Below are 54,557 nucleotides of genomic sequence, written 5' to 3'. Positions count from 1 at the left end.
CGACCTCGACCAGGCGATGTACCTGTCCCGGCAGGGCACGGGCTACCGCGTCCGGTACGCGATCGCGGACGTGGCCGCCTTCGTCGTACCCGGCTCGGCGCTCGACATCGAAGCGCACCGCCGGGTCCTGACCCTCTACTTCCCCGACACCCGCATCCCCCTCCACCCGCAGTTGCTGAGCGAGGGCGCGGCGAGCCTGTTGCCAGGCCAGACGCGCCCGGCGGTCCTGTGGACGATCGACCTGGACGCCGACGGCCGCCCCCTCGCCGTGGACGTCCGCCGGGCCTTGGTCCGCAGCAGGGCGCAGCTGCACTACACGGAAGTGCAGAAGGAGATCGACGGAGGGGCGGCGGAGGAACCGATCGCGCTGCTGGCGGAGATCGGCCGGCTGAGGGAGGCCCTGGAGGTGGACAGGGGCGGGATCTCCTTGAACGTCCCCGAGCAGGAGATCGTGGAGAGTGCCGGTTCGTACGAGCTGACGTACCGCGCTCCGCTCCCCGCCGAAGGCTGGAACGCCCAGATCTCCCTCCTGACCGGGATGGCGGCGGCGGACCTGATGCTCGGCTACGGCACGGGCGTGCTGCGCACGCTCCCGGCGGCCCCCGACGGAGCGGTGGGCCGCCTGCGCCGTACCGCGACGGCCCTGCACATCGACTGGCCGCACCACGTCTCGTACGCGGCGCTGGTGCGCTCGCTGGACCCCCGTGACCCGCACCACGCGGCGTTTTTGTTGGAGTGCACGATGCTGCTGAGGGGCGCGGGCTACACGGTGTTCCGCGACGGACAACTGCCGGAGATCACCACGCACTCCGCTGTGGCGGCCCCGTACGCCCACTGCACGGCTCCCCTACGCCGCCTGGCCGACCGTTTCGCGGCGGAACTGTGCGTGGCAGCGGCAGCGGGAGGGGCTCCGCCCGACTGGGTGGCCGCCGCTTTGGAGGCACTGCCCAGGGAGATGGCGGACGGCTCACGTCGAGCCGGCACGGTCGAGCGCTCCTGCGTGGACATCGTCGAGGCGGCGCTGCTGAAGGACCGGGTGGGGGAGGTGTTCGACGGCAGTGTGGTGGAGGTGAAGGAGCTGGAACCGACGGTCGGCACGGTGCAGTTGGAGAACCCGGCGGTGATCGGCAGGATCGAGTCCGAGGCCGCGCTGCCACTGGGCGAACGCCTGCGCGTACGCCTCATGCAGGCGGATCCTGGGTCGGCTCGGGTGAGTTTCGCCCCCGCGTGACGATGTGGATGGTCCGCCGGATGGCCTCGGCCTGGGCGGGGGCGAAGTCGGCGTATAGGGCGCGCAGAAAGCTGCTGTCATGGTCGACAGTGGCGCTGGGCAGCAGCTCATCGGGGAGACAGTCGACGAGCGCACGGGCGGCCTCGTCCACGCGGGGATCGCTGGGCTCGGCGTCGACGAGGTCGTCGAGCAGGGCATAGGCGGCCCGGGCCCGCTCAAGGCCCTCGGCCGTGCCGAGAGAGTCACCGAGCAAGGAGGTCAGCCGCCCCCGCTCCTCCGCCCCAGCGGTGGTTTCAATGAGCGCGAGAATCTCCCGATCCTTGGCGGCCATGGGGGAGTCGGAGAGATGGGCGGTACGCCGAAACAGCGAGGCGAGCTCATCGGAGACAGGCCCCTCGACGGTGACCCCGTCCTCCATCAACGCCCGCAGCCGGGCCCTCCGCTCCCGAATAGCGACTTCCTGCCTCGCCAGATCCTCATCAAGCTCGGCGAGCACCTCGGAGATGTCCTTCCCGACATCATCGGCAAGCACATCCCGAACCTCCCCGAGCCCCAGCCCCAACTCGGTCAACCGCCGGATCCGCGCAAGCACGACGCCATGCCGCAGCGTGTAGTCCCGATACCCATTACTGAGCCGCTCCGGCTCCGGCAACAGCCCGAGGTGGTGGTAGTGCCGCACGGTTCGGGTGGTGACGCCGACCGCGTCGGCCAGCTCTCCGATACGCATACGACCAGTAGAAACCTTGACGTGGCGGCGGGGTCAAGCAGGCCGTGTCCTGACGGTGACCGTGATCGTGTGCCACGATCGAGGGAACGGTTCCCGAACTCACGGACAGGTGATCAGCCGATGTCCCAGTCTGGCGAGCGACCGAAGGAGGGGCGTGACATGACTGCCATGGCCCATGAGCCGCTCACGCAGGCAGACGTCCTGCTGGAGGGCTTTCTCGCCTTGGACACACCGGAGGGTTTCCGGGCGGAGCTGATCGAGGGGGAGATCGTTGTGACGCCGCCGCCGGACGGGGATCACGAGGACTACATCGAGCTGATCGTGGAACAGGTGTACGGCCGATCTCGGACGCGCATGCAGTTTTCTGGGAACAAAGGGCTGAAGTTGCATAGCGGTGGTGACCTCGGTCTGAAGGACCGAGTGATCCCTGACGGTACATTCGCCCCAAGGGAGCTCAGGCTCTACCGCGGAGCCGAATCCTGGATGCCCTGTGACGGCGTTGCCATGGTCCTTGAGGTGACGTCCACCAAACCCAAGGCCGACCGCGAGGCCAAGCGCCGCTGCTACGCCAGGGGCGGCATCCCGCTCTACCTGCTCGTTGACCGTGCAGCCTCCTCGATCACGCTGTTCAGTGACCCGGACAAGGACGACTACCGGGAGCACTGCACCCGCCCGCTCGGCAAACCCCTCACCCTGCCGGAGCCGTTCGCATTCGACCTGGACACGGCGGACTTCCTCTGAGCTCCTAGTATCATGGTCGACACGGCAGACGAGCCGGGCGGGCGGCCGCGTGGAGGTTTTCGGATCTCCCCGAGGAACGTCCGGGCTCCACAGGGCAGGGTGATGGCTAACGGCCACCCGGGGTGACCCGCGGGACAGTGCCACAGAAAGCAGACCGCCGGGGACCGCAAGGCCCTCGGTAAGGGTGAAACGGTGGTGTAAGAGACCACCAGTGCCCAGGGCGACCTGGGCAGCTAGGTAAACCCCACCCGGAGCAAGGTCAAGAGGAGCGCCGTAAAAAGCGCTCTGCGCGGACGTTCGAGGGCTGCCCGCCCGAGTCCGCGGGTAGACCGCACGAGGCCGGTGGCAACACCGGCCCTAGATGGATGGCCGTCGCCGGGGGCTCCGCGAGGAACCCCCGGAACAGAACCCGGCGTACAGCCCGACTCGTCTGCCGCTTCTCCGTGTCCCGGGTTTCCTCCGGGTTCCGCTTATGCCGCCCGCCCTCGCCGCCCACCCAGTGTGTACTGCAAGTGAACTGAGAACCAGCAGCTCAAGTGACCCTTCCGTGATGCTGTAACAAGATCTGTCTATATAGATGGCTGGCTATAGTTCACATTTGGGTGGCGACCCGTACGCGGAGAGTTCATACAGCCGAGATTCGATCCAGCACACGCGGCCGGGCAAACCGGCGGACACGAGGATCGAGAGTCACGTGAACATTCATATGTTGCGCCGGGCCAAGGCGCCCTTGGCTCTGATGGCGGCTGTGATGCTGGCGGTGAGCGCGTGCGGGGGTGACGACGACGGCGATGACGGCAACGGCGGCGGCTCCGGGGGGAGTGAGCTGTCGGGGTCGGTCAAGGTCGACGGGTCCAGTACCGTCGCCCCGCTGACCACCGCCGCCGCCGAGCTGTTCGCCGAGGAGCAGCCCAAGGTCCAGGTCACCGTGGGTACTTCGGGTACCGGCGGTGGGTTCGAGAAGTTCTGCAACGGTGAGACCGACATCTCCGACGCCTCCCGCCCGATCAAGGACGAGGAGATCGCGGCCTGTAAGGAAAAGGGCGTCACCTACGAGGAGTTCCAGATCGCCAACGACGCCCTCACCGTCGTCGTGCCCAAGGAGAACGACTGGGTCGAGTGCCTGACCACGGAGCAGCTCAAGAAGATCTGGGAGCCCGACTCCAAGGTGAACAACTGGAACCAGGTCGACCCGAAGTTCCCGGACGAGGAGCTGAAGCTGTTCGGGCCCGGCACCGACTCCGGCACCTTCGACTACTTCACCGATGAGATCAACGGGGAAGAAGGGGCCTCCAGGACTGATTACAGTCCGAGCGAGGACGACAACGTCATTGTGCAGGGGGTTGCCGGGTCCAAGGGCGGGCTCGGGTACTTCGGGTTCTCCTACTTCGAGGAGAACTCCGACAAGCTCAAGGCCCTTCAGATCGACGGCGGCGAAGGGTGCGTCGGGCCCAGCGTGGAGAGTGCTCAGGACGGGTCCTACACGCCTCTCGCCCGGCCGCTCTTCATCTACCCCTCCGCCAAGGCCCTTGAGCGCGAAGAGGTGCTCGGGTTCGTCGAGTACTACGTCGAGGACCACAAGGCCATCGCCGAGGACGCGCAGTTCATCCCGCTCAACGCCGAGCAGGAGACCGAGCTCAAGGCTGACCTGGACAAGCTGAAGGCAGCGGCGGGGTGACCTCGCCGACGCTCAAGGCCCCCGCAGGGACCGGGTCCCGGTCCCTGCGGCGGGCCAAGCCGCGTTATGGCGAACGGGTCATCCAGGGGCTGTTGTTGGTAGCGGCGCTCGTGTCGGTCGCCACGACCGTCGGCATCGTTGTCTCGCTCATCCCGCCCACCGTCGACTTCTTCGAGCGCGTCAGCTTTGCCGACTTCCTCGGCGGGACCGAGTGGACCGCGCTGTTCAGCACCCCCGAGTACGGAGTGCTGCCCCTCCTCGGCGCCACCATGCTCATCACCGTCATTGCCCTCGCGGTCGCCGTCCCGGTGGGGCTCGGCGCCGCCATCTACCTCAGCGAGTACGCCGATCGGCGGGTGCGGGCGACTCTCAAGCCCGCGCTTGAGGTGCTGGCCGGTGTGCCGACCGTGGTCTACGGGTTCTTCGCGCTCAGCTTCGTCACGCCCCGGCTGCGCGAGTGGTGGCCCGGCGGTACCGGGCCCGACTTCCAGAACGCCCTCTCCGCGGGGCTGGTCATGGGCGTCATGATCATCCCCACCATCGCCTCGCTCTCCGAGGACGCCATGGCCGCCGTACCGGCCTCGCTGCGGGACGGGGCCTACGCGCTCGGCTCCGGCAAGCGGGTGGTGTCCGTGCGGGTCGTGGTGCCCGCCGCGCTCTCCGGCATCGTCGCGGCGTGCGTGCTCGGGATCTCCCGGGCCATCGGCGAGACGATGATCGTCGCCATCGCCTCCGGGCTCACCGCCAACCTCACCTGGAACCCGCTGGAGGCGATGCAGACCATGACCGGGTTCATCGCCCAGGCCGGCTCCGGTGACGTGCCCGTGCAGTCCTTCGAGTACAAGACCATCTTCGCCGTCGGCGCCCTGCTGTTCGTCATCACCTTCGTGATGAACGTGATCAGCATCCGGCTCGTGCGCAAGTACCGGGAGGTGTACGAATGACCACCGGGACCGGTATCCGGGTCACCGAACCGCCCGCCCAGCCGGCGCCGCGCAAGCTCGCCGGACCCCGCTTCCGGCCCGGCGAGACCGCCTTCCGGCTGCTCCTGCTGTGCTGCCTCGCCGTCGGCATCATCTTCCTCGGCGTCCTCATCACCTATGTGCTGGTGGAGGCCTGGCCCCGGCTCGACTCCCGGCTGTGGGAGAACTTCCCCTCCATCCGCCGCCCCGAGAACGCCGGCGCCCAGTCCGCGATCTTCGGCACGATCTGGGTGATCGCCTTCACCGCCCTGTTCTGCCTGCCCACCGGCATCATGGCGGCGATCTACCTGGAGGAGTACGCCGACCAGAACCGCTGGTACAACCGCATGATCGAGCTGAACATCCAGAACCTGGCCGCCGTGCCCTCGATCATCTACGGCATCCTCGGACTCGGTCTGCTGGCCCGCGAACTCTCCCTCGGCACCACGGTGTTGACGGCCTCGCTCACCCTTTCCCTGCTGGTCCTGCCCGTCGTCATCATCGCCTCGCGCGAGGCCATCAGGGCCGTGCCGCAGTCCATCCGGCAGGCATCCCTGGCCCTCGGCGCCACCCAGTGGCAGACCATCTGGCGCCAGGTGCTGCCCGCCGCCGTGCCCGGCATCGCGACCGGCTCGATCCTCGCCCTGTCCCGGGCGATCGGCGAGGCCGCGCCGCTGCTGCTGCTCGGCGCGGTGACCTACGTGGCGTTCAACCCGGAGGGCCTGGAGAGCGCGTACACCGTGCTGCCCATCCAGATCTTCGGCTGGATCAGCCAGTCCCGCGAGGAGTTCCACCACCTCGCCGCGGCCGGGATCGTCATCCTCCTGGCCATCCTCCTGCTCATGAATGCGGCCGCGATCTGGCTGCGCAACCGCTTCAGCAAGCGCTGGTGATCCCATGACCGACGACGCCCTTCCCACCGAGAGCGCCGAGGACGCCCAGGGCCTCGCCCTGTCCGTCGGCGGCCGCCGACCCAACCGTCCCGAACCCTCCCTCGACGACCCGGTGTTCGAGATCTCCGACCTGGACATCTGGTACGGCGACCACCAGGCCGTACGCGATGTGTCCCTGCTCATCGGACGCCGCCAGATCACCGCGATGATCGGCCCCTCCGGCTGCGGCAAGTCCACCGTCATCCGCTGCCTCAACCGCATGAACGACCTGATCCCCGGCGCCCGCGTGACCGGCAAGGTCGCCTACCACGGGGAGAACCTCTACGACGCCGACGTCGACCCCATCGAGGTACGGCGGCGCATCGGCATGGTGTTCCAGAAGCCGAATCCTTTCCCCAAGTCGATCTACGACAACATCGCCTACGGGCCGCGCGTCAACGGCATGAAGGGCACCATGGACGACCTCGTCGAGGAGGCCCTCACCGGGGCTGCGCTCTGGGACGAGGTCAAGGACAAGCTCAAGTCCAGCGCGCTGGCCCTGTCCGGCGGACAGCAGCAACGGCTGTGCATCGCGCGGGCCATCGCGGTCCGGCCCGAGGTGATCCTGATGGACGAGCCCTGCTCCGCGCTCGACCCGATCGCCACCGCCCGGATCGAGGACCTGATGGCGGAACTCGCGGCCGACTTCACCATCGTGATCGTCACCCACAACATGCAGCAGGCCGCCCGGATCTCCGACTACACCGCCTTCTTCACGGCCGACGTCGACGACAAGGGCGTACGGCACGGGCGGCTCGTCGAGTACGACACCACCGTGAAGATCTTCGAGAACCCCGCCGACCAGCGCACCGAGGACTACATCACCGGCCGCTTCGGCTGAGCCGGTGTCCCGTCCGAGGTCCCTCCGCTCCGCGCCCCTTTGCGCGTCCACGTGAAGGAGTACGACGGGTGACACCCCACGAGGTACACGGACCCCCCGAGGAACCTGGCCCCCTCGCCCCACAAGGAGAGCCCCCGGACCTGCTGCTCGCCGAACCCGACCCCGACCTCGCCCGGGACGTCGCCGCCCGCTTCCTCGCCGCGGGTGTGCGCACCCTCGTCTGCCACGACGGCGCCGAAGCCCTGCTCCAGGTCGGCGCCCACCGTCCCCGGGCGGTACTGCTCGCCGCGCCGCTGCCGTTGGTCGGTGCCGCCGCGGTCACCGAACTGATCGCCCGGCTCCACCCGGTGCCGGTCATCGTCGGCGCCGGGGCAGAGGGCGCCGCGGAGGCCACCGCCGCGCTCTCGGCGGGCGCGGTGGCCTTCGTCGCCCGCCCCTACCGGGCCGAGGAGATCCTGCCGCTGCTCAGGGCCGGCGCGGCCACGGACAACGGCCGGCGGATGCTGGTCGCCGGGGACATCGAGCTGGATGTCGAGGGCTTTCACGTGTATGTGCGCGGGCGCTCGCTCACCCTGCCGGTGCGGGAGTTCCTGCTGCTGCGCTATCTGGTGGAGCGGCCCAACAAGGTCGTCAGCCGAGGGGAGTTGACCAAGGCGCTGTGGGGCGCGGAGAAGCTCGACAGCAACACGCTCACCGTGCATGTGCGCCGGGTCCGCAACAAGCTGCGGGACGAGGCGGGCAGCCGGTGCACCATCGACGCGATCCGGGGCATGGGGTACCGGCTGGAGTGCGGGCGGGAGGACACGGCCGCAAGCGACCGCGCCGGAGCGAAGGTGAACCGTGGGTGAACAGGCGGTGGGCGTGATGACGGGGTTCCGACACCGCGGCGGAACCGCCCTATGGTGGACGGATGAACGTCTCTCCTGGGGAAACGGAGATCGCGGCCGACGAACCGGAAGGGCGCACATCGTCCCTGGCCCGTCTGCTGATCGACCGTGACGAGGCCGAGCGGCTGGCCGCCGTGCTCAAGGCCATCGCCGACCCGACCCGGCTGCAACTGCTCCGGCTCATCGAGCGGGCCCCCGCCGGTGAGGCGTGCGTGGCCGACCTCACCGACTGTCTGGGCCTGCGCCAGCCGACCGTCAGCCACCATCTGAAGGTCATGACCGAGGCGGGACTGCTCACCCGGGAGCGGCGCGGGACGTGGGTCTGGTACGCCGTCGACCGCGGCGGGCTGCACCGGGTGCGGGACATCCTGGGCCGGGCCGCCTAGGTCGTGGGGGAGTGCGGTCCCAGGGACCGCTCACGTACCCGGGCCAGATGGTCGCTGAACACCTGCCGGGTGTCGGGGGTCAGGGTCCGCAGGGCGACCAGGGCCGTGATCACGACATCGCACAGCTCCGCCTGGACGTCGTCCCAGGTGTGGGTGACGCCCTTGCGCGGGTTCTGACCGGTCGCCCCGATCACCGCCTCGGCGACCTCGCCGACCTCCTCGGACAGCTTCAGCATGCGCAGCAGCAGGCCTTCGCGGCCGTCGAGCGGACGGTTGGCGTCCAGCCAGGCCCACAGGTCGTCGATACCCGCCCAGAGATCGGCGGCGGGGGTCTCGGCAGGGGTGGCCTGGTCCGTCGTACGCGAAGTCATGCACCGAGCCTGCCATGCCCCACTGACAACGCCCCTGACAACGCCCCTGACAATGCCTCTGGCAGCGCCCCTGACAGTGCTTCCTACGGTGAGAACTCCTCCTCGAACAGGGCCACTTGCTCGCCCTCCCGCTCCTCCCGCAGCCGCTTCGTGCGCATCCCCACGACCACCGCCGTGCCCGCCGCCGTCGCCGCGAGGGCCGCCGGGACCATCCAGCCGCGGTCGAAGACATGGCTGAGCGCGTGGTCCATGGAGAGCCGCCCCGGGCCGGCGATGGCGAGGCCGGTCGCCGCCAGGCCCAGAGTCGCCGCGTACTCGTAGCCACCACCGGCGTTGAAGAAGCCGTTCGGGGTGTGCACCGCGGCCGCGCCCGCCATCGCGCCGGCCGCCGCGGCGCCCGCCGCCGGGGTCGCGAGACCCAGCGCCAGCAGGGTGCCGCCGCCCGCCTCGGCGAGCCCGGCCATGGTCGCGTTGGTGCGGCCGGGCCGGTAGCCGACGGACTCCATGAACTGCCCGGTGCCCTCGATGCCTCCTCCGCCGAACCAGCCCAGCAGCTTCTGCGCGCCATGCGCGGCGAGCACTCCGCCGGCACCCAGCCGGAGCAGCAGCAGGCCCAGATCACGTCGGTCGTAAGCGCTCACGATGTCTCCAGTGACAGACAGCAGGATCGGTCCCCTCCGGTCCGTCCACCGTCCCACCGCCCGTGCCCGGCGGGCCTGTCCGGGCCGCCGTTCGGGTGGCGGGACGGTGGGAGCGGTGTGAGTCTGTCGGGCATGACGATCCAACCGAAGAACCTCAGCGACCCGGTCGTCCGGGACTTCGTGACCGCCGTCAACCAGCACGACCGGGACGCCTTCATGGCCCTGCTCACCCCGGACGCGACGATGGCGGACGACGGCACCGACCGTGACCTCGACGACTGGATCGACCGGGAGATCTTCTCCTCCAACGGTCATATGGAGGTCGACAGGGAGTCCGACGGCGGCCACGCCCTCCTCGCCCGCTACCGCAACGACACCTGGGGCGAGATGCGTACCCGCTGGCGCTTCGACGTCGACGACAACGGCCGGATCCGCCGCTTCGAGACCGGCCAGGCGTAGGACTGAGCAGCGCCGGTCAGTACGCCACCTGCTGTTCCGTCAGCGTGATCCGGCCCGACCTGATGGTGGCCAGGCGTGGGGCGCGGCGGGCGATCGAGGAGTCGTGGGTGACCATGACGAAGGTCAGCCCGTGCTCGCGCCACAGCCCCTCCAGCAGGGCCATGATGTCGTCCCGGGTGCCCTCGTCGAGGTTGCCGGTGGGCTCGTCGGCGAGCAGCACCTTCGGGCGCTTGACCAGCGCGCGGGCGATGGCGACGCGCTGCTGCTGGCCGCCGGACAGCTCCGAGGGGACATGGGTGAGGCGTTCGCCGAGGCCGACCGAGCGCAGCGCCTCGGCCGCCCGCTCGCGCCGCTCGGCGGGCTTGACGCCGAGCGGGACGAGGGCGGTCTCGACGTTCTCCTGCGCGGTCAGCGTGGGGATCAGGTTGAACGCCTGGAAGATGATGCCGATCTTCTCGGCGCGCACCCGGGTCAGCCGGGCCTCGCCGAGGGTCGCGAGGTCCACGCCGTCGAGTTCCACGCTGCCCTCGGACGGGCGGTCCAGGCCGCCGATCATCTGAAGGAGCGTCGACTTGCCGCCGCCGGTGGGTCCTTGGATGACGAGCTGGTCGCCGTCGGCGATGGTGAGGTCGACGCCGCGCAGCGCCTCCACCGTCTCCTTGCCGCGCGTGTAGCGCTTGGTGACGCCGGTGAGCTGGTACATGGGGGTTCTCCGAAGGGTTGGTAGGGGGTTCAGGAGACGCTGCGCAGGGCGTCCGCCGGGCGCATCCGGGAGGCACGCCAGCCGCCCATGGCACCGGCGACGAGACCGCCGGCGACCGCGAGGCCGACCGCGAGGGCGATGGTGGTCACCGAGACCGGCGCGGACAGGGCGATCTCCATGGTGTTCTGGGCGGACTGCCCGCCGGGGCCACCTGTACCGCCCCCGCCGGGACCGCCGCCCATACCGCCGCCACCGCCGGTCGAGCCGAGCTGCGCGGTCAGCTTGGGGCTGATCGCGGTGACGGTGTACGCCGCCGCGAGGCCCAGCGCGATGCCGAGGCCGCCGCCGAGCAGTCCGTTGACCATCGACTCGCCGACCACCTGCCGGGTCACCCGGCGGCTCGGCCAGCCGAGCGCCTTCAGCGTGCCGAACTCGCGCACCCGGCGCGAGACCGCCGAGGAGGTCAGCAGCGCGGCCACCAGGAAGGCGGCGGCGAGCACCGCGACCGACAGCCACTTGCCGACGCTGGTGGCGAGGTTGGAGGCGGTCGACAGCGAGCCCGACACCGTGTCCGCCAGGTCCGCCGAGGTCGTCACCGTCGTACCCGAGATGTTCTTCTGGATTGCCGCCTTCACCGCGTCGATCCGCTGGGAGTCGGTCGCCTTGACGTAGATCGTGGTGACCTTGTTCTTGGCGTCGCCCAGCGTCTGGGCCTGCTTCAGCGGCAGGTAGACGTCGGTGGTGGACTCGCTGCTCTCGGGCGTGGCGATGCCGATGACCGTGTACTTGGTGCCGGAGATCTTGAAGGTCTCGCCGACCTTGTACTTGTTCTCCTTGGCGTACGACTTGCTGAGCACCGCCGCCTTGGCGTTGGTCTGCGTGGCCGTGAAGGTCTTGCCTGAGGTGATCGTCGAGCCGGCCAGCGGGCCGAGGTCCTGGTCGGTGACGTCGACGCCGGCGACCGAGTAGGAGTTGACGTCGAAGGCGGCGCCGCCGCCCTGGACCTGGGGCTGGCCGGTGCCGGTGTCGCCACCGCCGGGACTTCCCTGCCCCTGATCCTGCGACTGGGCCTGGCCCTGCGTGAAGGTGCCGTCGACCTTGGTGACGTTCAGGGTGAGGGCGCCGACCGCGTTCGCGACGCCGCTCTGCCCGGCGACCTTCTCCACCAGGGAGGCCTTGAGGGCCTCACCGCCCTGGGTCATCACCCGGTCCGAGCTCTGCTCCTCGTCGTCGTCGGACCCGGCGTCGAACTCGAACCGCGGGCCGCCCGAGGCGTTGTCGGTGGGTGCCGAGCGGGCCTTGGTGACCGTCATGTCGGTGCCCAGGCCGTAGAGCGACTGAAGGACCTTGTCCTGCGCCTGCTGCATGCCCGCCGACACCGAGTTGACGGTGATGACGAGGGCGATTCCGAGCGCCAGACCCAGTGCGACGACCAGAGCCGCCTTCTTGCGCCGGCTCAGCTCGCGCTTGAGATAGATGCCAAACATCCCGTTCCTCGAAGGTTCTCGGCGCCCGCGGTGGGCGCGGCCTCAAGGTAGGGACGAAACGTTGCGCGGCCGTGAGTAAGCGATATGTGCGACCTGAGAAGGGATGTGTGCGAGCTGAGAGTTCCGAGGTGTACGGCAGCCGTCCACGGCGCGGTGCGCACCCCGCGGTCCCACGCGAGGTCCACCCCCAACCCGCGCCGTGAACGGCTGCCGTCTCCCCCCTCGGTTTGGTCAGCGGAAGCTCTTCACTCCAACTGTGAAGCTCTTGTGGAGGAGAGTTGAGCATAAGCCGCCGACCGGCCGCAATGGAGCGGACGGTCAAATTCCGGTTGTGCAAGTTATGAAGGCCGGCAGCTAGCCGCGGCCCACGTACGGCATCGCGGTCGCCAGGACCGTCGCGAACTGCACATTCGCCGCCAGCGGCAGCTCCGCCATGTGCCGGACGGTGCGCGCGACATCGGTCGCGTCCATCACGGGCTCGGGTGCCACCTCGCCGTTGGCCTGGAGGGCGCCGGTCTGCATCCGGGCCGTCATCTCGGTGGCCGCGTTGCCGATGTCGATCTGCCCCACCGCGATGTCGTACGGCCGCCCGTCCAGCGACAGCGACTTGGTCAGTCCGGTCAGCGCGTGCTTGGTCGCCGTGTAGGCGACGGAGTGCGGACGGGGCGCGTGCGCGGAGATCGAGCCGTTGTTGATGATCCGCCCGCCCCGCGGATCCTGCTCCTTCATCTGCCGGAACGCCGCCTGCGCGCACAGGAACGCCCCGTTGAGGTTGGTGTCCACCACATGCCGCCAGGCCTCGTACGGCAGCTCCTCCACCGGAACCCCGCCCGGACCGAACGTCCCCGCGTTGTTGAACAGCAGGTCCACCCGCCCGAACCGGTCCACCGCGGCGGCGAACAGCGCGGCCACGTCGTCGGGTCGCGAGACGTCCGCGCGTACGGCGACGGCGGCGCCCTCGGGCACCAGTGCCGCCGTCTCCTCCAGGGTCTCGACCCGGCGGCCCGCCAGCGCCACCGACCAGCCCGCGCGCAGCAGTTCCACGGTGACGGCGCGTCCGATGCCGGAGCCCGCCCCGGTCACCACGGCGATTGACGGCTTGCCTGTTTCCTTCGCGTTCATGGGCCCGCAGCGTACGGGAGGGTCCGCCATTCGGAACTCATCCATCCGCCATCCGGGTGTTGTGTACGCGCCAATCGAGAGTCGTCCCCGGGCACTCCAATGCCTGATGCATTCATTTCGTCAGGGGAGGACCGGATGACACTCGACGCACACCCGTCCCAGCACGCTGCCGAACTGCGCGCGGCGGCCCGACACTTGGGCCGCCGCCGCTTCCTCACCGTGACCGGCGCGGCCGCCGCGCTCGCCTTCGCGGTCAACCTGCCCACGGCCGGAGTCGCGGGCGCCGCGGAGCTGGACGCCGCGAAGATCACCGACGACCCGTTCACCCTCGGCGTCGCCTCCGGCGACCCGCTGCCCGGCTCGGTCCTGCTGTGGACCCGGCTGGCCCCCGCGCCCTTCCAGCCCGACGGCGGACTGCCCGCCGAACGCGTCACCGTGCACTGGGAACTGGCCCGCGACGAGAACTTCCGCCGCACCGTCAGACGCGGCACCGCCACCGCACACCCCGAGTTCCAGCACACGGTCCACGTCGAGGTCGGCCACCTCGACACCGACCGGGTCCTGTACTACCGCTTCCGGGTGGGCTCCTGGATCTCCGAGACCGGCCGCACCCGCACCGCCCCCGCCCCCGGCGACCACGCCTCCGGGCTCAAACTCGCCGCAGTCTCCTGCCAGGCGTACCACGACGGCTACTTCACCCCGTACGGCCATCTCGCCGCCGACGACGTCGATGTCGTCCTCCATCTCGGCGATTACCTCTACGAGTACGCCGTCAGCGCGGTCGGCGGCTCCCGCAACTACACCGACCGCACCCTGCCCGCCCTGTTCAACCGGGAGACGCTGACCCTGGAGGACTACCGGCTGCGGTACGCCCTCTACAAGTCCGACCCCGATCTGCGCGCCGCGCACGCCGCGCACCCCTTCGTCGTCACCTGGGACGACCACGAGACCGAGAACAACTACGCCGACGACACCCCCGAGAACAGCGTGCCGCCGGAGGAGTTCCTGCTGCGCCGCGCCTCCGCCTACCGCGCCTACTGGGAGCACCAGCCGCTGCGCCGCCCCCAGCTCCCCGAGGGCCCGGACATGCAGCTCTACCGGCGGCTGCACTGGGGCCGGCTCGCCCAGTTCGACGTGCTCGACACCCGGCAGTACCGCTCCAACCAGGCACAGGGCGACGGCGCCAAGGTCCCCGGTCCCGAGGTCGACGACCCGGCGCGCACCATGACCGGCGAGACGCAGGAGCGGTGGCTGCTGGACGGCTGGCAGGACTCGCGGGCCCTGTGGAACGTCGTCCCGCAGCAGGTCGTCTTCTCGCAGCGCAAGTTCGACCTGACCGAGCCGTCCCGGGTCTCGATGGACGCCTGGGACGGCTACCGCGCCTCCCGCCGCCGGATCCTGGACGGCGCCGAGGCGGCCGGGGTCGCGAACCTGATGGTGCTCACCGGCGATGTGCACGTCGGGTACGCCTTCGACATCAAGGACGACTTCGACGACCCGGCTTCCCGGATCCGGGGCACGGAGATCGTGGCGACCTCGGTCGCCAGCGGCCGGGACGGCGCCGACAAGCCCGCGAACTGGGACACCTACATGACAGCCAACCCGCACCTGAAGTTCTACAACGGCCGGCGCGGCTATGTGACCGTCGAGCTCGGCGAGGAGCTGGCGCGGGCGGACTTCAAAACGGTGCCGTACGTCACCACGCCGGGGGCGCCGGTCACGACGGCCGCGTCCTTCGTCACGGAGGCGGGGGAGCCGGGGCTGAAGCCCGCGTGAGGGGGAGCCGGGACTCCTGAGGCTCAGGCCCGGGCGAGTTCGGGCTCCGCCTCGCCCGGGTAGCGGACGCCGACGCGGTCCCGTATCGCGTCGAGCGTCCGCATCACGGCGAGCGTGCCGTCGAGCGGGACCAGCGGGGACTCGGTCTCACCGGCGCGCAGGGCGCGCATCACCTCGACGGCCTCGTGGCGCATGGTGTTGCGGGGGCCGTCGGCCGGGTCGGCGGTGAACTTCTCGGGCTCGCGGCCGTCCCGGTGCAGGACGAAGTGGTCCGGGAAGAAGAAGCCGTGCGGGATGTCGATCCGGCCCTGTGAGCCGGTGACCGAGGCCCCGGTCGCCGTACCGCCGACGATGGAGCAGTGCACCGAAGCGAGAGCGCCGCTCTCCCAGGAGAGCATCGCTCCCGTCTGGAGATCGACGCCCTCATCCGAGAGCACCGCTCTGGCGGCGATGTCCGAGGGCTCCCCGAGCAGCAGCTGGGCGAACGACACCGGGTAGACGCCGAGATCGAGCAGCGCGCCGCCGCCCTGGGCGGGGTCGCGCAGCCGGTGCGAGGGCGGGAAGGGCCCGGCCAGCCCGAAGTCCGCCTGGACGGTGCGCACCTCGCCGATCGCCCCGTCGTCGACCATCGCCTTGAGCCTGCGGACCAGCGGATTGCAGTACATCCACATCGCCTCCATCAGGAAGCTCCCGCGGTCCTCGGCCAGCGCGACCAGCTCCTCCGCCTCGCGCGAGTTCAGCGTGAACGCCTTCTCGCACAGCACGTTCCGCCCGGCCTCCAGACACAGACCGGCGGCCTCCCGGTGCGCCGAGTGCGGGGTCGCGACGTAGACCACATCGACGTCCGCGTCCGCCGCGAGCGAGGCCCAGTCGCCGTACGCCCGCCCGATCCCGAACCGCTCGGCGAAGGCGTCCGCCGAGCCCTGCGACCGCGAGGCCACGGCAACGACCTCGGCATCCGGCAGATCGACGAGATCACCCGCGAACGAGGCCGCGATGCCCCCGGTCGCCAGAATCCCCCAGCGCACCTTTTGCTGCTGCTCGCCCATCCGTCGAACCCCACCCTTGCTGTAGCGACCCTCGGCACTGTGTTCGAGCTGAGAGCATAGGTGGCCTGTCGCGAGGAGAGGGAGGGCACATGCCCGAGAGCGGGGCGTCCGGGGCATCCATATCGAATGAGGCGCAGGCGGCCGTACCGAAGACGGAACCGGCCGCCCGCGCCGTGCGGCGCACCTCGCTGCTCGTCACCCTGGTCCTCGGCGGACTGACCGCCACGCCCCCGCTGGCGATGGACATGTACCTCCCCGCCCTCCCACAGGTCACCGAGGCGCTGACCGCGCCCGCCGCGACCGTCCAGCTCACCCTCACCGCCTGTCTTGCCGGCATGGCCCTCGGCCAGCTGGTGGTCGGCCCGATGAGCGACCGGTGGGGCCGCAGACGCCCGCTGCTCATCGGCCTCGCGGTCTACGTCCTCGCCACCGCCCTGTGCGCGCTTGCGCCGACCGTGGAGTTCCTGGTCGCCTTCCGCCTCGCGCAGGGCCTCGCGGGCGCCGCAGGCATCGTCATCGCACGCGCCGTCGTCCGCGACCTCTACGACGGTGTGGCGATGGCCCGCTTCTTCTCCACCCTCATGCTGGTCTCCGGCGTCGCGCCGATCGTGGCGCCGCTCATCGGCGGGCAGATCCTGCGGGTCACGGACTGGCGGGGTGTGTTTGTCGTGCTGACCGTCGTCGGGGTGCTGCTGGCGGTGCTGGTGTGGGCGCGGCTGCCCGAGACGCTCGCCCCGGCCGACCGGCACGCGGGCGGGGTCGGACAGGCGCTGCGCTCGATGCGCGCACTGCTCGCCGACCGCGCCTTCGCGGGCTACATGCTGACCGGCGGCTTCGCCTTCGCCGCGCTGTTCGCGTACATCGCGGCGTCGCCGTTCGTGATCCAGGAGATCTACGGCGCCTCTCCGCAGACGTTCAGCCTGCTGTTCGGCCTGAACTCCGTCGGTCTGGTGGCCGTGGGCCAGATCAACGGCAAGGTGCTGGTCGGACGGGTGAGCCTGGACGCGGTCCTGGCGGCCGGGCTCGGCGTGGTGGTGCTGGCGGCGGGCGCGCTGCTGCTGATGGCGACGGGCGTGTTCGGCGAGGTCGGCCTCGTGCCGGTGGCCGCCGCCCTCTTCGTCCTGATGTCCGCCATGGGCGTGACCCTGCCCAACACCCAGACCCTCGCACTGCTGCGGACGAAGCAGGCGGCGGGTTCGGCGTCCGCGCTGCTGGGTACCTCCTCCTTCCTGATCGGCGCGGTCGTGTCGCCGTTGGTCGGGGTGGCGGGGGAGGACACCGCCGTCCCGATGGCCGTCGTCCAACTGGCCGCCGCACTGGTGGCCTCGGCCTGCTTCATGGGACTGTGCCGTCCCTGGAGCAGGCGTGCCGGCGTGGAGGGAGCGGAGAGCTGAGCGCACCGAGACTGCGCGGCGACACACCCGAGCGGGCCGGCCTCGACCCCGAGGAGCTGGGGCGGCTGGTCAGCGAGGTCCACGACCTGACGACGGGCGAACGGCCCTGGGCGGCGGGCGCGGTGGTGCTCGCCGGACGTGGCCCCTGTGTGGCCGTGGAGGAGGCGGCGGGCTGGGCGGTCCGTTATGCCTCGTACGACCCGGAGACGGACACGGGCGTGGAGCTGCCGCCGGCGTCCCGCGTCCCGATGACGGTCGGCACGGCCTTCGATCTCGCCTCCCTGACGAAGCTGTTCACCGCGGTCGCCGCCGTGCAGCAGATCGAGCGGGGGACGCTGGGCATAGACGCGGAGGTCGGGGCGTATCTGCCGGAGTTCCGCGGGGCGGCCCGCCACGGCGTGACGGTACGGCAGCTGCTGACGCACACCTCGGGGCTGCGCCCCGAACTCCCGCTGTACGACTGCGCGGACGAGGAGGCGATGCTGGCCCGCCTGCGGGCGGAGGTCCCGATCGGGGTCCCGGGCACGTACTGCTACTCGGACCTCAACATGCTCCTGCTCCAGCACGTTCTGGAACGCATCACGGGCCGCGGCCTGGACGTCCTGATCCACGACGGCATCACCCGTCCCCTCGGCATGGCCGCGACCCGGTTCGGCCCGTTCCCCGGCGCGGCGGCGACCGAGGACCAGCGGCGGCCGTGGGCGAAGGCGGACCGGGGGATGCTGCGGGGGGTGGTGCACGACGAGAACGCCTGGGCGCTGGGCGGGGTGGCGGGCCACGCGGGCCTGTTCTCCACGGCACGCGACCTCGCCGTCTTCTGCCGCACCCTGCTCGCCGGCGGCTCCTACGGCCCGGCCCGGATCCTCGGCCCGGACTTCGTGGAGCTCCTCCTCGACCCGCCCGGTCTCGGCTTCGCTCTGGACCAGGAGTGGTTCATGGGGGAACTCGCGGGCCGCGGCGCGGCGGGCCACACCGGCTTCACCGGCACGATGCTCGTCCTGGACCGGGCGACGGACACGTTCCTGGTCCTGCTGGCGAACACGGTGCATCCGCGCAGGAGGCCACCGGACAGCCGGCCACGGGCCGCGGCGGGGTCACGGGTGGCCCGGGCGGTACGGGAGCGGTGAGTCACTCAGAACGGGCTCGGCACCTGAGCCCAGACGATCACCATGAGGATCAGCTGGAGCAGGCACACGGCGCGTGCGGCCCGCCATCTGAAAGAGACCGCCGCGGTGGCGGCGAGGAACAGCGCGGACAGCACCAGGCAGAAGAACGCCCCCGCCGCCGTGTCGGGGTCACTCGTCGGCGTCGTTTCGACACCCACCGCCGGAAGGCTCAACGCCAGCATCGCGACCGTGACGGTGTACAGACCTGCCGCGAGGACTCCCCGGGCCCACAGGCCCGCCTTCCGGTGCGTGACTGTCACTCTCGCTCCGCCCTGGATGATGCCGACGTGGCCCGGATTAGAATCTGGGGGTGAACGACCCCGTGGCCTCGGCCGAGACTCTGCGTGCCGCCCTCGACGGCCTCCTCGACGGACTTCCGCCCCGGCAGGCCGCCACCGCGGTGGAGCGGCTGATCGCCAACTATCGCGGGGCCACTCCCACCGACGCCCCCATTCTCCGGGACCGCGCCGACGTGGCCGCCTACGCCGCATACCGGATGCCCGCCACCTTCGAGGCCGTGCACGCCGCGCTGGAAGCGTTCGCCGAGGCCGCTCCCGAGTGGGCGCCGGGGAGCCATGTCGATGTCGGCGGCGGCACCGGCGCCGCCACCTGGGCGGTCAGTGCCACCTGGCCCGGCCGGCGTCCCGTCACCGTGCTCGACTGGGCCGAGCCCGCGCTCGCCCTCGGCCGCGAGATCGCCGCCGCCAACCCGGCCCTACGGGACGTGCGTTGGCAGCGCTCTCGTATCGGAGCGGCGCTCTCCATCGAGAGCACTGATCTCGTCACGATCTCCTACGTCCTCAATGAGCTCGCGGAAGCCGACCGCGCGACGCTGGTCGACACCGTCGCCTCCGCCGCCCAGGCCGTCGTCATCGTCGAGCCCGGCACCCCGGACGGATACGCCCGGATCATCGAGGCCCGGCAGCGGCTCGTCGAGGCCGGATTCCGGATCGCCGCCCCCTGCCCCCACAGCGCCGCCTGCCCCATCGTCCCGGGCACCGACTGGTGCCACTTCTCCGCGCGGGTCAGCCGCTCCTCCCTGCACCGGCAGGTCAAGGGCGGCTCCCTCGCGTACGAGGACGAGAAGTTCGCCTACGTCGCCGCCGCCCGGTTCCCGGTCGTCCCGGCCCCCGCCCGAGTCGTCCGCAAGCCTCAGATCCGCAAGGGGCAGGTGCTGCTGGATCTCTGCGAGGCCGAGCCCGCCCTCGCCAGGACGACCGTCACCAAACGCCACGGCGACCTCTACAAGGCCGCCCGTGACGCGGACTGGGGCGACGCCTGGCCCCCGGCGGAGTAGCGGGCCGCCGGCTCAGCGGCCGGAACCACCGGATCCACCGGGGGCACGGCTCAGGCGTCCGCCTGCCCCTCCGCCCCTCGGCCCTCCCCGCGACTTTCTCCTCGCCTCTCCTGGAGCTTGCGCAGCAGCTCCCGCTTCTGGGCCTGCGGGTCCTGGGCGCCACCGCCCCGGCCGCCCCGGGCGCCGCCGCGCAGGGCGTCCCGTCCGAGGTTCTTTCGGGTGCCGCCCACTCCGAGCATGTTTCCGCCTCGCGTCATCGCCGGGCTCCTTCCTCATGACGAACAGCTCAGACGATACGTATCGTCTCGCTTATGGCCTTCTCACTCTCCGGCGAGACGGTCCGTCTTGTCAACCTGATAAATTTGCCCCATGGCCAAGAACCTCGCCCCCGACTCCACCCGCCGCAGCGAGAAGTCCCGCCGCGCCATCTACGACGCCGCCCTCGCCCTCGTCGGAGAGGTCGGCTACCCCAGGACGACCATCGAGGGGATCGCCGCCCGCGCCGGTGTCGGCAAGCAGACGATCTACCGGTGGTGGTCCTCCAAGGCCGAAGTGCTCATGGAGGCGTTCCTCGACCTGGGCGAGCAGGCCAGCCGGGACGCCGGGCACGAGCCGTACGCCATCCCCGACACCGGCGACCTCGCCGCCGACCTCAAGACGGTGCTGCGCGCCACGGTCGACGAGCTGAAGAACCCCCGTTTCGAGGTGCCCTCCCGTGCGCTCGCCGCCGAGGGGGTCGTCAACGAGGAGCTGGGCCGGAAGTTCGTCGCCAAGATGCTCGAACCCTCGCTCCAGCTCTACGTCACCCGGCTGCGCGCCGCCCAGGAGACCGGCGAGGTGCGCCCGGACCTCGATCCGCGCATCGCCCTCGAACTGTTCGTCTCCCCGCTCGCGCAGCGCTGGCTCCAGTACTCCGGGCCCATCTCCCACGAGTACACCGACACTCTCGTCGACTACGCCCTCTACGGCCTCGCGCCCCGCTGAGCTGCCCGCTGAGTCGCCCGCTGCCCCACCCGGGCCAGCCGCCCCGGCGCGTCCGTGATCACTCCGTCGCAGCCCAGCGCCAGCACCCGGTCCCGCTGGGCCGGGGTCACCACGGTGTGCGCCCACACCCGGGGGATCCCGGACCGCACCGCCCGCCGCAGATCCGCGTCCCGGGCCCGGTGGTCCACGTCCAGGACGTGCACGTAGGAGCGCCAGCGCTCCGGCCGGTCGGTGCGCAGCTGACGGGCCGAGCGCCACAGCTGGGTCAGCAGGCCCAGCCGGTCGGCGCGGCGGGCCAGCGCCGGGTCGTTGGTGTTCACCAGCACCGAGCGGGTCAGGCCCCGGGCCCGGATCAGCGCCGCCAGCGGGCCGAGCCCCCTCGGGTCCTTCACCTCCAGCATCAGCACGATCCGCCCGCCGAACCGGTCCAGCACCTCGGCCACCGTCGGCGGCCGCTCCGCACGCCAGTGGCCCGGCAGCGACGGCGCCGGACGCAGCCGTACCGTCCGCCAGTCGCGGGCGTCCAGGGCGCGCACCTCGCCGGAGCGGTTCGTGGTGCGGCGCAGGGTCGGGTCGTGGAGGACCACCGGGGTGCCGTCGCGCAGGACGCGGGTGTCGAAGTCCAGGACCTGGGCGGTCCCGCGCGCGTACGCCGCCGCCAGGCCCGCCATGCTGTTCTCGGGGACCTCGCGGGCGCCGCCGCGATGGGCGACGTAGGTGATGCGGGGGAGCGCGTCGACGGTCAGGGGCGCCGTGCCCCACTCCAGCGGGGCCGGGGAGATCAGGGCGGCCGCGCACGCCGCGGAGGCGGTCAGTCCGGTCCAGGTGACCATGGCGACACCGTAGGGTCGTAAATCATGTCAAAGCGTGCAATGACACTCGATCCCGGGCTCGTCCCACCCGCCCCTGTCGTCGGCTGCGACCCCCCGAAGCGCATGAAGGTGGGACGATAAGGCATGCTGTTCGGCACGACAGCGAGGCGAGGGGATAGATGAGCGACCGAGGCATTCAGGGCAAACTCTCCCGGTGGCTGCGCGGCCGCCGCCCCCAGCAGACCGCCGATGACGGCGGTCGCGAGGCCCTGCTGCTCGCCGCCGCCGAGGCGGGACTGCCGCTCGCCCCCGCCGCCCACCCGGCCCCCGGCTACCGCTGCTCCTGCGACCGCGTCGGCTGTCCGACCCCCGCCCAGCACCCGGTGTCCTTCGCCTGGCAGACGCAGTCCACCACCGACCGCGCCCAGATCGAGCGCTGGGCCCGCCACCAGCCACAGGCCAACTTCATCACCGCCACCGGTATGGTCCACGACGTCCTGGACGTCCCCCTGGACGCCGGCCGCGAGGCCCTTGACCGCCTCCTCGGCGCCGGGGTCGAGGTCGGCCCGGTCGCCGAGCGCGACGACGGCCGCCTGCTCTTCTTCACCCTCACCCGCGGCACCCCCGAGGACGAGGACGAGTGGTGGCCCTGCGAGCTGGACTGCCACCCCGAGACGATGGACGAGCATCCGGGCCTACGGTGGCACTGCCGCGGTTCGTACGTCCTCGTACCGCCCGCCCGGCTCCCCGGTGACGACCAGAACGTGCGCTGGGTCCGCGGCCCCGAGCATCCGCTGCCGGATCCGCTCAGCCTGCTGGAGGTCCTCACCGACTCCTGCGCCCGGCACGCGGGGCAGGAGTCCGATCACGCGCACACCGCCTGGCCCTCGCGGCGCTGAACGGGCCGCTGCAATAGGGGCGCGCTACTCGCCCTTCGCCCCCGTCAGCCCCTCGATCCGGCCCAGCACCGACACCGCGCCCGAGCCGTTCGCCGGGTCCAGGGCCACCTCGTTCGAGACGAACTCCATCGTCAGCGACTGCTTGATCTCACCCTTCGTCAGGGCCAGTACGTCCTTGTTCGGGGTGGGCACCGAAGTCCCCGGGGCGGCCGTCTGCTTCTGGTAGTGGTGCGTGGCGAAGAACACCAGCGCCCCGCCGTCCGCCGTGCGCAGCGCCAGCGGCGCGTAGTCGCCCTCGGTCAGCGGCTCGTCGATGTACTGCGTGACCAGACCGGGCCGTTCGGCGTTCTTCGTGCGCTTCTCCCGCCAGCCCGAGGTGTGGCTGCCGTCCGCGAAGGTCTCCCCGCCGTCCTTCAGGAAGGCCGTGTAGTCCTTGCTCAAGTCGGCCGGGGCGATGGCCAGTTCGGCGGAGTTCGCGTCGACCGCCTCGGCCCAGCCGTCCTTGTCCTTCTTGAACTCCGGCAGTTGGTCCGGCGCCACCAGCGTCAGATAGGCGGCCTCCCACGGCGCGTCCAGCGCGTCCCGGGTGAACACCAGCAGCCAGCGGGAGTCACCGCCGCGGTTGCCCTGGGCGTCCGCCAGGAACCAGCGCGGCCAGCCCGGCTTCTTCGGGATGGTGAACTCGGCGTCCGTGAACTCCAGCGGAGTGTGGGCGGAGTTGCCGTCCGGATTGTTGGCGCGCCCCGCCTCCAGCCGCGCCTCGTCGATGTCACCGAGGGCGCCGGTGACATGGTCGGCGTCCAGGGAGCTGTCGTACGCCTCGTCAGCCGCGTTGTAGGCGGCCGTGAAGTCCTTGAGGGCCTTGGCGGCCTCGGCCTGGGTGGCCGCGGGGATCATCTCCCGCTCCCCGTGCACCACCACGCACCCGCTCGCCGTAAGCGACAAAGCGGTCAGGGAGGCCGCTATCAGCACCCTCCGGTCAAGACTGCGAAGCCTTCGAGGGCCGCGATCCGTGCTCATCGGGTACCTTCACCTTCCCCTTCCCGGAGGCGAACCCTACCGGGGCGAGGAACAGCGCGAGTGTCGGGACCAGGTACAGCAGCCACACCGTGACCTGGAGCACGGTCGGATCGGGCTGGAAGTTGAAGACACCCTTGAGCAGCGTGCCGTACCAACTGTCCGGCGGGATCGTCCCGGTGATGTCGAACGCCTTGTTGGTCAGGCCCGGCAGCCAGTCCGCCTCCTGGAGGTCATGGAAGCCGTACGCCAGCACCCCCGCCGCGACCACGACCAGCATGCCGCCGGTCCAGGTGAAGAACTTCGCCAGGTTGATCCTGAGGGCGCCGCGGTAGAACAGCCAGCCGAGGACGACCGCGGTGGCCAGGCCGAGCCCCGCTCCGATCGCCGGGTCCGCCGAGCCGTCGCCGGCCGCGCGCACCGACGTCCACACGAACAGCGCCGTCTCCAGGCCCTCCCGGCCCACCGCCAGGAACGCCGTGGCGACCAGCGCGCCCGTGCCCATCTGCAGCGCCGCGTCCAGCTTGCCGTGCAGCTCCGCCTTCAGGTGCCGGGCGGTGCGCCGCATCCAGAACACCATCCACGTCACCAGGGCGACCGCGAGGACCGACAGCGTGCCGCCGAGCGCCTCCTGCGCCTCGAACGTCAGCTCCTGGGAACCGAATTCGAGGGCGCAGCCGAAGCCCAGGGCGAGCGCCACCGCGACCCCGATGCCGATCCAGACGGGCTTCAGGGCGTCCCTGCGGTCCGTCTTCACCAGATAGGCGACGAGGATGCAGACGACCAGGCTGGCCTCAAGTCCCTCGCGCAGACCGATCAGATAGTTCGCGAACACGGTCCTACGCCTCCCCTGCGAACAGCGCCCGGCCCCACCAGTCGTCCTTGTCGCGGACGCCGGGCGGGATCGCGTAGACCGCCGAACCCACGTGCTGGATGTACTCGTTGAGCGTGTCGGTGGCCAGGTTGCGCTGGACCGGGATGAAGCCCCGGCGCACGTCCTTCTGGTACGCCAGGAAGAACAGGCCCGCGTCCAGGCGGCCCAGGCCGTCCGTGCCGTCGGTGAAGGAGTAGCCGCGGCGCAGCAGCGTCGCCCCGTCGTTGGAGTCGGGATGCGCGAGCCGTACGTGCGCGGTCGGGAGCATCGCCTTCAGGAACGGCTCGTCGCGCTCCTTGGCCTTGCCGACCGGGGCGCCCTCGCCCTTGTCGCGGCCGAAGATGTCCTCCTGCTCCTGGAGCGAGGTGCGGTCCCAGGTCTCGATGTGCATCCGGATCCGCCGGGCGACGAGATAGGACCCGCCCGCCATCCAGTCGGGCCCGTCCTTCCCGTCGACCCACACGAACTTCTTCAGCCGGTCGGTCTCCGTCCCCGCGATGTTGCGGGTGCCGTCCTTGAACCCCATGAGGTTGCGCGGGGTCTGCGCCTCCGGGGTGGTGGACGAGGTCTTCCCGAAGCCAAGCTGCGACCACCGGATGACGACCTTGCCGAAGCCGATCCGGGCGAGGTTGCGGATGGCGTGCACCGCGACCTGCGGATCGTCCGCGCAGGCCTGGACACACAGGTCACCGCCGCTGCGGTTCCTGTCCAGGTTGTCGCCCGCGAACTTCGGCAGGTCGACCAGGGCCTCGGGACGGGCGTCGGCCAGCCCGAACTTCTCGAACAGGGACGGCCCGAAGCCGATGGTGAGGGTCAGCCGCGAGGGCTGGAGCCCCAGCGCCTCACCGGTGTCGTCCGGCGGCGCCTCGGGCAGCCCGCCGAACCCGCCCTCGCCGACCGGGTGCCCGGCGGTCATCCGGCGCGCGGCGGCCGTCCAGTCCTTCAGCATCCGCACGAACTCGGCCCGGTCCTCGGTCTGCACGTCGAACGAGGCGAAGTGCAGCCGGTCCTGGACGGGCGTGGCGATGCCGGCCTGATGGGCGCCGTGGAAGGGGATGGCGGTGGTCGGCGCGGGTGTGTCGTCACCGGTACGAGCCATCGCCACCGCACCACCGGCCGCGGCGGCGCCGAGCGCGAGCCCGGCGCCGCCCCAGCCGATGAGGGCGCGGCGGGACGGGGATTCCGAAGTCATGTTGGTTGCCCCCTACTTGGCGACGACGGCTGCGGCGAGCTTGGACAGCGGTTCCGCCAGCGCGTTCACCGCGTCCGAGAGGTCCTTGCGGTCGGCGTCGCCGACCTTGTCGTACGAGGTGAACTCGTAGGAGTCCTTCTCCGCGCGGTACTTGTCGAGCAGCGTGTCGAGGGCGGCGAACTGCTTGTCAAGTTCGGTCGTCAGGGCCGGGTCGTTCTCCTTCGCGACCGGCTTCAGCAGCTCGTACGACTTCTCCGCGCCCTCGACATTGGCCTTGAAGTCGACGAGGTCGGTGTGCGAGTAGCGCTCCTCCTCGCCGGTGACCTTGCCGGTGGCGACCTCGTCGAGGAGTTCCTTGGCGCCGTTGGCCATGGAGGTCGGGGTGATCTCGGCCTTGCCGACGCGGTTCTGCCAGTCCTTCAGGTCCGTGATGAGCTGGTCCGCGAGCTCCTTGTCGGCGTCGGTGATCTTCTTGTCGTCCCAGAGGGACTTCTCCAGCCGGTGCCAGCCGGTCCACTTCTGGCCGTCGTCCAGGCCGTCCTCGCGGACGTCCACCTTCGGGTCGATGTCGCCGAAGGACTCGGCGACCGGCTCGGTGCGCTCCCAGCCGATCCGGGACGGCGCGTACGCCTTCTTCGCGGCCGCGAGGTCGCCGTCCTTGACGGCCTCGGCGAAGGTCTCGGCGAGCGGGAGGGTCTCGTCGGCCTGCTCCTGGACGTACTGGCGATAGGCGGCGACGGCCTTGTCGAGCCGAGGATCGCGCTTGGTGGTGGTTCCCCCACCGGTGGCCTTCACGGCCTGTCGGATGCCGTCGCCCTTCATGCCCGGCTTACAGGCGATCTGGTAGTCACCGGCCTTCACTTCGGCGGTGACGCGCTGCTTGGTGCCGGGGCCGATGTTCTCGCGCTCGGTGACGACCCGGTCGTCGGGGAAGAGGATGTAGACCTCGGTGACCTTGGATCCCTTGTTCTCTATCGCGAGTTCGACGTGTCCGGCCGGGAACTCCTTGGTGGAGACCTCGCACTTGTCGTCCGTGGCGGTGACCTGGACGACCCCGTCCCCGCCGTCACTGCCCTTCTCGGTGCACCCCGTCACGGCGGTCAGGGCCGCGACGACGGTGGCGGCTAGGGCGGAGAGTCTGGCGGCGCGCATGAAGGCTCCTGGGAGTGACCGGGGGAACACCACACGTAGGTGAGGCTCACCTAACGTACTTACGGTGGCTCAAAAGTGGTGTCATGATTTGGTCAAGCGCGGCCACAGGTAGGTCAAAGGGGAGTCAAAGATTCCGGCGAGGGGTGACGAGGAGGGCGCCGGTCCGAGGATGGGCGAGCACTTCAACGGCCTGTTCGTAGACCTCGGACAGCAGTTCCTCGGAGAAGACCTGCGCGGGCGGACCATCGGCGGCAACCCGGCCGGTGCGGAGTACGGCGACGCGGTGGGCGTAGGCGGCGGCGAGCCCCAGATCATGCAGCACGACGACAACGGCGTCCCCGGCCGCCGCGCGCTCCCGACATACCCGGAGCACCAGTTCCTGGTGCCGGAGGTCCAGAGCGGCGGTGGGCTCGTCCAGTAGCAACAGGGGCGCACGCTGGGCGAGCACCCGGGCCAGCGCGACGCGGGCACGCTCACCACCGCTGAGCGCGGAGAACGAACGTGGCGCAAATTCGACCACGTCGGTGGCCTTCATCGCTTCAGCGACGGCGGCGTCATCATCCTCCGCGCCGAGCGCAGTCCAGGGCGCCCGCCCCATCCGCACGACGTCCTCCACGGAGAAGGGAAAGCTGAGCGCGGCGGCCTGCGGCAGCACGGCCCGGCGCAGGGCGAGCTCGGGGGCGGACCACTCCGTGGCGGGGCGCCCATGAATCCGTACGACGCCCCCGTCGGCCGGGGTGTCGGCGGCGAGCGCACCGAGCAGCGTGGACTTACCGGCACCATTGGGCCCGACGAGAGCGAGCACCTCTCCGGCACGGACCCGGATATCGACTCCGTGGAGGACGTCCCGGGCCCCGAGCCGGACACGGAGACTCTCGGCCTCGGCAAGGACGTCACCGGGCGCGGCGGGGGGTGGGGGAGTGGGCCGGGGGCGGAGGAGTCTCATGGGCGGGCCTCTTCGGTGGGATGGGGATGACGGGGGCGGGGATTCATTCGGCCGAGGGGTCATGGAAGTCGGGGCGAGGCAGGTCTCCCCAGGGGCGCGGGGAACTGCGGGGCCGGCCCCCACGCACCCGCACCCGACATAGAAGCGGCAGGTGGGCGAAGACTGAGCGAGCCCGGTTCCCCCAGGGGCGCGGGGAACTGCGCGACCAGCCCCCACCCACCCGCACCCGACATCGATGCGACGCACGGAGACTGAGCGAGCCGTAGAAGTTGGGGCGAGGCCGGTTCCCCCAGGGGCGCAGGGAACTGCGCGACCAGCCCCCACCCACCCGCACCCGGCAGGCAACCCCCTACGCCCACCCCCCATGCCGCCGCCGAGTCCGACGCAGCAACCAGAAGAAGAACGGGCTGCCCAGCAGAGCCGTGAGAACACCCAGCGGCAACTCCGCCGGCGCAGCCATCGTGCGGGACGCCAGATCCGCCGCCAACAGCACCAGCGCCCCCAGCAGCGCACTGGCCGGCACCAGGAACCGATGCCCCGGCCCCACAGCCATCCGCAGCAGATGAGGGACGACGAGCCCCACGAAGCTGATGATCCCGGAGACACTCACCGCCGCCGCCGTCAGCAGCGCGATGACGAAGACCAGCGTGATACGGAGCCGTTCGACGTCCACACCCAGGTGCCGCGCCGGACGCTCGCCCAGCGACAGCAGGTCCAGGCGACGGGCGTACAAAGGAGCCACCCCCAAGCCCAGCGCAGCGCACGGCAGCACCGCCACCACCTTCGGCCACGTCGCCTGCGACAACGACCCGAGCTGCCAGAACGTGATCTGCTGGATCGCCGCCGCGTCCGCGAAGAACAGGAACAGCCCGATCACCGCCCCCGCGAACGCGTTCACCGCGATGCCGGTCAGGATCAGCGTCACGACCTCCGTACGCCCCCCGGACCGGGACAGCACATACACCAGCAGCACCGTCACGAGCCCCGTCACGAACGCCGCCACCGAAACCGTCCACGTCCCGAGGAAGTTCAGCCCGAGCGCGATCGACGCCACCGCCCCCACCGCCGCGCCCGAGGAGATCCCGATGACCCCCGGCTCGGCGAGCGGGTTGCCGAACACGCCCTGCATCAGCGCCCCGGCACACCCCAGCGAGGCCCCGATGAGCAGCGCGAGGACGATACGCGGGAACCGCACGTTCCACAGCACCGACTCCGCCACCCGGTCCAACTCCCTTCCACCGAGCCCGATCCGGTGCTGCACGGAGGCGAGCACCTCACCCACCGGCACCGGATAGGCTCCGGTCCCCGCCGCGACCGGCACCAGGACGAGCAGGGCGAGGACCAGCACCGCCGTCAGCAGCCAGGCGGCCGTACGGGGCCCGCGTCCCGGAGTCTCCGCCGCCCGGGGCGCAGCCGACTCCGCCTTCTCCAACACCGTCACCCGGCACCGTCCTTGTAGAAGAGCTGCTGGAACCGCTCCACGAGTTTGATTAGGTTAGCCTTGCCTAATTCGACAGGAAGCCGCTGGATGGCTCGAAGTCACCTCACCGCCCGAGTGATGTTTGAATGCCCCCGTGACTGACTACGACGTGCTCCGGGTGTTCTGCGGCCCGCGCGGCGGATACGGCAACGAACTGGGTGTCGTCCGCGAGGGCTCCGTGCTGCCCGAGCGCGAGGAGCGGCAGGCGCTCGCCGCCAAACTGGGCTTCAGCGAGACGGTGTTCGTGGACGACCCCGAGCGGGGCGTCATCGACATCTACACCCCCAGCACGCGGCTGCCGTTCGCCGGTTACCCCTGCGTCGGGGCGGCCTGGCTGCTGGACGTGCCCGAACTGGTCACGCCCGCCGGGGTGGTCGGGGCCCGGCAGGACGGGGAGTTCTGCTGGATCGAGGCACGGGCGGAGTGGGCGCCGCCGCGGACGCTGAAGCGGTACCCGACGGCGGCGGAGGTCGACGCGCTGCCCGTGCCGCCGCCCGGCGAGTGGATCTACGCCTGGGCGTGGGAGGACGAGTCCGCGGGCCGGATCCGCGCACGTGGCTTCCCCGGCCGGGGCGACGGCATCGACGAGGACGAGGCCACCGGAGCGGCCGCGATCCTGCTGACGGAACAGCTAGGCCGCGCCCTCAACATCACCCAGGGCTCGGGCTCCCAGCTCCTGACGGCACCGCAGCCCGGAGGCTGGGTGGAACTCGGGGGACGGGTCTACCTGGAACGCTGAGCCCTCAGCTCGCCCCGACCGCACTCACGCCGACAGCGGGAACTCCTCACCCAGCGCCCGGAACACCGCGGTGTTCAGCGCGAACGCCTTCTTGCACTCCGTCACGATCCGCTGCTTCTCCAGGTCGTCCGCCCGTACCCCGTCCAGGAGTTCGCGGTAGGACCGCTTGAAGGCCGCGGGGTTGGTGATGCCCTCGAAGACGTAGAAGCGGACGCCGTCGCCCTTCTTCTCGAAGCCCCAGGTCCGCTCCGCCTTGTCGCGGATGATCTGGCCGCCGGAGAGGTCCCCGAGGTAGCGGGTGTAGTGGTGGGCGATGTAACCCGCGGGCCAGGTCGCGGCGCACTCCCGGACCCGGTCCGCGTACGCGCGCGTCGCGGGCAGCGCCGTCACGCCCGCTCGCCACTCCGGACCCCGCAGATGCGCGAGGTCCCGCTCCAGCGCCGTCAGCCGGAACAGCTCCGGCTGGATGAACGGCCCGGTCACCGGATCCGACGCCAGCCGCTCGGCTCCGCTCTCCAGCGCCTCGTAGACGAACCACAGTTGCTCGGTGTAGCGCGCGTACGCGTCGACGCCGAGGCGCCCGCCGAGCAGATCGCTCATGAACGTCGAGGTCTCCGCCTCCACATGCTGCTCGTGCGAGGCGGTGCGGATGACGGTCGAGAAGGAGTCCATGGCGGCCATCCTCTAAGGTAAGGCTTACCTAAGTCAATAGGTTTGCCGACGCCCTGTCGGTAAAAGCGTACAAGAAAAGACCCGCCCCCATCAGGGGACGGGCCTCGGGGCCCCGGAGGGCTACGGCAGCGTAAGGATCTCCGCCCCCGTCTCCGTCACCACCAGCGTGTGCTCGAACTGCGCCGTGCGCTTGCGGTCCTTGGTCACGACCGTCCAGCCGTCGTCCCACATGTCGTACTCGTGCGTGCCCAGCGTCAGCATCGGCTCGATCGTGAAGGTCATCCCGGGCTGGATCACCGTCGTCGCGTGCGGGCTGTCGTAGTGCGGGATGATCAGGCCCGAGTGGAACGACGAGTTGATGCCGTGGCCGGTGAAGTCCCGGACCACGCCGTACCCGAAGCGCTTGGCGTACGACTCGATCACCCGGCCGATGATGTTGATCTGCCGGCCCGGCTTGACCGCCTTGATCGCCCGGTTCAGGGACTCCCGGGTCCGCTCCACCAGCAGCCGGCTCTCCTCGTCGACCTCGCCGACCAGGTACGTGGCGTTGTTGTCGCCGTGCACCCCGCCGATGTACGCCGTCACGTCGAGGTTGATGATGTCGCCGTCCCGCAGCACCGTGGAGTCCGGAATGCCGTGGCAGATGACCTCGTTGACGCTGGTGCACAGGGACTTCGGGAAGCTGCGGTAGCCGAGCGTCGAGGGGTAGGCGCCGTGGTCGCACATGTAGTCGTGCGCCACCTTGTCCAGTTCGTCCGTGGTGACGCCCGGTGCGATCAGCTTCGCCGCCTCGGCCATCGCCCGCGCGGCGATCCGCCCCGCGACCCGCATCGCCTCGACGGTCTCCGGGGTCTGCACCTCGGGACCCGTGTACGGAGTCGGCGCGGGCTTGCCGACGTACTCGGGGCGCCGGATGTTTCCGGGTACGGAACGGATGGGAGACAGCTCCCCTGGTACGAGCAGCGACTGGCCAGACATGCCAGCGAGTCTAACGAGCCGCCGTGGGGGAACATGTTCCCTGCGAGAGGAGCAGGTCATGCCGTTGTTCAAGAAGCGCACGGTCGGCAAGCCGGGCGAGTGGTACTACTGCCTGGAGCACAAGAAGGTCGAGGAGGGTCCGGACTGCCCCGGCAAGGACCGGTTCGGCCCGTACGACTCCCGCGCGGAGGCCGAGCACGCGATGGAGACCGCCCGCGAGCGCAACCTCGAGTGGGAGAACGACCCCAAGTGGCACGACGCCCCCAGGACGGGCACCGACGACGACTGATCAGGCCCCCAAGGGCGCCTGCGCCTGGGCGGCGGCCCGCTGTTCGCGCACGCCCTTCGCATGCTCGCTCGTCCGGGCGTCGTACGTCATCAGCTTCGGCAGGCACAGCGCCAGCAGCCCCACCGCCCCGGCGCACAGCAGTCCGCCCGACCACACCGACGCCCGCACGCCCCACCACGCGGCGAACCCGCCCGACCTGACCTGGCCGAGGGTCGGTCCGACGGAGTACGACAGCAACTCGATCCCGGCGAGCCGCCCGCGCAGCTCGTCCGGGATCGTCTGGTTCCACATCACCCCGCGGAAGATCCCGCTGACCATGTCGCAGCCGCCCGCCACGGCCAGGAACAGCAGCACCAGCCACACGTTGCCCACCACGCCCGCGGCCGCGATCGCCACGCCCCACAGCGCCGCCGCCAGCACCACCATCCGCCCGTGCCGATGGATCCGCCCGGTCCAGCCGCTGCTCACGCTCACCAGCAGCGAACCGAACGGCACCGCCGCGTACATCAGCCCCAGCGACCACTCGGCGTCCAGCTCGTCCGCCAGGAACGGCAGCACCGCCAGCGGCATCGCCAGGAACATCGCGGCCAGGTCGATCGCGTAGGTGCCGAGCAGCTCCTTGCGGCCCCACGCGTACCGGGCGCCCTCCGCGATGGCCTTCAGCGAGGGCTTCGCCGCCTCGTGCGCGGCGGGGGAGGAGGCCAGCGGAATGATCAGTACGACGGAGACGGCGAAGGTCAGCAGATCGGCGGCGTAGGCCCAGCCCAGGCCCGCGTACGCCACCACCACACCCGCCAGCGCCGGGCCCGCGACCCCGCCGACCGTCCAGCGCAGGGCGTTGAGGGAGGCGGCGGCCGGGAGGTGCTCATGGGCCACGATCCGCGGCCACAGCGAGTCCAGCGCCGGGCGCTGCACGGACACCAGCGCCGAGGACAGCGCGGCCACCACGTACAGCGGCCATACGGCGGGCTCCGGCAGCAGCGCGTTCACCAGCAGCGCCGCGCTGAGCACCCCCTGCCCCGCCTCGGTCCAGATGATCAGCCCGCGCTTGTCCATCGCGTCGGCGAGGGCGCCGCCGTACAGCCCGAACACGATCAGCGGGATCAGCTCCACCGCCCCGATCGCCCCGACGGCCGCCGCGGAGCCGGTCAGCTCCTTGATCTGCACCGGCAGCGCCACGAACGTCAGAAAGCTGCCGAAGTTGGAGATCAGTCCTGACAGCCACAGCCGCCGGAAGTCGACGGAGGCGTGCCAGGGGGTGAGGTCGGGGAGGAAGGAAGCCACGAGGAGTCATCGTCCGCAGCGGCCGGAGACCGGGGCAACTTCTTTTTGTCAGCTACTGCTGCGAGGCCCTCACCACCGCGCCGGCGGCGGTGCCGTCAAGGACTCCGCCAACCGGGACAGGCGGTCCCGGAAGCGGCCGCGCCCCCGCCCGGAGGGCACCGCGTTCTCGCCGGCCGCCGCGCTCACCAGGTGCTGCACCGTGTCCAGGTCGAGGTCCGTGCCCTCCGGCACGGCCAGTGACTCGTGGGCCATCGTCACCAGGTCACCCTCGCCGGGGCCCAGTGCCAGTACCGTCGCCCCGGCCCGACGGGCGTCATGGACCCGCTCCAGCAGCGCCGGGCCCGGCCCCTGCGGCGACACCACCAGCAGCGTCTCCCCCCGCCGCGCCGCCGCCAACCGGCCCAGCCCGACCGCCAGATGCGCCGGATCCGAGGCGCGCGCGTCCTGCCGTACCAGTGTCGGGGTCAGCTCGGGCGTCCCCGACCAGGCGGCCTCGTCGACCAGATGGGCCGCCAGATGCCACGGCTCGTGGTCCGGGGTGCCGACCAGCAGCAGCCCGCCGCCGTGCGAGACCACCGAGCCCCGCAGCACGCCCGCGAACCGCCGGGTGGCCCCCAACCACTCGGTCCCGGCGAGCACTTCGCGCAGCAGCGCGACCCGTACGGCGTCCATGGCCGCATCCTGCCGCACCGCGCCACTCGTGACCGCCGGTTCACCCTGAATTCGCCCAACCTGGGCATGCGGTACGACATGTCTGCATCCGCCGCCCTGCCCGCCTCCGTCCCCTTCCGTGCGGGACGCGAGGGTTACGCCAGTTTCCGGATCCCGGCCGTCGTCGTCAGCGGCGCGGGTACTCTCCTCGCCTTCTGTGAGGGGCGGGTGGAGTCCGCCCGTGACTGGGGGCATATCGACATCGTGCTGAAGCGGTCGACGGACGGTGGCCGGACGTGGGGTCCGCTGACGGTCGCCGCCAGCAACGGAGTCGACCTGGCCGGCAACCCCGCCCCCGTCGTCCTCGACACCGGGCGGATCCTCCTCGTCCACGTCCGCTCCGCCGCGTCCGCCTCCGAGGCCGCCATCCTGCGCGGCGAGGTCTCCGACGCCGACGGGCGCCGCGTGTGGGTGCAGCACAGTGATGACGACGGGGTCAGCTGGTCCAAGCCGCGGGAGATCACCGAGTCCGTCAAGAAGCCCGGCTGGCGCTGGTACGCCACCACCCCGGGCCACGCCCTCCAGCTCCGCACCGGCCGGATCGTCGTCCCCGCCAACCACACCCTCCCGCCCACCGGCACAGACACCGGCACCGAGGCCAAGTACAACAGCGGCCACTGCCTGCTCAGCGACGACCGGGGCGCCACCTGGTCGCTCGGGTACCTGGACGAGAACACCAACGGCTACATCAACGTCAACGAGACCACCGCGGCCGAACTCCCCGACGGCCGCGTCTACTTCAACACCCGCAACGACTCCCCGTCCCCCGGCAACCGCGCCGACGCCCACTCCAGGGACGGCGGGCGGACCCTCCACCACCCCTTCCGCCCCCAGGCCGGACTCGACGGCCCCGTCTGCGAGGCGAGCGTCCTCCAGCTCCGCGACCCCGATCTGCTGCTCTTCTCCGGCCCCGCCTTCCCCGACGGCCGCGCCCTGATGACGATCCGCGTCTCCACCGACTCCGGCACCACCTGGCGCCCCGGCGTCACCGTCGACGGCCTGCCCGCCGCCTACTCCGACCTGGTCCAAATCGACGCCGGCACCGTCGGACTCCTCTACGAGACGGGCGACTTCGGCGCCTACGAGCGGATCGTCTTCCGGCGGGTGCCCGTGACGCGGCTCACCTGACCGGAGTCCGCCCGGAGGGGCCGTCGAGGCGCACGTAAAGTCGGGCCATGACCTCTACCGACAGTGCTGCACAGAAGGCCCCCGCCAAGGACCCCTGGGACCTGCCCGACGTCTCCGGGCTCGTCGTCGGCGTGCTCGGCGGCACCGGCCCGCAGGGCAAGGGCCTGGCCTACCGGCTCGCCAAGGCCGGCCAGAAGGTGATCATCGGCTCCCGGGCCGCGGAGCGCGCGCAGACCGCCGCCGAGGAACTCGGGTACGGCGTCGAGGGCGCCGACAACGCCGAGACCGCCCGCCGCAGCGACATCGTGATCGTCGCCGTGCCGTGGGAGGGCCACGGCAAGACCCTGGAGTCGCTGCGCGAGGAGCTCGCCGGGAAACTGGTCGTCGACTGCGTCAACCCGCTCGGCTTCGACAAGCAGGGCGCCTACGCGCTCAAGCCGGAGGAGGGCAGCGCGGCCCAGCAGGCCGCGGCGCTGCTGCCGGACTCCCGGGTCACCGCCGCCTTCCACCACCTGTCGGCGGTGCTGCTCCAGGACCCGGAGATCGACGAGATCGACACCGATGTGATGGTCCTCGGCGAGGTGCGCGCCGATGTGGAGATCGTCCAGGCGCTGGCCGGCCGTATCCCCGGCATGCGCGGCGTCTTCGCCGGCCGCCTGCGCAACGCCCACCAGGTCGAGTCCCTGGTCGCGAACCTGATCTCCGTCAACCGCCGCTACAAGGCGCATGCGGGACTCCGCATCACGGACGTATGAGCGGATGGGGGACACTGGAGGGCGTCGTACCGCAGTGTCCCCCGACAGGAGACCCCCGCATGCCCCGCCTCGCCCTCTACGCCCTGGTCGTCTGTGTCCTCGCGGTGGCCGCCGCCGTCGTCTCCTTCGCGCAGGGCAGCTTCCTGGGCATCGTCTGGGTGCTGCTGGCGGGGCTGTCGTCCAACATGTGCTGGTACTACCTCAAGCGCCAGAAGGCCGCCGCCTACCAGAACCGGTAGAGGCTCCAGCCGTACGACGTCTCCAGCTCGCTGACGCCGAGGCCGTCGAGGATCGTGTTCACCACGTCGAGGAAGCCGTCCCGCACCGGGGGCAGCCACAGCAGCGCGATCACGAACAGCAGCCCGAACGGCGCGAACGGCTCCACCTGGCGGCGGACGTTGTACGACAGCCAGGGCTCGATCACGCCGTAGCCGTCCAGACCCGGCACCGGCAGGAAGTTCAGGATCGCGGCCGTGACCTGGAGCAGGGCGAGGAAGGCGAGCGCGACCCGGAAGTCGTCGGGGACGCCGTCCAGCGCGCCGAGCCAGAACGGCGCCGTGCACACCACCGCGAACAGCAGGTTGGTGAGCGGGCCCGCCGCCGAGATCAGGCTGTGCCGCCAGCGCCCCGGGATCCGTCCGCGCTCGATCAGGACCGCCCCGCCCGGCAGACCGATCCCGCCCATGATCAGGAAGACCACGGGGAGCACGATGCTCAGCAGGGCGTGCGTGTACTTCAGCGGGTTCAGCGTGAGGTAGCCCTTCGCGGCGACCGAGATGTCACCGCTGTGCAGCGCCGTACGGGCGTGCGCGTACTCGTGCAGGCACAGCGAGACGATCCACGCCGCCGTCACGAACAGGAAGACGGCGACGCCCGGCTGCTCGGCGAACCCGGTCCAGGTGGCCCAGCCGGTCACCGCCGTGACGGCCAGGATGCCGGCGAAGACAGGGCTCATCCGCCGGTCGCTGTGGCGGGTGGTGGTGGCGGTCAATGCGGCTCCCTGGACTGGTCGGCACGCGGTGTGCTGCCGCCCGACGGTACCGGGCGCACCGGGAAAACGTCTCGCGACAGGGGCCGGGTTCCAGAGAAGGTGGGGGGATGGGGATTTGGCACGTGTTCTACGCGGACTGGCAGATGGAGTGCTGCGGCACACCGTTCTCGGTGGGCGACGAGGTGAGCTGGCCGCTGCTGCTCGGCGAATCCGGCGACTGGGACGACGAGGTGGCCGAGGTCGTCGGGGAGGTGGCCCAGGTGAACGGCGTCCGGGTCCTGGAGGACGAGAGGGGACTCACCGTCGCCCTGCACGAGGACCCCGTCGACGTCGTCGCCCCGGAGGACCTCGGCGAGGAGCGGCCCGGCGACCGGATCCGCCTGGCCGGGCTGCTGACGGTCGAACGGCACGGGGGAGAGTGGCCGGAGGTCACCGGCCTGGTGCGGGCCGTGCGGGTCGTCAGCCAGGAGTACGCCGAGACCGAACCGGGTTCGCGCACCTGGGAGCCGGTGCCGGGGACCCGGTCGCTACGGGCGGTCGACACCTGCCCGAAGTGGTTCACGGACCCGGAACCGCCCACGGCGGGCCGAGGGCGGAGGGAATCCGGAGCACTGGTCACCCTGGAGGTCCCGGACCGCTGAAATGCCCCCTAGGGCCTGTCGTTTGGATCAGTCCGGCGTCGCGGGGTCTGGCACGCACATCTGCGGCGTTGTCGTCGGTTGCCGACGCTCCGCGTCGCCGCCCTCCTCCGCCTTGCAGCTGCACGCACCAGACCCCGCTCGGCCCCGCCGACCCGGCCCCTTCTTGCAGCCGGCCTGATCCAAACGACAGGCCCTAACCCCCACCCCCACACACCAGAGACAATGGACCCCGTGCGCTATCGCATCCTCGGCACTACCCAGGCCCTTCGTCCCGACGGCACCCCCGTCCCGGTCGGCGGGGCGCGGCTGCGTGCGCTGCTCGGCGTGCTCGCGCTGCGCGGTGGCCGTACCGTGCCCGTGCAGCTACTCGTGGACGAGGTGTGGGCCGGGGATCCGCCCGCCGATGCGGCCGGGGCGCTCCAGGCGCTGGTCGGGCGGCTGCGGCGGAGCCTCGGCGCCGACGCGATCGAGTCCGTGGACGGCGGGTACCGGCTCGCCGCCCGCCCCGACGACATCGACCTGCACCGCTTCGAGCGGCTCACCGCCGACGGCATCCGCGCCCTCGCCGACGGCGACCCCGCCAAGGCCGCCGGAGTCCTCGACGACGCCCTCGCCCTGTGGCACGGCCCCGCCCTCGCCGACCTCCCCGACCGCACCGCCGAGGCCGCCCGCAGGCAGACCCGCCGCCTGGACGCCCTGCGCGCCCGGCACACCGCCGCCCTCGCCCTCGGCCAGGCCGAACAGGCGCTGCCGGAGCTGACCGCCCTGTGCGACAGCCATCCGCTGGACGAGCCGTTGCAGACGCTGCGGCTGCGGGCGCTGCGCGATCTCGGCCGCCCCGCCGAGGCGCTCGCCGCCTACGACGACGTGCGCCTCCTGCTCGCCGAACGGCTCGGATCCGATCCCGGCGCCGAACTGGCCGCCCTGCACCGCGAGTTGCTGGCCCCGGAACCGGCGCCGACGCACCTGGGCAACCTGCGGGCCCGGCTGACCTCCTTCGTCGGCCGGGAAGCCGACATCGACGCCATCCGCGGGGACCTCGGCGGCGCCCGGCTGGTCACGCTCCTCGGGCCCGGCGGCGCGGGGAAGACCCGGCTGTCCCAGGAGGCCGCCGAGACCCTCCGGGACACCGCACCCGACGGGATCTGGCTGGCCGAACTCGCCCCCGTCGACGATCCCGAGGCCGTACCGGAAGCCGTGCTCACCGCCGTCGGCGCCCGCGAGACCGTGCTCTACGGCGCCGGAGCCGAGGAGCTCCGCAGCGCCGACCGGCACGACGACCCGGTCGAACGCCTCGTGGAGCACTGCTCCCGGCGCCGCCTGCTGATCGTCCTCGACAACTGCGAACACGTCGTCGACGCCGCCGCCCGGCTCGCCGAACACCTGCTGGCCCACTGCCCGGGACTGACGGTCCTGGCCACCAGCCGTGAACCCCTCGGCGTACCCGGCGAGGTACTGCGCCCGGTGGAATCCCTGCCCCAGCCCTACGCGCTGCGCCTGCTCACCGATCGGGGCGCCGCGGCCCGCCCCGGATTCCGCGTCGACGACGACCCCGAGGCCTGCGCCGAGATCTGCCGCCGCCTCGACGGACTGCCCCTCGCCATCGAGCTCGCCGCCGCCCGGCTGCGGATGCTCACTCCCCGCCAGATCGCCGACCGGCTCGACGACCGCTTCCGGCTGCTGACCTCCGGCAGCCGTACCGTCCTGCCCCGCCAGCAGACCCTCAGGGCCGTCGTCGACTGGTCCTGGGACCTGCTCGACGAGGCCGAACGCGAGGTCCTCAGCCGGCTCTCGGTCTTCGCGGGCGGCTGCGACCTGCCCGCCGCGGAGGCCGTGTGCGGGCCCGCCGCCCTCGACGCGCTCGGCTCCCTCGTCGACAAGTCCCTGGTGGTGGCCGCCCCTTCGGGCGACGGGGCGATGCGCTACCGGCTCCTGGAGACCGTCGCCGAGTACGCGCGCGAACGCCTGGACGAGGCCGGGGAACGCCCCCGCGCCGAGCGCGCGCATCTGACGTACTACCGCGAACTCGCCCGGGTCACCGACCCGTTGCTGCGCGGCTCCGGTCAACTGGCCGCCGTGGAACTGCTCCAGCGGGAGTACGAGAACCTGCGCACCGCCCTGCGGCACGCCGTCGCCGAGCGCGACGAGCAGGAGGCGCTGGCGCTGGCGCTGTCGCTGGGCTGGTACTGGCAGATGCGCGACCTGAGGATCGAGGCCCGCACCTGGTGCGCGGAGGTGATGGCGCTCGGCCCCGACCCCTTCGCCTTCGCCGAGCCGGTCCGTCCGGCCGAGCCGGTCTGGCAGCGCTGCACCGCCGAGCCGCCCCCGTACACCGGAGAGGTGCTGGCCGAGGCCCGGCGCGGTGTCCATCTGGCCCATTTCGCCTGCATGGACACCGAGTTGGACGCCTGGCAGAACCCGGTCGCCCAGCAGAAGCTGCGCACCATCGCCGCGACCTACCCGCCGGGGCTTCCGCAGTCCTGCCGTAGCCCCGGCATCCTGGCCGTGTTCGCCGTGATGCTCACCGGCGACATGGACACGGTCGCCCGGCTGCTCAACGCCTGCGTGGAGACCTGCCGGACCACCCCGGGCTACGAGTGGGAGCTGGCCGCCACCCTCCAGATGCGCGCCAACGGCCTCGCCAACCGCCCCGAGCGCGCCGGGGAAGCGGCCCGGGACGCCGACGAGTCGCTCGCCATCTACGAGCGGCTGGGCGACGAATGGGGCACGGCCGAGGCGCTGTCGGCGCGCGCGGAGGCCCGCGAGCGGACGGGCGCCTACGCGGATGCGGCCGCCGACTATGAGGCGGCCATCGAGCGGGCCCGACGGCTCGGTGCCCGTGCCCAGGAGGCCGTCCTGTCCGCCCGGCTGGCCGGCGCGCTGCTGGAGGACGGACAGGGCGAACGGGGCGAACGCCTGCTGCGGGAGGTCATCGACGGGCTGGACGGCGGGCACAGCGAGGCGATGCCGTTCAGCCGGGTCATCCTCGCCGGCTGGCTCAGCATCACCGGCCGTACCACCGAGGCCCGCGAGCAGATCCGGGTGCTGCGCGAGAACTTCGGCCTCGCCCAGTTCCATGTCTTCGACGCCTTCATCCTCAGCGGGGAGGCCTGGATGGACGCCTCCGAGGGTCACCACGAAGAGGCCCGGGACAAGCTCCGGCGCGCTCTGGAGCAGGCGGACAACGCGGTGGCGGAGGCCATGGCCCCGCAGTTGGTCTCGGCTTGCCTGGTCATCGCAGCCGTGGCGCTGGCCGACAGCGAGCCCTACGACGCCGCCCGCTGTCTCGGGGCCGCCGAGGCGCTGCTGCCGCCCGGACACCTGAACTCCACCCTGGAGCGCGAGTGCCGGGCCCGGGCGACCGCCGCGGTGCGCGCGGTCCTCGACGAGGAGACGTACCAGGCCGGGTACGCCGAGGGCGGCCGCCTCACCGCGAAGGAGGCCGCCGCCCTGGTGTGACCCGGTGCGGGTCAGGTCTTGGTGCGGAACTTGTGGATGGCGATCGGCGCCATGACCGCGGTCAGCAGCACCGACCAGCCGAGCGTCAGCCACAGGTCGTGGGCGACCGGACCGCCGTTCGTCAGCCCGCGGGACGCGTCCGCGAGCGCGGAGAGCGGGTTGTAGTCGGTGAAGTTCTGCAGCCAGCCCGGCATCGAGTTCGTCGGCGCGAAGATCGACGAGCCGAACTGGAGCGGCATCAGCACCAGGAAGCCCATCGCCTGCACGGACTGCACGTTCTTCATCACCACGCCGAGGGTGAGGAAGACCCACATCAGCGCCGAGCCGAAGACCACGGACAGGGCGACGGAGGCCAGCAGGCCACCCCAGTTGGTGACGTCGAAGCCCACCAGCAGGGACACCACCATCAGCACGGCGGTCGCGAACAGCATCCGCAGCAGCTCCACCGCGATCTTGGCGAACAGCACCGAGCCGCGGCCGATCGGCAGGGACCGGAAGCGGTCCATGACACCGGTGTTGAAGTCCTGGTTGAAGCCGGTGCCCACGCCCTGGGCCATGGTCATGCCCATCATGGCGAGCATGCCGGGCACGACGTACTGCACATACGCCTCCTGTCCGCCGCCCAGCGACTGCCCGATGGAGCCGCCGAAGACGTACACGAACAGCAGCGTGAAGACGATCGGGAAGAGGACGGCGTCGGCCATCGACTCCGGGTCCTGCCGGATCCACAGCAGATTGCGCCGGACGAGCGCGCCGGTGTGCCGCAGATGACTGCGCAACGGGATACGGGCGTCGGCGGCGCCGACGTGGGTCGTGGTGATCGTGGTGGTGGTCATACGGCGACCTCCTCGCGGTCGTCGGCGGGCACGGCGTCCTGCGGGGCGCTGGCGCGGTGGCCGGTGAGGGACAGGAACACCTCGTCCAGGCTGGGCAGTTCGGTGGCGACGGAGGCCAGCGTGACCCCGCGCGAGGTGACGGCCGCGACGACCGCGGTGAGCTGCTCGTCGCTCAGGATCGGCACCAGCAGGGAGCCGCGCTCGGGGTCCACGGTGGTGCTGGCGAGCCCGGTGATCCCGAGCCCGTCGAGATGCGCGGCCAGCGGCCGCAGTTGCAGCGGATCGGCGGGCCGGATCCGCAGGGTGCGCCCGCCGACCTTGGCCTTCAGCTCGTCGATCCCGCCCTTGGCGATGACCTTCCCCCGGTCGACGACGGTCAGCTCGGAGGCGAGCTGCTCGGCCTCCTCCATGTACTGGGTGGTCAGCAGCACGGTGACGCCGTCCCCGACCATGGCCTTGACCTCGTCCCACACCTCCATGCGGGTGCGCGGGTCGAGCCCGGTCGTCGGCTCGTCGAGATACAGCACGGCCGGATGCCCGATCATCGAGGCGGCGAGGTCGAGGCGCCGCCGCATACCGCCGGAGTAGGTGGCGGCGGGCCGCTTCCCGGCTTCGGTGAGCGAGAACCGCTCCAGCAGCTCGTCGGCGCGGGCGCGGGCGTCGCGCCGGGACAGGTCGAGCAGCCGCCCGATGAGGTACAGGTTCTCCCAGCCCGGGAGTTTCTCGTCCACGGAGGCGTACTGGCCGGTCAGCCCGATCACCCGGCGCAGCTGGCGGGGCTGGCGCAGGACGTCGTACCCCGCGACGGTCGCCTGCCCCGCGGTGGGCGTCAGCAGCGTGGACAGGATCCTGACCAGGGTGGTCTTCCCGGCCCCGTTGGGCCCGAGCACCCCCATCACGGACCCCTCCCGCACATCCAGGTCCACACCGTCCAACGCCTTGGTCTCGCCGTAGTGCTTGACCAGCCCCCGCACGGTGACGGCGCTCCCCGCGCCGCTGGGGTTCTTGTCGATTCGCGTCATGGGAAGGACGGTGTCAGGCGCCACCGACAGAACACCGACAAGGGCCCTACAGGGACCTACATCCCGCCGACAAGAACGGTGCCCGGAACGGCAGCAGCCCGCCGACGGGGGAAATCGGCGGGCTGCCTCTGTACCGCTGTGGCTCTAGTGGACGGAGTGCTCCTCGGTGGGGAACGTGCTGCCGACGACGTCCTCCGCGAACGCCTTCGCCGCGTCGCCCATGACCTGGCGCAGCTCGGCGTACTGCTTGACGAACTTGGGCACCCGGCCGCCGGTCAGACCCATCATGTCCGTCCAGACCAGGACCTGGGCGTCGGTCTCGGCGCCCGCGCCGATGCCGACCGTCGGGATGTGCAGCACCCGGGTCACCTCGGCCGCCAGCTCCGCCGGGACCAGCTCCAGCACGACCGCGAAGGCGCCCGCGTCCTGGACCGCCTTGGCGTCACGGAGCAGCTGCGCAGCCGCCTCCTCGCCGCGGCCCTGGACGCGGTAGCCCATGGCGTTGACGGACTGCGGGGTCAGGCCGATGTGGGCCATCACCGGGATGCCGGACTCGACCAGCAGCTCGATCTGGCGGTGCGAGCGCTCGCCGCCCTCCAGCTTCACGGCGCCGACACCGGCCTCCTTCACCAGCCGGGTCGCCGAGCGCAGCGCCTGCACCGGGCCCTCCTGGTAGGAGCCGAAGGGCAGGTCGCCGACGATCAGGGCGCGCGAGGTGCCCCGTACGACGGCCGCCGACAGCATGGTCATCTCGTCGAGCGTGACGGGCACGGTGGTCTCGTACCCCAGGTGGCAGTTGCCCGCCGAGTCCCCGACCAGCATGACCGGGATCCCGGCCTCGTCGAAGACGGACGCGGTCATCGCGTCGTAGGCGGTGAGCATGGGCCACTTCTCGCCCCGCTCCTTGGCGAGGGCGATGTCCCGGACGGTGATGCGGCGGGTGCCCTTCCCTCCGTACAGCGCTTTGCTGCCGCCGGAAGGTGTGGTCTGGGCAGCCGAAAGCTGCGTCATGGCAACGGCTCCTTACGTCATCTCGAGGCACCCTGACGGCGTCCCCGGATCCCCTCCATGGTGGCACTTCGTGCCAGGCGCGGCTAGGGGGGCCTCGGTCACGCTCGACCGGTGTAAGAGCGGGGTAAGAGCCGGGTAGGAGATTTACGATACGGCACGGTCCCGTATCGTAAATCTCCTAGGGTGGACTCCATGACTACCTCCGCTCCTGCCGTACCCCGGATACCGGAAGCGGTGCATCGCCGCCGCTGGGCCATCCTCGGCGTGCTCATGCTGAGTCTGCTGATCATCGTGCTCGACAACTCGATCCTCAACGTCGCCGTCAAGACGATCTCCACCCCCGCCCCGACCGGCCTCGGCGCCACCCAGAGCGAGCTGGAGTGGGCGATCAACGCCTACACCCTGGTTTTCGCGGGCCTGCTGTTCAGCGCCGGTCTGCTCGGCGACCGGCTCGGCCGCAAGCGGGTCCTGCTCGGCGGGCTCGTCGTCTTCGGCATCGGCTCAGCGCTGGCCGCCTTCGCCGGATCGCCGGCCGAGCTGATCGGCTTCCGCGCGGTGATGGGCCTCGGCGCCGCCTTCGTGATGCCCGCCACGCTCGCCGTCCTCATGAACGTCTTCGAGCGCGACGAGCAGCCCAAGGCCATCGGCATCTGGGCCGGCGGCGTCGGTCTCGCCATCGCCATCGGCCCCATCACCGGCGGTGTCCTGCTCGACCACTTCTGGTGGGGTTCTGTCTTCCTCATCAACGTCCCCATCGTGCTGCTCGCGCTCGCGCTGATGATCTGGCTGGTCCCCGACTCCCGCGACCCCAGCCCCGGCCGCATCGACCCCATCGGCGTCACCCTGTCCGTCGTCGGCCTGGTCCTGCTGGTCTACGGCATCATCCGGGGCGGCGAGCTGGCCGACTTCACCGATGTCACGGTGCTGTCCACGATCGGCGCGGGGCTCGCCGTACTCATCGCCTTCGTGGTGTTCGAGAAGCGCAGCGACCATCCCTCGATCGATGTCACCTACTTCCGCGACAAGGTGTTCTCCGCCGCCATCGCCGCCATCGCGCTGGTCTTCTTCGCGCTGATGGGCGTGACCTTCTTCTCCGTCTTCTACACCCAGAGCGTGCGCGGCTACTCGCCCCTGGAGACGGGCCTGCTGTTGCTGCCGCTGGCCGTCGCGCAGCTGATCTTCGCGCCGCGCGCCCGGCTGCTGGTGGACCGCTTCGGCAACCGGGCCACCACGACCGCCGGGATGGCGCTCATCGCGGTGACCCTGGCCGCCTTCGCCACGCTGGACGCGGACACCCCGATCTGGATCCTTGAGGTGATCTTCTTCCTCATGGGCACCGGCATGGCGCACATCATGACGCCGGTCAGCGTCGTCATCATGCAGGCCCTGCCCCGCGAGAAGGCCGGTTCCGCCTCCGCCCTCAGCAACACCTTCCGCCAGGTCGGCGGCGCCCTCGGCATCGCGGTGCTCGGCTCGGTGCTGTCCACCTCCTACCGCTCGGCGATCGAGGGCGACCTTGCCGCCCTGCCGCCGGAACTGCGCCACACGGCCGGTGAGTCCATCGAGTCCACGCTGGCCGTCGCCGCCCGGCTCGGCCCCGAGGGCAGGCCGCTGATCGCCCAGGCCAACGACTCCTTCCTGCACGCCATGCACGTCACCGCCCTCGGGGGCGCCGCGGTCGCGCTGATCGGCGCGGTGGTGGTGGCGCTGTTCCTGCCGGGGCGGACCGAGGACCCCTCGTAAGGGAGAATCTCCCCGTACATGGAAGGGACGCACGTGAACCTCGCCGACAGCCAGACCGGTCCGGTCCGGGGCCGCCCCCGGAGCGAGGCCGTGGAGCGCGCCATCATCGAGGGCGTGATGAAGCTGCTGGAGGAGGGCGTGCCGCTCGCGGAGCTCTCCATCGAGCGGATCGCCCGCACCGCCGGTGTCGGCAAGGCCACCATCTACCGTCGCTGGAGCGGCAAGGAGGAGCTGTTCGTCGACGTCGTACGGGCCGCCGAACCGCCCGACGCCGAACTGCCCGGCACCTCCATGCGCGACGACCTGGTCGTCCTGCTGGAGTCGCTCCGGCAGCGCGGACTGCTCAGCCGTTCCTCGGCGATCCTGCACAACGTCCACGCCCAGATGAAGAGCAGCCCCAAGGTCTGGACGGCGTACCACACCCTCGTCGTCGCGCCCCGGCGCCGGCTCGGCGTCGAGGTGCTGCGCCGCGGCCAGCGCAACGGCGAGCTGCGCGAGGACGTCGATGTGGAACTCCTCAACGACCTGTTCGTGGGCCCGATGCTGCTGCGCTCCGTGATGCGCCCGGACGCGGATCTGCCGGACGGTCTGTCGGAGCAGATCGTCGACACCCTGCTGGAAGGGCTACGGCCCGTCAGTTCGCCTCCCCTGTAGCGCATGTGCGCGTTTCGTCACAGAGCGCGCTTTCCCGTCGGCCGACCGGAACTCCGCGAGGCGACTTGTACGTCCTCGTGCCCGTACGGCCGTCATGGGACGGCAGGAACAGAACCGATCATCCCCTAGGGTCGTAACCGCGGGGGACGATGGTGTGCACGGCAGTCAGTGAGGCGACGGTATGGCGCAGCAGGCGTACATGACGGAGACGGACAGCGGCGGCTCGGGACCAGAGCGCCGGGGAAACCGGTTCCGGCGTCTGCTGGAGCGGCTCTTCACCGGCTGGCGCGGTGACCCGCGGATCTGGCGCCGGGGCATCGTCACCGCCGCCTTCGCAGCACTGCTCGCCCTGGTCATGCTGCTGCACGCGCACATCCCCAACCGCATCGGCAACCTCGGCAGCCTCACCGAGACCTTCCTGCCGTGGCTCGGTCTGTTCGTGCCGCTGCTGCTGGTCATCGGCCTGGTGCGCAAGTCGGCGACCGCGCTGATCGCGATGGTGCTGCCCGCGGTCGTCTGGCTGAACCTCTTCGGCGGGCTGCTCACCGACAAGACCTCCTCGGGCGGCGACCTCACCATCGCCACGCACAACGTCAACGCCGACAACCCCGACCCCGCCAAAACCGCCCGTGACGTGGCCGCCTCCGGGGCGGACGTGGTGGCGCTGGAGGAGCTGACCGCGACGGCGGTGCCGGTGTACGAGAAGGCGCTGTTGGCGACGTACAAGTACCACTCGGTGCAGGGCACGGTCGGGCTGTGGAGCAAGTACCCGCTGAGTGGGGTGAAGTCCGTCGACATCAAGCTCGGCTGGACCCGCGCCATGCGCGCCGCTGTCAGCACGCCGTCCGGCGAGGTCGCGGTCTACGTCGCCCATCTCCCGTCGGTGCGCGTGAAGATGGAGGCCGGGTTCACCGCCCGCCAGCGCGACAAGAGCGCGGACGCGCTGGGCGAGGCCATCGCCGACGAGAAGCTGCCGCGGAGCGTGCTGCTCGGCGATCTGAACGGCACGATGAACGACCGCGCGCTGAACGCCGTCACCTCCCAGATGCGCTCCACGCAGGGTGCGGCGGGCAGTGGGTTCGGGTTCAGCTGGCCGGCCTCGTTCCCGATGGCGCGGATCGACCAGATCCTGGTGAAGGGCATCGAGCCGGTCACCTCGTGGACGCTGCCGGAGACCGGGAGCGACCATCTGCCGGTCGCGGCGCGTGTGAAGGTCGACACAACGGCCTCGTAAAGCCCCTGGTAACCCGGCCTTCACCGCCCGGAATACTGCGCCGGGGAGAGTTTGTTCCGCACATGAACATAAGATGTGTGGACCACCGCTCCCCGAAAGGCGCAGACCCTCCATGCCCCTGGCCCTGCTCGCCCTGGCCATCGGTGCCTTCGGCATCGGCACCACCGAGTTCGTGATGATGGGCCTGCTGCCCGACGTCGCGGCCGACCTCGGCATCTCCATCCCCAGCGCCGGTCACCTGGTCTCGGCGTACGCGCTCGGCGTCGTCATCGGCGCCCCACTGCTCGCCGCCGCCACCGCCCGGATGTCCCGCCGCAAGGTCCTGATCGGCCTGATGGCACTCTTCGTGGCGGGCAACGCGCTGTCCGCCCTCGCCCCCGACCACGGCTGGCTGCTCGCTGCCCGCTTCCTGAGCGGACTGCCGCACGGCGCCTTCTTCGGTGTCGGCGCGGTCGTCGCGACGAGCCTGGTCGCACCGGAGCGCAAGGCCCGCTCGGTCTCCCTGATGTTCCTGGGCCTGACTGTCGCCAACGTCGTGGGCGTCCCCGTCGCCACGCTCATGGGCCAGCACCTGGGCTGGCGTGCCACCTTCCTCGGCGTGAGCGCGATCGGCGTCGCCGCGATCGCCTCCCTGGCCCTGCTGATCCCGCGCGACGGCGGGACCGCCCCCTCCCACGGCCTGCGCGGCGAACTGGCCGCCCTGCGCTCCCTCCCCGTCTGGCTGGCCCTCGGCACCACGGTGGCGGGCTTCGCCGCACTGTTCGCGGCGTACAGCTACGTGACCCCGATGCTGACGGACGCGGCCGGGTACACCGACGCCGGCGTCACCCTGCTGCTCGCGCTGTTCGGCGTCGGCGCGACGGTCGGCAACCTGCTGGGCGGCCGCCTGGCGGACCACGCGATGCGCGCGACGCTTTTCGGCGGGCTGGCGTCGATGGTCCTGGTCCTTTCCCTCTTCCCGCTGCTGATGTCCACGGCGTGGAGCGCGGCGGTGGCGGTGGTCCTGCTGGGCGCGGCGGCGTTCGTGACCGGTTCCCCCCTCCAGCTGATGGTCATGGAGAAGGCGTCGGCAGCCCCCTCGCTGGCCTCCTCCGCCAACCAGGCCGCCTTCAACCTGGCCAACGCCGGGGGCGCCTGGATCGGCGGCGTCGCCCTGGCGGCGGGCTTCGGCGTGACGTCCCCGGCGGTTGCGGGGGCGGGCCTGGCGGTGCTGGGGCTCGGGGTCGCCGGAGCGGCGTACGCGGTGGACCGGCGGCGGGCTCCCGCGTCCGGGCGGGAACGAGTCGTCGCGGGGCATCTGCCGCAGGCCGCGGAGGCGGTGCGATCCTGAGGCTGCCGGTGTTTCCCGCCGGCCGGCGCCGTCAGAGCGAGGTGAGGAACGCCCGCACTTCGAGCAGGTTCACCTCGTCCGCGTCGTCCGGATGGACGACCACGGTCAGTTGGCGGGAGACCAGGCTTGCCCGCGACGCGGCCACAAACGAAAGAATGATCATCTTGAGCAGGCTCTCGCGCCCCAGACTTCCCACTTTCGCGAGGTCCGAGCCCAGGATCGGAACCGCCACGGGTTCGAGATGACCATGTGCGCCGATGGCGGACCAGAGGTTGCCGAGGCTCTGCCAGATCGAATCGACGCTCGACTGCGCGATCAGGTCATTGCTCATGTGCGAGTAGGCGACGCAGTAAAACCGGCTGCCCCCGTGCGGCACGACGGCCACGGTGCCCACCGGATACCGGTCGAGCTTTCCCTTCGGCTTGCTCTCCCTGCTTTCCGCCTCGCACACCCGGGCACCGCTAAGTGACGACATGAGAGCCGCGTCCAGAGCCGGGACATCCCCGTCGAACACTCTTGCCAGCAGCTGACCTTGCACAGTTCTCGGCGCGATGATGCTGTCGTCCTCGGTATCGGTGTCGAAGACATCAGTGAAACCGATCACCAGGTCGGACGGCTCGTCGAACAGATCCCCCACCTTCACCACCACGGAGAAGTCGGGGTTCTTGAAGCCGTGCTCGACCGCTTCACGGGGGAGCGACCTCGCCAGCGCCCAGCAGCACGAGAGGGCGGCGATCCCTAACAGTGTGTCGGCTCCCTGCAGCAGGGAAACCGGCCTGACCGTCAGTATCAGCTGCACGACTCCGGCCAGAGCGGCGAAGGCGATCGAGAAATGTACGGAGAGGACAGTCCACCCTCGGCGTGAGCGAAATACGGCGAGCGACTGATTCGTCGCCAACTTTTCTCCTGACGGGTGAGGAACGACGAGGCCGACGGTCAGCGACCGTCGGCCCATTCGCTGGATCGGAGGAATCCGGCTCCGACCCGGCTTTACAGCACCGGCAGGTTCTTCCGCAGCTCGAACGCCGTGACCTCGGAGCGGTACTCCTCCCACTCCGAGCGCTTGTTGCGCAGGAAGAAGTCGAAGACGTGCTCGCCGAGGGTCTCGGCGACCAGGTCGCTGCGCTCCATGAGGGTGAGGGCCTCGCCGAGGTTCTGCGGCAGGGGCTCGATGCCCATCGCGCGGCGCTCGGCGTCGGACAGGGCCCAGACGTCGTCCTCGGCGCCCGGCGGGAGTTCGTAGCCCTCCTCGATGCCCTTCAGGCCCGCGGCCAGCAGCAGCGCGTACGCCAGGTAGGGGTTGGCGCCGGAGTCCAGGGAGCGGACCTCGACGCGGGCCGAGCCGGTCTTGCCGGGCTTGTACATCGGGACCCGGACCAGCGCCGAGCGGTTGTTGTGGCCCCAGCAGATGTACGACGGCGCCTCGCCGCCCGCGCCCGCCGTGCGCTCCGAGCCGCCCCAGATGCGCTTGTAGGAGTTCACCCACTGGTTGGTGACCGCGGAGATCTCGGCGGCGTGCTTGAGCAGGCCCGCGATGAAGGAGCGGCCGACCTTGGAGAGCTGGTACTCCGAGCCGGACTCGTAGAACGCGTTGCGGTCGCCCTCGAAGAGGGAGAGGTGGGTGTGCATGCCGGAGCCCGGGTGCTCCGAGAACGGCTTCGGCATGAACGTCGCCTGTACGCCCTGCTCCAGCGCCACCTGCTTCATGACCAGACGGAACGTCATGATGTTGTCCGCCGTGGAGAGCGCGTCCGCATAGCGCAGGTCGATCTCCTGCTGGCCCGGCGCGCCCTCGTGGTGGGAGAACTCCACCGAGATGCCCATCGACTCCAGCATGGTGATCGCCTGGCGGCGGAAGTCCATGCCGACGTTGGTCGGGGTGTGGTCGAAGTAGCCCGAGTTGTCGGCGGGGGTGGGGCGGGAGCCGTCCAGCGGGCGGTCCTTCAGCAGGAAGAACTCGATCTCCGGGTGGGTGTAGAAGGTGAAGCCCAGGTCGGAGGTGCGGGCCAGGGCGCGCTTGAGGACGTAGCGCGGGTCCGCGAAGGATGGGGAGCCGTCCGGCATGAGGATGTCGCAGAACATGCGGGCGGTGCCGGGGGTCTCCGCGCGCCAGGGCAGGACCTGGAAGGTGGAGGGGTCCGGCTTGGCAATCATGTCGGACTCGTATACGCGGGCGAAGCCCTCGATGGCCGAGCCGTCGAAGCCGATGCCCTCGTCGAAGGCCTGCTCAAGCTCGGCCGGGGCCACGGCGACGGACTTGAGGAAGCCCAGCACGTCCGTGAACCACAGGCGTACGAACCGGATGTCCCGCTCCTCCAACGTACGGAGCACGAACTCCTGCTGCTTGTCCATCTTCCGCTTCCCCATCCTTGCTGGTCAGGCCACCATCCCGAGTAGCGCGGGAGGGCGGTCGGGCACCTGAGCATCACACCACAACAGCGTTTCACGCGCGTTGCCGACCTTGATCGACTAGCCGACTCCGGTCTGAACGCCCGGCGCACCGCGCCTCTGCCGCCCATCTTGCCTGCTCGGGCCGACATCCGTAATGCCTGGCCGCACTCGGCCGCCCCACGCGGGCACCTGTCGGATCGCTCACAAACCCACCCCCGCTTTAATTGGCATCTCAGATGCAAGTTTTAATGGTGGCGAACCGGTTGAGAGAGCGCACCGGTCGAGAGCCCGAAGGAGCCTTGATGCTGTCCGTACAGTCCGCCGCCACCGTCCGCGCGACCCTCCCCGCCGTGGGTGCCAACCTGGACGCGATCACCGAGCGCTTCTACGCCGGGATGTTCGCCGCCCGCCCCGAACTGCTGCGCGACCTCTTCAACCGCGGCAACCAGGCGGCCGGCACCCAGCGCCAGGCCCTCGCCGGCTCCATAGCCGCCTTCGCGACGTACTTGATAGACCACCCGGACGACCGGCCCGACGCGATGCTCGCCCGCATCGCCCACAAGCACGCCTCCCTCGGCGTCGCCCCCGAGCAGTACGGCATCGTCCACGAGCACCTCTTCGCCGCCATCGTCGACGTCCTCGGCGAGGCCGTCACGCCCGAGGTCGCGGCCGCCTGGGACGAGGTCTACTGGCTGATGGCGAACGCCCTGATCGCCGTGGAGAAGCGGCTGTACGAGGAGTCCCGTGAGCCGGTCTGGCGGAACTGGGAGGTCGTGGAGCGGGTCGCGGAGACGGCCGACGTGGTCACCTTCCGGCTGCGCCCCTCCGACGGCGGCCCGGTGGCCGACTTCCGCGCGGGCCAGTACGTCTCGGTCCGCGTCCAGCTCCCGGACGGCGCCCGGCAGATACGGCAGTACAGCCTGTCCGGGGCGCCGGACTCCACGCTGCGCCAGATCAGCGTGAAGCGGGTGGCCGAGGACGCCGGCTCCCCGGCGGGCGAGGTCTCCGAGCACCTGCACGCGCGCGTGGCGGAGGGCGCCGTACTGGAGCTGTCCGCCCCCTACGGCGACCTGGTCCTCGGCCCGGACGCCGACCGGCCGCTGCTGCTGGCCTCCGCGGGCATCGGCGTCACCCCGATGATCGCCATGCTGGCCCAGCTGGCCCAGGACGGCCGCGACTGCCCGGTCACCGTCCTGCACGGCGACCGCTCCCCGGCCGCCCACGCCCTGCGCGCCGACCAGGAGACCTACGCGGCCAAGCTCCCCGAGGCGCGGGTGCACTACTGGTACGAGGAGGACGCCCCCGAGGACGCCCGCACCGGCCTGGTCGACCTCACGGACATCGCCGTGGCACCCGGCACGCGCGCGTACCTGTGCGGCCCGCTCCCCTTCATGCGGACCGTCCGCACCCAGCTGATCGGCAAGGGAGTGGCGCCCGCGGACATTCACTACGAGGTCTTCGGCCCCGACCTCTGGCTCACCCAGGGCTGAGCCCCTACGACGGCGCCCGGCCGATCTCCAGCAGCAGCGGTCCCGTCGGCGCGCCGACCATGTCGCCGATGGTGAGCGGGTCCAGGGAGGCGAAGAACGCCTCCTGGGCCCGCCGCAGGGCACCGCGCAGCCGGCAGGCGGAGCTCAGCGGACAGGGGGCGGTACCGCCCTCGCAGTCGACGACGTCACCGTCGCCCTCGAAGGACCGCGCCACCGCGCCCACGGACGCCGTACGCCCCCGCTCGGTGAGCGCCAGCCCGCCGCCCCGGCCGCGGCGGGCGTCGACCAGTCCCTGGTGCTGGAGCTCGGCGACCACCTTCGCGGCGTGCGTGTACGGCACGTCCATGTCCGCGGCGACCTCACGCGTGGTCGGCGTGGTTCCTTCGGACACGGCGAGTCGCATCAGGATCCGCAGGGCGAGGTCGGTGGAGCGCAGCAGCCGCATATCGGCAAGCGTAGGCGCAGACGCGGATAATGTGCATTTGCGGTTCGCATTAAGGTGGGGTACCTGTCGGGTCGCTGTCGATTCCGTAGCGATCCGGCCCTTTCCTGTGACCTCCCTTCGAGAGGTCACTCCTTCACCATTACGATCAGCGGACCCGACCGTCCCTTTCCGCAGAAGGACATCACGCCATGGGATCCGCCAAGAAGAGCAACGCGGAGCGCAAAGCCCGCATAGAAGAGATGCGGCGCGCCGAGCAGGCTCGCGAGCGCCGCAACCGGATCCTCACGATCGGCGCCAGTGTGACGGTGGTCGTCGCCCTGGTCGTCGGCGCGGTCGTGCTGGTGCAGTCGCAGGACGACAACGACACCGCGTCCGACTCCAAGACCACCGGCTCCCTGGTGGCGGGCGCCGACGGCGTGAGCACCTGGAAGGGCGGCAAGCTCTCCCAGACCCACGTGGAGAAGAAGGTGAAGTACCCGGTCGAGCCCCCGGTCGGCGGCGACCACAACCCGGTCTGGCAGAACTGCAACGGCGACGTCTACACCGAGGCCGTGGCGAACGAGAACGCGGTGCACTCGCTGGAGCACGGCGCGGTCTGGGTGACGTACACCAGCAAGGCCAAGAAGGCCGACGTGGAGGCGCTCGCGGCGAAGGTGAAGCAGACGCCGTACACGCTGATGAGCCCCTACGAGGACCAGAAGTCGCCGATCATGCTGTCGGCGTGGGGTGCGCAGCGCGCGGTGACGGGCGCGGACGACGCGAACCTCGGCAAGTTCTTCGAGAAGTACGTGCAGGGCGAGCAGACGCCGGAGCCGGGCGCCGCGTGCACGGGCGGTAAGGCGGAGTGATGAAGCACGTCGGGTGGGTCGCGGGAGCCGCGGCGGCGGTGCTCGTCGCGGCCGGCGCGATCACCTACGCCGTCGCCGACGGCGAGGGGACCGCCGCGTCCCCCACCGCCGACTCCGCGGACGCCGGGTTCGCGCGGGACATGGCGGTGCACCACCAGCAGGCCGTGGAGATGTCGTACATCGTGCGCGACCGCACCGACGACACCGAGGTGCGGCGGCTCGCGTACGACATCGCGCAGACGCAGGCCAACCAGCGCGGGATGCTGCTGGGCTGGCTGGATCTGTGGGAGCTGCCGAAGGTGTCCTCGGATCCGCCGATGACCTGGATGGACATGGGCTCCATGGCCTCCGGCGAGGACGGCGCGCTGATGCCGGGCATGGCGACCAACACCGAGCTGAAGAAGCTGGAGAAACTCAGCGGCAAGCAGGCCGAGGTGTTCTACCTCCAGCTGATGACCGACCACCACAAGGGCGGCATCCACATGGCCGAGGCCTGTGTGAAGCGGTGCGAGGTGAAGGTCGAGACGCGGCTCGCGACGACCATGGTCAACGGCCAGGAGTCGGAGATCGCGCTGATGGCGGGGATGCTGAAGGACCGGGGCGCGAAGGCCCGGCCGTAGAGGCTGCCGTAGCCGCGAGTGGGGTGGCCCACATCCCTCGCCACCCCATTGCGTCGCTCTGACGATTACACTGGGCGCGT

57 protein-coding genes and 1 other RNA gene (2 of these 58 running past the window's edge) are annotated in these 54,557 nt (G+C 70.9%); 31 read left to right on the top strand and 27 right to left on the bottom strand.

What is annotated here, in order from left to right; translation table 11 throughout:
* Window positions 1–1,231, top strand: partial view of an RNB domain-containing ribonuclease gene (locus STRCI_RS12605; RefSeq protein WP_269659006.1) — the 3' portion only. It extends 206 nt beyond the left edge of the window; the window shows 1,231 of its 1,437 coding nt (coding positions 207–1,437); its start codon lies beyond the left edge, outside the window; the stop codon is at window positions 1,229–1,231.
* Here STRCI_RS12605 and STRCI_RS12600 read toward each other — a convergent pair.
* Window positions 1,182–1,958: a MerR family transcriptional regulator gene (locus STRCI_RS12600; protein WP_269659005.1), complete on the bottom strand. Its 777-nt coding sequence runs from the start codon at window positions 1,956–1,958 to the stop codon at window positions 1,182–1,184. The two genes, STRCI_RS12605 and STRCI_RS12600, sit on opposite strands and share 50 nt — an antisense overlap.
* Before the next feature lie 159 nt (window positions 1,959–2,117).
* Between STRCI_RS12600 and STRCI_RS12595 the strand changes: the two genes are divergently transcribed.
* The 8 genes from STRCI_RS12595 (at window position 2,118) to STRCI_RS12560 (ending at window position 8,385) form a co-directional block, all read left to right on the top strand.
* Entirely contained in the window at window positions 2,118–2,699 is a 582-nt protein-coding gene (locus STRCI_RS12595; RefSeq protein WP_269659004.1) for a Uma2 family endonuclease, read from the top strand.
* Window positions 2,700–2,728: 29 nt separating this feature from the next.
* Window positions 2,729–3,132: RNase P RNA component class A (rnpB, locus tag STRCI_RS12590), an RNA gene on the top strand.
* A 261-nt stretch (window positions 3,133–3,393) separates the two neighbouring features.
* Window positions 3,394–4,377, top strand: coding sequence for a PstS family phosphate ABC transporter substrate-binding protein (locus tag STRCI_RS12585; protein ID WP_269659003.1), 984 nt, complete (start codon window positions 3,394–3,396; stop codon window positions 4,375–4,377).
* On the top strand, window positions 4,374–5,321 hold the full coding sequence (gene pstC / locus STRCI_RS12580; protein WP_269659002.1) for a phosphate ABC transporter permease subunit PstC: 948 nt from the start codon (window positions 4,374–4,376) through the stop codon (window positions 5,319–5,321). The genes STRCI_RS12585 and pstC overlap by 4 nt, the downstream gene beginning before the upstream one ends.
* A complete protein-coding gene (pstA, locus tag STRCI_RS12575) occupies window positions 5,318–6,232 on the top strand; it encodes a phosphate ABC transporter permease PstA (RefSeq protein ID WP_269659001.1) in 915 nt (304 codons plus the stop codon). The genes pstC and pstA overlap by 4 nt, the downstream gene beginning before the upstream one ends.
* Window positions 6,233–6,236: 4 nt before the next feature.
* Complete coding sequence (gene pstB, locus STRCI_RS12570; RefSeq protein WP_269659000.1) at window positions 6,237–7,112, top strand: phosphate ABC transporter ATP-binding protein PstB; 876 nt, start codon at window positions 6,237–6,239, stop codon at window positions 7,110–7,112.
* Between the two features lie 68 nt (window positions 7,113–7,180).
* Complete coding sequence (locus STRCI_RS12565; RefSeq protein ID WP_269658999.1) at window positions 7,181–7,960, top strand: response regulator transcription factor; 780 nt, start codon at window positions 7,181–7,183, stop codon at window positions 7,958–7,960.
* A 62-nt stretch (window positions 7,961–8,022) separates the two neighbouring features.
* Window positions 8,023–8,385: an ArsR/SmtB family transcription factor gene (locus STRCI_RS12560; protein ID WP_269658998.1), complete on the top strand. Its 363-nt coding sequence runs from the start codon at window positions 8,023–8,025 to the stop codon at window positions 8,383–8,385.
* Here the strand turns inward: STRCI_RS12560 and STRCI_RS12555 are convergent.
* Window positions 8,382–8,756: a MazG-like family protein gene (locus STRCI_RS12555; protein ID WP_269658997.1), complete on the bottom strand. Its 375-nt coding sequence runs from the start codon at window positions 8,754–8,756 to the stop codon at window positions 8,382–8,384. The two genes, STRCI_RS12560 and STRCI_RS12555, sit on opposite strands and share 4 nt — an antisense overlap.
* A gap of 83 nt (window positions 8,757–8,839) precedes the next feature.
* Window positions 8,840–9,397 (bottom strand): DoxX family protein, encoded by a 558-nt coding sequence (locus STRCI_RS12550; RefSeq protein WP_269658996.1) that lies wholly within the window; start codon window positions 9,395–9,397, stop codon window positions 8,840–8,842.
* Window positions 9,398–9,529: 132 nt separating this feature from the next.
* Between STRCI_RS12550 and STRCI_RS12545 the strand changes: the two genes are divergently transcribed.
* Window positions 9,530–9,856 (top strand): nuclear transport factor 2-like protein, encoded by a 327-nt coding sequence (locus tag STRCI_RS12545; protein ID WP_269658995.1) that lies wholly within the window; start codon window positions 9,530–9,532, stop codon window positions 9,854–9,856.
* 16 nt (window positions 9,857–9,872) lie between these two features.
* On the opposite strand, the gene STRCI_RS12540 is transcribed toward STRCI_RS12545, so the two are convergent.
* From STRCI_RS12540 to STRCI_RS12530, 3 genes are all read right to left on the bottom strand, one after another.
* A complete protein-coding gene (locus STRCI_RS12540; protein WP_269658994.1) occupies window positions 9,873–10,559 on the bottom strand; it encodes an ABC transporter ATP-binding protein in 687 nt (228 codons plus the stop codon).
* Between the two features lie 29 nt (window positions 10,560–10,588).
* Window positions 10,589–12,046 (bottom strand): ABC transporter permease, encoded by a 1,458-nt coding sequence (locus STRCI_RS12535; RefSeq protein WP_269658993.1) that lies wholly within the window; start codon window positions 12,044–12,046, stop codon window positions 10,589–10,591.
* Window positions 12,047–12,400: 354 nt separating this feature from the next.
* Window positions 12,401–13,168: an SDR family oxidoreductase gene (locus tag STRCI_RS12530; RefSeq protein ID WP_269658992.1), complete on the bottom strand. Its 768-nt coding sequence runs from the start codon at window positions 13,166–13,168 to the stop codon at window positions 12,401–12,403.
* A gap of 135 nt (window positions 13,169–13,303) precedes the next feature.
* On the opposite strand from STRCI_RS12530, the gene STRCI_RS12525 reads away from it, so the two are divergent.
* Window positions 13,304–14,944: an alkaline phosphatase D family protein gene (locus STRCI_RS12525; RefSeq protein WP_269658991.1), complete on the top strand. Its 1,641-nt coding sequence runs from the start codon at window positions 13,304–13,306 to the stop codon at window positions 14,942–14,944.
* A gap of 23 nt (window positions 14,945–14,967) precedes the next feature.
* Here STRCI_RS12525 and STRCI_RS12520 read toward each other — a convergent pair whose 3' ends face one another.
* Window positions 14,968–15,993, bottom strand: a complete 1,026-nt coding sequence (locus STRCI_RS12520) for a Gfo/Idh/MocA family protein (RefSeq protein ID WP_269658990.1) — start codon at window positions 15,991–15,993, stop codon at window positions 14,968–14,970.
* 89 nt (window positions 15,994–16,082) lie between these two features.
* On the opposite strand from STRCI_RS12520, the gene STRCI_RS12515 reads away from it, so the two are divergent.
* Both STRCI_RS12515 and STRCI_RS12510 read left to right on the top strand, forming a co-directional pair.
* Window positions 16,083–17,387: a multidrug effflux MFS transporter gene (locus STRCI_RS12515; protein WP_269658989.1), complete on the top strand. Its 1,305-nt coding sequence runs from the start codon at window positions 16,083–16,085 to the stop codon at window positions 17,385–17,387.
* Window positions 17,339–18,514 (top strand): serine hydrolase domain-containing protein, encoded by a 1,176-nt coding sequence (locus STRCI_RS12510; RefSeq protein ID WP_269658988.1) that lies wholly within the window; start codon window positions 17,339–17,341, stop codon window positions 18,512–18,514. Before STRCI_RS12515 ends, STRCI_RS12510 begins: the two co-directional genes overlap by 49 nt.
* A gap of 5 nt (window positions 18,515–18,519) precedes the next feature.
* On the opposite strand, the gene STRCI_RS12505 is transcribed toward STRCI_RS12510, so the two are convergent.
* Window positions 18,520–18,813, bottom strand: a complete 294-nt coding sequence (locus tag STRCI_RS12505; RefSeq protein WP_269658986.1) for a hypothetical protein — start codon at window positions 18,811–18,813, stop codon at window positions 18,520–18,522.
* A gap of 50 nt (window positions 18,814–18,863) precedes the next feature.
* Here STRCI_RS12505 and STRCI_RS12500 point away from each other — a divergent pair, with 50 nt between their 5' ends.
* A complete protein-coding gene (locus tag STRCI_RS12500; protein WP_269658985.1) occupies window positions 18,864–19,850 on the top strand; it encodes a small ribosomal subunit Rsm22 family protein in 987 nt (328 codons plus the stop codon).
* Window positions 19,851–19,900: 50 nt separating this feature from the next.
* Here the strand turns inward: STRCI_RS12500 and STRCI_RS12495 are convergent, their stop codons facing one another.
* Entirely contained in the window at window positions 19,901–20,107 is a 207-nt protein-coding gene (locus STRCI_RS12495) for a DUF6243 family protein (RefSeq protein ID WP_269658984.1), read from the bottom strand.
* A gap of 112 nt (window positions 20,108–20,219) precedes the next feature.
* Between STRCI_RS12495 and STRCI_RS12490 the strand changes: the two genes are divergently transcribed.
* Entirely contained in the window at window positions 20,220–20,834 is a 615-nt protein-coding gene (locus tag STRCI_RS12490) for a TetR/AcrR family transcriptional regulator (RefSeq protein ID WP_269658983.1), read from the top strand.
* Here STRCI_RS12490 and STRCI_RS12485 read toward each other — a convergent pair.
* The gene (locus STRCI_RS12485; protein WP_269658982.1) at window positions 20,813–21,667 is read right to left on the bottom strand and encodes a glycerophosphodiester phosphodiesterase; all 855 of its coding nucleotides are present in this window, start codon (window positions 21,665–21,667) and stop codon (window positions 20,813–20,815) included. The two genes, STRCI_RS12490 and STRCI_RS12485, sit on opposite strands and share 22 nt — an antisense overlap.
* 158 nt (window positions 21,668–21,825) lie before the next feature.
* Here STRCI_RS12485 and STRCI_RS12480 point away from each other — a divergent pair, with 158 nt between their 5' ends.
* Complete coding sequence (locus tag STRCI_RS12480; RefSeq protein ID WP_269658981.1) at window positions 21,826–22,545, top strand: bifunctional DNA primase/polymerase; 720 nt, start codon at window positions 21,826–21,828, stop codon at window positions 22,543–22,545.
* A gap of 24 nt (window positions 22,546–22,569) precedes the next feature.
* Here the strand turns inward: STRCI_RS12480 and STRCI_RS12475 are convergent, their stop codons facing one another.
* The 6 genes from STRCI_RS12475 to STRCI_RS12450 form a co-directional block, all read right to left on the bottom strand.
* Window positions 22,570–23,565, bottom strand: a complete 996-nt coding sequence (locus STRCI_RS12475) for an SCO2278 family lipoprotein (protein WP_269658980.1) — start codon at window positions 23,563–23,565, stop codon at window positions 22,570–22,572.
* A complete protein-coding gene (gene efeU / locus STRCI_RS12470) occupies window positions 23,525–24,397 on the bottom strand; it encodes an iron uptake transporter permease EfeU (protein ID WP_269658979.1) in 873 nt (290 codons plus the stop codon). The genes STRCI_RS12475 and efeU overlap by 41 nt, the downstream gene beginning before the upstream one ends.
* Before the next feature lie 4 nt (window positions 24,398–24,401).
* Window positions 24,402–25,628 (bottom strand): iron uptake transporter deferrochelatase/peroxidase subunit, encoded by a 1,227-nt coding sequence (efeB, locus tag STRCI_RS12465; protein WP_269658978.1) that lies wholly within the window; start codon window positions 25,626–25,628, stop codon window positions 24,402–24,404.
* A gap of 12 nt (window positions 25,629–25,640) precedes the next feature.
* The gene (gene efeO, locus STRCI_RS12460) at window positions 25,641–26,780 is read right to left on the bottom strand and encodes an iron uptake system protein EfeO (protein WP_269658977.1); all 1,140 of its coding nucleotides are present in this window, start codon (window positions 26,778–26,780) and stop codon (window positions 25,641–25,643) included.
* A gap of 124 nt (window positions 26,781–26,904) precedes the next feature.
* Window positions 26,905–27,726 carry a heme ABC transporter ATP-binding protein gene (locus STRCI_RS12455; RefSeq protein ID WP_269658976.1) on the bottom strand — a complete coding sequence of 274 codons (822 nt, stop codon included), beginning with the start codon at window positions 27,724–27,726 and terminating at the stop codon, window positions 26,905–26,907.
* Between the two features lie 349 nt (window positions 27,727–28,075).
* Window positions 28,076–29,161: a FecCD family ABC transporter permease gene (locus tag STRCI_RS12450; protein ID WP_269664533.1), complete on the bottom strand. Its 1,086-nt coding sequence runs from the start codon at window positions 29,159–29,161 to the stop codon at window positions 28,076–28,078.
* A 139-nt stretch (window positions 29,162–29,300) separates the two neighbouring features.
* Here STRCI_RS12450 and STRCI_RS12445 point away from each other — a divergent pair, with 139 nt between their 5' ends.
* Window positions 29,301–29,945, top strand: a complete 645-nt coding sequence (locus STRCI_RS12445; RefSeq protein WP_269658975.1) for a PhzF family phenazine biosynthesis protein — start codon at window positions 29,301–29,303, stop codon at window positions 29,943–29,945.
* 24 nt (window positions 29,946–29,969) lie between these two features.
* On the opposite strand, the gene STRCI_RS12440 is transcribed toward STRCI_RS12445, so the two are convergent.
* A complete protein-coding gene (locus tag STRCI_RS12440; RefSeq protein WP_269658974.1) occupies window positions 29,970–30,617 on the bottom strand; it encodes a biliverdin-producing heme oxygenase in 648 nt (215 codons plus the stop codon).
* 120 nt (window positions 30,618–30,737) lie between these two features.
* Window positions 30,738–31,595, bottom strand: a complete 858-nt coding sequence (gene map, locus STRCI_RS12435) for a type I methionyl aminopeptidase (RefSeq protein WP_269658973.1) — start codon at window positions 31,593–31,595, stop codon at window positions 30,738–30,740.
* A 58-nt stretch (window positions 31,596–31,653) separates the two neighbouring features.
* Between map and STRCI_RS12430 the strand changes: the two genes are divergently transcribed.
* The gene (locus STRCI_RS12430; protein ID WP_269658972.1) at window positions 31,654–31,884 is read left to right on the top strand and encodes a hypothetical protein; all 231 of its coding nucleotides are present in this window, start codon (window positions 31,654–31,656) and stop codon (window positions 31,882–31,884) included.
* On the opposite strand, the gene STRCI_RS12425 is transcribed toward STRCI_RS12430, so the two are convergent.
* Window positions 31,885–33,168 (bottom strand): MFS transporter, encoded by a 1,284-nt coding sequence (locus STRCI_RS12425; RefSeq protein WP_269658971.1) that lies wholly within the window; start codon window positions 33,166–33,168, stop codon window positions 31,885–31,887.
* A 69-nt stretch (window positions 33,169–33,237) separates the two neighbouring features.
* Complete coding sequence (locus STRCI_RS12420) at window positions 33,238–33,840, bottom strand: hypothetical protein (protein WP_269658970.1); 603 nt, start codon at window positions 33,838–33,840, stop codon at window positions 33,238–33,240.
* A gap of 78 nt (window positions 33,841–33,918) precedes the next feature.
* On the opposite strand from STRCI_RS12420, the gene STRCI_RS12415 reads away from it, so the two are divergent.
* Genes STRCI_RS12415 through STRCI_RS12405 form a run of 3 tightly spaced genes read left to right on the top strand, consistent with a single transcriptional unit; the run spans window position 33,919 to window position 36,001 of the window.
* Window positions 33,919–35,007, top strand: a complete 1,089-nt coding sequence (locus STRCI_RS12415; RefSeq protein WP_269658969.1) for a sialidase family protein — start codon at window positions 33,919–33,921, stop codon at window positions 35,005–35,007.
* Between the two features lie 47 nt (window positions 35,008–35,054).
* Window positions 35,055–35,762 (top strand): NADPH-dependent F420 reductase, encoded by a 708-nt coding sequence (gene npdG, locus STRCI_RS12410; protein WP_269658968.1) that lies wholly within the window; start codon window positions 35,055–35,057, stop codon window positions 35,760–35,762.
* Between the two features lie 59 nt (window positions 35,763–35,821).
* Window positions 35,822–36,001 carry a hypothetical protein gene (locus STRCI_RS12405; protein ID WP_269658967.1) on the top strand — a complete coding sequence of 60 codons (180 nt, stop codon included), beginning with the start codon at window positions 35,822–35,824 and terminating at the stop codon, window positions 35,999–36,001.
* On the opposite strand, the gene STRCI_RS12400 is transcribed toward STRCI_RS12405, so the two are convergent.
* Window positions 35,986–36,753 carry a site-2 protease family protein gene (locus STRCI_RS12400; RefSeq protein WP_269658966.1) on the bottom strand — a complete coding sequence of 256 codons (768 nt, stop codon included), beginning with the start codon at window positions 36,751–36,753 and terminating at the stop codon, window positions 35,986–35,988. The two genes, STRCI_RS12405 and STRCI_RS12400, sit on opposite strands and share 16 nt — an antisense overlap.
* Before the next feature lie 107 nt (window positions 36,754–36,860).
* Between STRCI_RS12400 and STRCI_RS12395 the strand changes: the two genes are divergently transcribed.
* Both STRCI_RS12395 and STRCI_RS12390 read left to right on the top strand, forming a co-directional pair.
* On the top strand, window positions 36,861–37,394 hold the full coding sequence (locus STRCI_RS12395; protein ID WP_269658965.1) for a DUF6578 domain-containing protein: 534 nt from the start codon (window positions 36,861–36,863) through the stop codon (window positions 37,392–37,394).
* A gap of 222 nt (window positions 37,395–37,616) precedes the next feature.
* A complete protein-coding gene (locus STRCI_RS12390) occupies window positions 37,617–40,853 on the top strand; it encodes an ATP-binding protein (RefSeq protein ID WP_269658964.1) in 3,237 nt (1,078 codons plus the stop codon).
* An 11-nt stretch (window positions 40,854–40,864) separates the two neighbouring features.
* On the opposite strand, the gene STRCI_RS12385 is transcribed toward STRCI_RS12390, so the two are convergent.
* From STRCI_RS12385 to panB, 3 genes are all read right to left on the bottom strand, one after another.
* Window positions 40,865–41,689 (bottom strand): ABC transporter permease, encoded by an 825-nt coding sequence (locus STRCI_RS12385; RefSeq protein WP_269658963.1) that lies wholly within the window; start codon window positions 41,687–41,689, stop codon window positions 40,865–40,867.
* On the bottom strand, window positions 41,686–42,711 hold the full coding sequence (locus tag STRCI_RS12380) for an ATP-binding cassette domain-containing protein (RefSeq protein ID WP_269658962.1): 1,026 nt from the start codon (window positions 42,709–42,711) through the stop codon (window positions 41,686–41,688). Before STRCI_RS12380 ends, STRCI_RS12385 begins: the two co-directional genes overlap by 4 nt.
* Window positions 42,712–42,855: 144 nt before the next feature.
* Entirely contained in the window at window positions 42,856–43,722 is an 867-nt protein-coding gene (panB, locus tag STRCI_RS12375) for a 3-methyl-2-oxobutanoate hydroxymethyltransferase (protein WP_269658961.1), read from the bottom strand.
* 192 nt (window positions 43,723–43,914) lie between these two features.
* Between panB and STRCI_RS12370 the strand changes: the two genes are divergently transcribed.
* The 4 genes from STRCI_RS12370 (at window position 43,915) to STRCI_RS12355 (ending at window position 48,683) form a co-directional block, all read left to right on the top strand.
* Window positions 43,915–45,465, top strand: coding sequence for an MFS transporter (locus STRCI_RS12370; RefSeq protein ID WP_269658960.1), 1,551 nt, complete (start codon window positions 43,915–43,917; stop codon window positions 45,463–45,465).
* Between the two features lie 18 nt (window positions 45,466–45,483).
* A complete protein-coding gene (locus STRCI_RS12365; protein WP_269658959.1) occupies window positions 45,484–46,119 on the top strand; it encodes a TetR/AcrR family transcriptional regulator in 636 nt (211 codons plus the stop codon).
* Window positions 46,120–46,300: 181 nt separating this feature from the next.
* Window positions 46,301–47,353: an endonuclease/exonuclease/phosphatase family protein gene (locus tag STRCI_RS12360; RefSeq protein ID WP_269658958.1), complete on the top strand. Its 1,053-nt coding sequence runs from the start codon at window positions 46,301–46,303 to the stop codon at window positions 47,351–47,353.
* A gap of 112 nt (window positions 47,354–47,465) precedes the next feature.
* Window positions 47,466–48,683, top strand: a complete 1,218-nt coding sequence (locus STRCI_RS12355) for an MFS transporter (RefSeq protein WP_269658957.1) — start codon at window positions 47,466–47,468, stop codon at window positions 48,681–48,683.
* A gap of 31 nt (window positions 48,684–48,714) precedes the next feature.
* On the opposite strand, the gene STRCI_RS12350 is transcribed toward STRCI_RS12355, so the two are convergent.
* Both STRCI_RS12350 and glnA read right to left on the bottom strand, forming a co-directional pair.
* Entirely contained in the window at window positions 48,715–49,581 is an 867-nt protein-coding gene (locus tag STRCI_RS12350) for a macro domain-containing protein (RefSeq protein ID WP_269658956.1), read from the bottom strand.
* A 92-nt stretch (window positions 49,582–49,673) separates the two neighbouring features.
* Complete coding sequence (glnA, locus tag STRCI_RS12345) at window positions 49,674–51,035, bottom strand: type I glutamate--ammonia ligase (protein ID WP_269658955.1); 1,362 nt, start codon at window positions 51,033–51,035, stop codon at window positions 49,674–49,676.
* Between the two features lie 341 nt (window positions 51,036–51,376).
* Here glnA and STRCI_RS12340 point away from each other — a divergent pair, with 341 nt between their 5' ends.
* Entirely contained in the window at window positions 51,377–52,564 is a 1,188-nt protein-coding gene (locus tag STRCI_RS12340) for a globin domain-containing protein (protein WP_269658954.1), read from the top strand.
* A gap of 4 nt (window positions 52,565–52,568) precedes the next feature.
* Here STRCI_RS12340 and STRCI_RS12335 read toward each other — a convergent pair whose 3' ends face one another.
* Window positions 52,569–53,009 (bottom strand): RrF2 family transcriptional regulator, encoded by a 441-nt coding sequence (locus tag STRCI_RS12335; protein ID WP_269658953.1) that lies wholly within the window; start codon window positions 53,007–53,009, stop codon window positions 52,569–52,571.
* A 188-nt stretch (window positions 53,010–53,197) separates the two neighbouring features.
* Here STRCI_RS12335 and STRCI_RS12330 point away from each other — a divergent pair, with 188 nt between their 5' ends.
* The 3 genes from STRCI_RS12330 to STRCI_RS12320 form a co-directional block, all read left to right on the top strand.
* Complete coding sequence (locus STRCI_RS12330) at window positions 53,198–53,857, top strand: DUF3105 domain-containing protein (protein ID WP_269658952.1); 660 nt, start codon at window positions 53,198–53,200, stop codon at window positions 53,855–53,857.
* On the top strand, window positions 53,857–54,477 hold the full coding sequence (locus STRCI_RS12325) for a DUF305 domain-containing protein (protein WP_269658951.1): 621 nt from the start codon (window positions 53,857–53,859) through the stop codon (window positions 54,475–54,477). Before STRCI_RS12330 ends, STRCI_RS12325 begins: the two co-directional genes overlap by 1 nt.
* 78 nt (window positions 54,478–54,555) lie before the next feature.
* On the top strand, window positions 54,556–54,557 hold a 2-nt sliver of the coding sequence (locus STRCI_RS12320; RefSeq protein WP_269658950.1) for an NAD+ synthase. 1,753 nt of this gene lie beyond the right edge of the window; a 2-nt sliver of its 1,755-nt coding sequence is all that appears in the window; its start codon straddles the right edge of the window (only 2 of its three bases are visible, at window positions 54,556–54,557); its stop codon lies off the right edge, out of view.

It is taken from the genome of Streptomyces cinnabarinus (assembly GCF_027270315.1).
In the GTDB taxonomy this organism is placed as follows: Bacteria; Actinomycetota; Actinomycetes; order Streptomycetales; family Streptomycetaceae; genus Streptomyces; species Streptomyces cinnabarinus.
This window is presented reverse-complemented; position numbering and strand designations above follow the sequence as displayed.

What these genes read in the sequence shown, in the direction of transcription:
- STRCI_RS12600 (WP_269659005.1), bottom strand. Translation starts at nt 1,958, where the DNA reads ATGCGTATCGGAGAGCTGGCCGACGCGGTCGGCGTCACCACCCGAACC.
- STRCI_RS12595 (WP_269659004.1), top strand. Translation starts at nt 2,118, where the DNA reads ATGACTGCCATGGCCCATGAGCCGCTCACGCAGGCAGACGTCCTGCTG.
- pstA (WP_269659001.1), top strand. Translation starts at nt 5,318, where the DNA reads ATGACCACCGGGACCGGTATCCGGGTCACCGAACCGCCCGCCCAGCCG.
- pstB (WP_269659000.1), top strand. Translation starts at nt 6,237, where the DNA reads ATGACCGACGACGCCCTTCCCACCGAGAGCGCCGAGGACGCCCAGGGC.
- STRCI_RS12560 (WP_269658998.1), top strand. Translation starts at nt 8,023, where the DNA reads ATGAACGTCTCTCCTGGGGAAACGGAGATCGCGGCCGACGAACCGGAA.
- STRCI_RS12555 (WP_269658997.1), bottom strand. Translation starts at nt 8,756, where the DNA reads ATGACTTCGCGTACGACGGACCAGGCCACCCCTGCCGAGACCCCCGCC.
- STRCI_RS12545 (WP_269658995.1), top strand. Translation starts at nt 9,530, where the DNA reads ATGACGATCCAACCGAAGAACCTCAGCGACCCGGTCGTCCGGGACTTC.
- STRCI_RS12540 (WP_269658994.1), bottom strand. Translation starts at nt 10,559, where the DNA reads ATGTACCAGCTCACCGGCGTCACCAAGCGCTACACGCGCGGCAAGGAG.
- STRCI_RS12535 (WP_269658993.1), bottom strand. Translation starts at nt 12,046, where the DNA reads ATGTTTGGCATCTATCTCAAGCGCGAGCTGAGCCGGCGCAAGAAGGCG.
- STRCI_RS12530 (WP_269658992.1), bottom strand. Translation starts at nt 13,168, where the DNA reads ATGAACGCGAAGGAAACAGGCAAGCCGTCAATCGCCGTGGTGACCGGG.
- STRCI_RS12525 (WP_269658991.1), top strand. Translation starts at nt 13,304, where the DNA reads ATGACACTCGACGCACACCCGTCCCAGCACGCTGCCGAACTGCGCGCG.
- STRCI_RS12520 (WP_269658990.1), bottom strand. Translation starts at nt 15,993, where the DNA reads ATGGGCGAGCAGCAGCAAAAGGTGCGCTGGGGGATTCTGGCGACCGGG.
- STRCI_RS12515 (WP_269658989.1), top strand. Translation starts at nt 16,083, where the DNA reads ATGCCCGAGAGCGGGGCGTCCGGGGCATCCATATCGAATGAGGCGCAG.
- STRCI_RS12495 (WP_269658984.1), bottom strand. Translation starts at nt 20,107, where the DNA reads ATGACGCGAGGCGGAAACATGCTCGGAGTGGGCGGCACCCGAAAGAAC.
- STRCI_RS12490 (WP_269658983.1), top strand. Translation starts at nt 20,220, where the DNA reads ATGGCCAAGAACCTCGCCCCCGACTCCACCCGCCGCAGCGAGAAGTCC.
- STRCI_RS12485 (WP_269658982.1), bottom strand. Translation starts at nt 21,667, where the DNA reads ATGGTCACCTGGACCGGACTGACCGCCTCCGCGGCGTGCGCGGCCGCC.
- STRCI_RS12480 (WP_269658981.1), top strand. Translation starts at nt 21,826, where the DNA reads ATGAGCGACCGAGGCATTCAGGGCAAACTCTCCCGGTGGCTGCGCGGC.
- STRCI_RS12475 (WP_269658980.1), bottom strand. Translation starts at nt 23,565, where the DNA reads ATGAGCACGGATCGCGGCCCTCGAAGGCTTCGCAGTCTTGACCGGAGG.
- efeB (WP_269658978.1), bottom strand. Translation starts at nt 25,628, where the DNA reads ATGACTTCGGAATCCCCGTCCCGCCGCGCCCTCATCGGCTGGGGCGGC.
- efeO (WP_269658977.1), bottom strand. Translation starts at nt 26,780, where the DNA reads ATGCGCGCCGCCAGACTCTCCGCCCTAGCCGCCACCGTCGTCGCGGCC.
- STRCI_RS12455 (WP_269658976.1), bottom strand. Translation starts at nt 27,726, where the DNA reads ATGAGACTCCTCCGCCCCCGGCCCACTCCCCCACCCCCCGCCGCGCCC.
- STRCI_RS12440 (WP_269658974.1), bottom strand. Translation starts at nt 30,617, where the DNA reads ATGGACTCCTTCTCGACCGTCATCCGCACCGCCTCGCACGAGCAGCAT.
- map (WP_269658973.1), bottom strand. Translation starts at nt 31,595, where the DNA reads ATGTCTGGCCAGTCGCTGCTCGTACCAGGGGAGCTGTCTCCCATCCGT.
- STRCI_RS12430 (WP_269658972.1), top strand. Translation starts at nt 31,654, where the DNA reads ATGCCGTTGTTCAAGAAGCGCACGGTCGGCAAGCCGGGCGAGTGGTAC.
- STRCI_RS12420 (WP_269658970.1), bottom strand. Translation starts at nt 33,840, where the DNA reads ATGGACGCCGTACGGGTCGCGCTGCTGCGCGAAGTGCTCGCCGGGACC.
- STRCI_RS12415 (WP_269658969.1), top strand. Translation starts at nt 33,919, where the DNA reads ATGTCTGCATCCGCCGCCCTGCCCGCCTCCGTCCCCTTCCGTGCGGGA.
- npdG (WP_269658968.1), top strand. Translation starts at nt 35,055, where the DNA reads ATGACCTCTACCGACAGTGCTGCACAGAAGGCCCCCGCCAAGGACCCC.
- STRCI_RS12405 (WP_269658967.1), top strand. Translation starts at nt 35,822, where the DNA reads ATGCCCCGCCTCGCCCTCTACGCCCTGGTCGTCTGTGTCCTCGCGGTG.
- STRCI_RS12395 (WP_269658965.1), top strand. Translation starts at nt 36,861, where the DNA reads ATGGGGATTTGGCACGTGTTCTACGCGGACTGGCAGATGGAGTGCTGC.
- STRCI_RS12390 (WP_269658964.1), top strand. Translation starts at nt 37,617, where the DNA reads ATGGACCCCGTGCGCTATCGCATCCTCGGCACTACCCAGGCCCTTCGT.
- STRCI_RS12385 (WP_269658963.1), bottom strand. Translation starts at nt 41,689, where the DNA reads ATGACCACCACCACGATCACCACGACCCACGTCGGCGCCGCCGACGCC.
- STRCI_RS12380 (WP_269658962.1), bottom strand. Translation starts at nt 42,711, where the DNA reads ATGACGCGAATCGACAAGAACCCCAGCGGCGCGGGGAGCGCCGTCACC.
- panB (WP_269658961.1), bottom strand. Translation starts at nt 43,722, where the DNA reads ATGACGCAGCTTTCGGCTGCCCAGACCACACCTTCCGGCGGCAGCAAA.
- STRCI_RS12370 (WP_269658960.1), top strand. Translation starts at nt 43,915, where the DNA reads ATGACTACCTCCGCTCCTGCCGTACCCCGGATACCGGAAGCGGTGCAT.
- STRCI_RS12365 (WP_269658959.1), top strand. Translation starts at nt 45,484, where the DNA reads ATGGAAGGGACGCACGTGAACCTCGCCGACAGCCAGACCGGTCCGGTC.
- STRCI_RS12360 (WP_269658958.1), top strand. Translation starts at nt 46,301, where the DNA reads ATGGCGCAGCAGGCGTACATGACGGAGACGGACAGCGGCGGCTCGGGA.
- STRCI_RS12355 (WP_269658957.1), top strand. Translation starts at nt 47,466, where the DNA reads ATGCCCCTGGCCCTGCTCGCCCTGGCCATCGGTGCCTTCGGCATCGGC.
- glnA (WP_269658955.1), bottom strand. Translation starts at nt 51,035, where the DNA reads ATGGACAAGCAGCAGGAGTTCGTGCTCCGTACGTTGGAGGAGCGGGAC.
- STRCI_RS12340 (WP_269658954.1), top strand. Translation starts at nt 51,377, where the DNA reads ATGCTGTCCGTACAGTCCGCCGCCACCGTCCGCGCGACCCTCCCCGCC.
- STRCI_RS12335 (WP_269658953.1), bottom strand. Translation starts at nt 53,009, where the DNA reads ATGCGGCTGCTGCGCTCCACCGACCTCGCCCTGCGGATCCTGATGCGA.
- STRCI_RS12330 (WP_269658952.1), top strand. Translation starts at nt 53,198, where the DNA reads ATGGGATCCGCCAAGAAGAGCAACGCGGAGCGCAAAGCCCGCATAGAA.
- STRCI_RS12325 (WP_269658951.1), top strand. Translation starts at nt 53,857, where the DNA reads ATGAAGCACGTCGGGTGGGTCGCGGGAGCCGCGGCGGCGGTGCTCGTC.